Source organism: Streptomyces sp. NPDC102274, from assembly GCF_044766385.1.
GTDB lineage: Bacteria > Actinomycetota > Actinomycetes > Streptomycetales > Streptomycetaceae > Streptomyces.
The window spans coordinates 222,703-278,627 of the sequence record NZ_JBIWLW010000009.1; the positions used below are offsets into that span (position 1 = coordinate 222,703).

The 55,925-nt window shown below is 71.7% G+C and carries 51 protein-coding genes, 5 tRNA genes and 2 pseudogenes (1 of these 58 running past the window's edge); 22 read left to right on the forward strand and 36 right to left on the reverse strand.

All coding sequences use genetic code 11. The features are described 5' to 3' along the window. The 3 genes from ACIRQP_RS15565 to ACIRQP_RS15575 all read right to left on the reverse strand — a co-directional run. A protein-coding gene (locus ACIRQP_RS15565) for a GNAT family N-acetyltransferase (RefSeq protein ID WP_403889255.1) crosses the window boundary here: on the reverse strand, positions 1–738 show its 5' portion. It extends 102 nt beyond the left edge of the window; 738 of the gene's 840 nt are visible here — the first part of the coding sequence; its start codon is at positions 736–738; the stop codon falls past the left edge of the window. Between the two features lie 70 nt (positions 739–808). Further along, a complete protein-coding gene (locus ACIRQP_RS15570; protein WP_403889258.1) occupies positions 809–1,630 on the reverse strand; it encodes an aminotransferase class IV in 822 nt (273 codons plus the stop codon). Further along, on the reverse strand, positions 1,631–2,686 hold the full coding sequence (locus ACIRQP_RS15575) for a chorismate-binding protein (RefSeq protein WP_403889261.1): 1,056 nt from the start codon (positions 2,684–2,686) through the stop codon (positions 1,631–1,633). It lies immediately after the preceding gene. Between the two features lie 156 nt (positions 2,687–2,842). Here ACIRQP_RS15575 and ACIRQP_RS15580 point away from each other — a divergent pair. The 5 genes from ACIRQP_RS15580 to ACIRQP_RS15600 all read left to right on the forward strand — a co-directional run bounded on the left by ACIRQP_RS15580 (position 2,843) and on the right by ACIRQP_RS15600 (position 3,286). Then, positions 2,843–2,915, forward strand: a tRNA-Gly gene (locus ACIRQP_RS15580). A gap of 37 nt (positions 2,916–2,952) precedes the next feature. Next, positions 2,953–3,026 (forward strand) — tRNA-Cys (locus tag ACIRQP_RS15585). Position 3,027: 1 nt separating this feature from the next. Then, a tRNA-Val gene (locus ACIRQP_RS15590) sits at positions 3,028–3,099 on the forward strand. Between the two features lie 20 nt (positions 3,100–3,119). Beyond that, a tRNA-Val gene (locus ACIRQP_RS15595) sits at positions 3,120–3,191 on the forward strand. Between the two features lie 23 nt (positions 3,192–3,214). Then, positions 3,215–3,286 (forward strand) — tRNA-Val (locus ACIRQP_RS15600). Between the two features lie 90 nt (positions 3,287–3,376). Here ACIRQP_RS15600 and ACIRQP_RS15605 read toward each other — a convergent pair. From ACIRQP_RS15605 to ACIRQP_RS15620, 4 genes are all read right to left on the reverse strand, one after another. Beyond that, positions 3,377–3,682, reverse strand: coding sequence for a zf-TFIIB domain-containing protein (locus ACIRQP_RS15605; RefSeq protein ID WP_403889264.1), 306 nt, complete (start codon positions 3,680–3,682; stop codon positions 3,377–3,379). Positions 3,683–3,761: 79 nt separating this feature from the next. Further along, positions 3,762–4,814 carry a phosphotransferase family protein gene (locus ACIRQP_RS15610; RefSeq protein ID WP_403889266.1) on the reverse strand — a complete coding sequence of 351 codons (1,053 nt, stop codon included), beginning with the start codon at positions 4,812–4,814 and terminating at the stop codon, positions 3,762–3,764. 188 nt (positions 4,815–5,002) lie between these two features. After that, positions 5,003–5,209: a hypothetical protein gene (locus ACIRQP_RS15615; protein ID WP_030355447.1), complete on the reverse strand. Its 207-nt coding sequence runs from the start codon at positions 5,207–5,209 to the stop codon at positions 5,003–5,005. Positions 5,210–5,398: 189 nt separating this feature from the next. Next, the gene (locus tag ACIRQP_RS15620; RefSeq protein ID WP_403889270.1) at positions 5,399–5,668 is read right to left on the reverse strand and encodes a hypothetical protein; all 270 of its coding nucleotides are present in this window, start codon (positions 5,666–5,668) and stop codon (positions 5,399–5,401) included. A 205-nt stretch (positions 5,669–5,873) separates the two neighbouring features. Between ACIRQP_RS15620 and ACIRQP_RS15625 the strand changes: the two genes are divergently transcribed. Continuing rightward, positions 5,874–7,094: a protein kinase gene (locus ACIRQP_RS15625; protein ID WP_403889439.1), complete on the forward strand. Its 1,221-nt coding sequence runs from the start codon at positions 5,874–5,876 to the stop codon at positions 7,092–7,094. 19 nt (positions 7,095–7,113) lie between these two features. On the opposite strand, the gene ACIRQP_RS15630 is transcribed toward ACIRQP_RS15625, so the two are convergent. The 8 genes from ACIRQP_RS15630 to ACIRQP_RS15665 all read right to left on the reverse strand — a co-directional run bounded on the left by ACIRQP_RS15630 (position 7,114) and on the right by ACIRQP_RS15665 (position 18,134). Beyond that, the gene (locus ACIRQP_RS15630) at positions 7,114–7,932 is read right to left on the reverse strand and encodes a TrmH family RNA methyltransferase (protein WP_403889273.1); all 819 of its coding nucleotides are present in this window, start codon (positions 7,930–7,932) and stop codon (positions 7,114–7,116) included. Between the two features lie 70 nt (positions 7,933–8,002). Then, positions 8,003–9,232 (reverse strand): uroporphyrinogen-III C-methyltransferase, encoded by a 1,230-nt coding sequence (cobA, locus tag ACIRQP_RS15635; RefSeq protein ID WP_403889276.1) that lies wholly within the window; start codon positions 9,230–9,232, stop codon positions 8,003–8,005. A gap of 323 nt (positions 9,233–9,555) precedes the next feature. Further along, entirely contained in the window at positions 9,556–12,858 is a 3,303-nt protein-coding gene (cobT, locus tag ACIRQP_RS15640; RefSeq protein WP_403889279.1) for a nicotinate-nucleotide--dimethylbenzimidazole phosphoribosyltransferase, read from the reverse strand. Between the two features lie 345 nt (positions 12,859–13,203). Continuing rightward, on the reverse strand, positions 13,204–14,424 hold the full coding sequence (cbiE, locus tag ACIRQP_RS15645) for a precorrin-6y C5,15-methyltransferase (decarboxylating) subunit CbiE (RefSeq protein WP_403889282.1): 1,221 nt from the start codon (positions 14,422–14,424) through the stop codon (positions 13,204–13,206). A gap of 200 nt (positions 14,425–14,624) precedes the next feature. Beyond that, entirely contained in the window at positions 14,625–15,263 is a 639-nt protein-coding gene (locus tag ACIRQP_RS15650) for a GNAT family N-acetyltransferase (RefSeq protein ID WP_403889285.1), read from the reverse strand. Between the two features lie 147 nt (positions 15,264–15,410). Continuing rightward, a complete protein-coding gene (locus ACIRQP_RS15655) occupies positions 15,411–16,271 on the reverse strand; it encodes a MetQ/NlpA family ABC transporter substrate-binding protein (protein WP_403889288.1) in 861 nt (286 codons plus the stop codon). A gap of 73 nt (positions 16,272–16,344) precedes the next feature. Further along, entirely contained in the window at positions 16,345–17,016 is a 672-nt protein-coding gene (locus ACIRQP_RS15660; RefSeq protein ID WP_403889292.1) for a methionine ABC transporter permease, read from the reverse strand. Next, positions 17,013–18,134: a methionine ABC transporter ATP-binding protein gene (locus ACIRQP_RS15665; RefSeq protein ID WP_403889295.1), complete on the reverse strand. Its 1,122-nt coding sequence runs from the start codon at positions 18,132–18,134 to the stop codon at positions 17,013–17,015. Before ACIRQP_RS15665 ends, ACIRQP_RS15660 begins: the two co-directional genes overlap by 4 nt. A gap of 648 nt (positions 18,135–18,782) precedes the next feature. Here ACIRQP_RS15665 and ACIRQP_RS15670 point away from each other — a divergent pair. Beyond that, a complete protein-coding gene (locus ACIRQP_RS15670) occupies positions 18,783–19,142 on the forward strand; it encodes a hypothetical protein (protein ID WP_403889297.1) in 360 nt (119 codons plus the stop codon). Positions 19,143–19,146: 4 nt separating this feature from the next. Next, positions 19,147–19,560, forward strand: a complete 414-nt coding sequence (locus tag ACIRQP_RS15675) for a hypothetical protein (RefSeq protein ID WP_403889299.1) — start codon at positions 19,147–19,149, stop codon at positions 19,558–19,560. A gap of 132 nt (positions 19,561–19,692) precedes the next feature. Here ACIRQP_RS15675 and ACIRQP_RS15680 read toward each other — a convergent pair whose 3' ends face one another. The 3 genes from ACIRQP_RS15680 to ACIRQP_RS15690 form a co-directional block, all read right to left on the reverse strand. After that, positions 19,693–20,214: a GNAT family N-acetyltransferase gene (locus ACIRQP_RS15680; RefSeq protein ID WP_403889302.1), complete on the reverse strand. Its 522-nt coding sequence runs from the start codon at positions 20,212–20,214 to the stop codon at positions 19,693–19,695. Between the two features lie 37 nt (positions 20,215–20,251). Further along, a complete protein-coding gene (locus tag ACIRQP_RS15685) occupies positions 20,252–20,884 on the reverse strand; it encodes an RNA polymerase sigma factor (protein WP_403889305.1) in 633 nt (210 codons plus the stop codon). 74 nt (positions 20,885–20,958) lie between these two features. Next, entirely contained in the window at positions 20,959–22,122 is a 1,164-nt protein-coding gene (locus ACIRQP_RS15690; protein WP_403889308.1) for a glycerophosphodiester phosphodiesterase, read from the reverse strand. Between the two features lie 439 nt (positions 22,123–22,561). On the opposite strand from ACIRQP_RS15690, the gene ACIRQP_RS15695 reads away from it, so the two are divergent. Further along, a complete protein-coding gene (locus ACIRQP_RS15695; protein WP_365908918.1) occupies positions 22,562–23,191 on the forward strand; it encodes a lysophospholipid acyltransferase family protein in 630 nt (209 codons plus the stop codon). Between the two features lie 91 nt (positions 23,192–23,282). On the opposite strand, the gene ACIRQP_RS15700 is transcribed toward ACIRQP_RS15695, so the two are convergent. Next, positions 23,283–24,821 carry an MFS transporter gene (locus ACIRQP_RS15700; protein ID WP_403889310.1) on the reverse strand — a complete coding sequence of 513 codons (1,539 nt, stop codon included), beginning with the start codon at positions 24,819–24,821 and terminating at the stop codon, positions 23,283–23,285. Next, positions 24,818–25,366: a TetR/AcrR family transcriptional regulator gene (locus ACIRQP_RS15705; RefSeq protein WP_403889312.1), complete on the reverse strand. Its 549-nt coding sequence runs from the start codon at positions 25,364–25,366 to the stop codon at positions 24,818–24,820. The genes ACIRQP_RS15700 and ACIRQP_RS15705 overlap by 4 nt, the downstream gene beginning before the upstream one ends. Positions 25,367–25,484: 118 nt before the next feature. On the opposite strand from ACIRQP_RS15705, the gene ACIRQP_RS15710 reads away from it, so the two are divergent. Further along, positions 25,485–26,006 carry a hypothetical protein gene (locus ACIRQP_RS15710; protein WP_403889315.1) on the forward strand — a complete coding sequence of 174 codons (522 nt, stop codon included), beginning with the start codon at positions 25,485–25,487 and terminating at the stop codon, positions 26,004–26,006. A 66-nt stretch (positions 26,007–26,072) separates the two neighbouring features. Here ACIRQP_RS15710 and argH read toward each other — a convergent pair whose 3' ends face one another. The 3 genes from argH to ACIRQP_RS15725 form a co-directional block, all read right to left on the reverse strand. Further along, positions 26,073–27,500 carry an argininosuccinate lyase gene (argH, locus tag ACIRQP_RS15715; protein WP_403889318.1) on the reverse strand — a complete coding sequence of 476 codons (1,428 nt, stop codon included), beginning with the start codon at positions 27,498–27,500 and terminating at the stop codon, positions 26,073–26,075. A gap of 83 nt (positions 27,501–27,583) precedes the next feature. After that, positions 27,584–28,777: an argininosuccinate synthase gene (locus ACIRQP_RS15720; RefSeq protein WP_249951089.1), complete on the reverse strand. Its 1,194-nt coding sequence runs from the start codon at positions 28,775–28,777 to the stop codon at positions 27,584–27,586. 62 nt (positions 28,778–28,839) lie between these two features. Beyond that, positions 28,840–29,238, reverse strand: coding sequence for a DUF488 domain-containing protein (locus ACIRQP_RS15725; protein WP_403889322.1), 399 nt, complete (start codon positions 29,236–29,238; stop codon positions 28,840–28,842). An 83-nt stretch (positions 29,239–29,321) separates the two neighbouring features. Between ACIRQP_RS15725 and ACIRQP_RS15730 the strand changes: the two genes are divergently transcribed. Then, complete coding sequence (locus tag ACIRQP_RS15730) at positions 29,322–29,903, forward strand: pyridoxamine 5'-phosphate oxidase family protein (RefSeq protein ID WP_403889325.1); 582 nt, start codon at positions 29,322–29,324, stop codon at positions 29,901–29,903. Between the two features lie 73 nt (positions 29,904–29,976). Next, positions 29,977–30,708 (forward strand): L,D-transpeptidase, encoded by a 732-nt coding sequence (locus ACIRQP_RS15735; protein WP_403889328.1) that lies wholly within the window; start codon positions 29,977–29,979, stop codon positions 30,706–30,708. 96 nt (positions 30,709–30,804) lie between these two features. On the opposite strand, the gene ACIRQP_RS15740 is transcribed toward ACIRQP_RS15735, so the two are convergent. The 6 genes from ACIRQP_RS15740 to ACIRQP_RS15765 form a co-directional block, all read right to left on the reverse strand. After that, a complete protein-coding gene (locus ACIRQP_RS15740; protein WP_030355301.1) occupies positions 30,805–31,341 on the reverse strand; it encodes an arginine repressor in 537 nt (178 codons plus the stop codon). Between the two features lie 14 nt (positions 31,342–31,355). After that, complete coding sequence (locus ACIRQP_RS15745; RefSeq protein ID WP_403889331.1) at positions 31,356–32,549, reverse strand: acetylornithine transaminase; 1,194 nt, start codon at positions 32,547–32,549, stop codon at positions 31,356–31,358. Continuing rightward, positions 32,546–33,451: an acetylglutamate kinase gene (argB, locus tag ACIRQP_RS15750; RefSeq protein ID WP_403889334.1), complete on the reverse strand. Its 906-nt coding sequence runs from the start codon at positions 33,449–33,451 to the stop codon at positions 32,546–32,548. Before argB ends, ACIRQP_RS15745 begins: the two co-directional genes overlap by 4 nt. Continuing rightward, positions 33,448–34,617 (reverse strand): bifunctional glutamate N-acetyltransferase/amino-acid acetyltransferase ArgJ, encoded by a 1,170-nt coding sequence (gene argJ / locus ACIRQP_RS15755; RefSeq protein ID WP_403889337.1) that lies wholly within the window; start codon positions 34,615–34,617, stop codon positions 33,448–33,450. The genes argB and argJ overlap by 4 nt, the downstream gene beginning before the upstream one ends. Beyond that, positions 34,614–35,651: an N-acetyl-gamma-glutamyl-phosphate reductase gene (argC, locus tag ACIRQP_RS15760; RefSeq protein ID WP_403889340.1), complete on the reverse strand. Its 1,038-nt coding sequence runs from the start codon at positions 35,649–35,651 to the stop codon at positions 34,614–34,616. Before argC ends, argJ begins: the two co-directional genes overlap by 4 nt. A 126-nt stretch (positions 35,652–35,777) precedes the next feature. Beyond that, the gene (locus ACIRQP_RS15765) at positions 35,778–36,509 is read right to left on the reverse strand and encodes an ABC transporter ATP-binding protein (RefSeq protein ID WP_403889343.1); all 732 of its coding nucleotides are present in this window, start codon (positions 36,507–36,509) and stop codon (positions 35,778–35,780) included. 147 nt (positions 36,510–36,656) lie between these two features. On the opposite strand from ACIRQP_RS15765, the gene ACIRQP_RS15770 reads away from it, so the two are divergent. From ACIRQP_RS15770 to ACIRQP_RS15800, 7 genes are all read left to right on the forward strand, one after another. Then, positions 36,657–40,025 carry an FtsX-like permease family protein gene (locus tag ACIRQP_RS15770; RefSeq protein ID WP_403889346.1) on the forward strand — a complete coding sequence of 1,123 codons (3,369 nt, stop codon included), beginning with the start codon at positions 36,657–36,659 and terminating at the stop codon, positions 40,023–40,025. Between the two features lies 1 nt (position 40,026). Then, entirely contained in the window at positions 40,027–42,822 is a 2,796-nt protein-coding gene (locus ACIRQP_RS15775; RefSeq protein WP_403889349.1) for an ABC transporter permease, read from the forward strand. Further along, on the forward strand, positions 42,819–43,814 hold the full coding sequence (locus tag ACIRQP_RS15780; protein WP_403889352.1) for an ABC transporter ATP-binding protein: 996 nt from the start codon (positions 42,819–42,821) through the stop codon (positions 43,812–43,814). The genes ACIRQP_RS15775 and ACIRQP_RS15780 overlap by 4 nt, the downstream gene beginning before the upstream one ends. Positions 43,815–43,899: 85 nt before the next feature. Further along, positions 43,900–44,262 carry a hypothetical protein gene (locus ACIRQP_RS15785; protein ID WP_403889355.1) on the forward strand — a complete coding sequence of 121 codons (363 nt, stop codon included), beginning with the start codon at positions 43,900–43,902 and terminating at the stop codon, positions 44,260–44,262. A gap of 160 nt (positions 44,263–44,422) precedes the next feature. After that, on the forward strand, positions 44,423–44,779 hold the full coding sequence (locus ACIRQP_RS15790; RefSeq protein ID WP_403889358.1) for a YciI family protein: 357 nt from the start codon (positions 44,423–44,425) through the stop codon (positions 44,777–44,779). Between the two features lie 42 nt (positions 44,780–44,821). Beyond that, on the forward strand, positions 44,822–46,072 hold the full coding sequence (locus ACIRQP_RS15795) for an RNA polymerase sigma factor (protein ID WP_403889361.1): 1,251 nt from the start codon (positions 44,822–44,824) through the stop codon (positions 46,070–46,072). A 147-nt stretch (positions 46,073–46,219) separates the two neighbouring features. Next, positions 46,220–46,411, forward strand: a complete 192-nt coding sequence (locus ACIRQP_RS15800) for a DUF1059 domain-containing protein (RefSeq protein WP_403889364.1) — start codon at positions 46,220–46,222, stop codon at positions 46,409–46,411. 29 nt (positions 46,412–46,440) lie between these two features. Here the strand turns inward: ACIRQP_RS15800 and ACIRQP_RS15805 are convergent, their stop codons facing one another. Further along, positions 46,441–47,217: a VOC family protein gene (locus ACIRQP_RS15805; protein WP_403889367.1), complete on the reverse strand. Its 777-nt coding sequence runs from the start codon at positions 47,215–47,217 to the stop codon at positions 46,441–46,443. A 143-nt stretch (positions 47,218–47,360) separates the two neighbouring features. On the opposite strand from ACIRQP_RS15805, the gene recQ reads away from it, so the two are divergent. Both recQ and ACIRQP_RS15815 read left to right on the forward strand, forming a co-directional pair. Continuing rightward, positions 47,361–49,310: a DNA helicase RecQ gene (recQ, locus tag ACIRQP_RS15810; protein WP_403889370.1), complete on the forward strand. Its 1,950-nt coding sequence runs from the start codon at positions 47,361–47,363 to the stop codon at positions 49,308–49,310. Positions 49,311–49,354: 44 nt separating this feature from the next. Next, positions 49,355–50,266 carry a hypothetical protein gene (locus ACIRQP_RS15815; RefSeq protein WP_403889373.1) on the forward strand — a complete coding sequence of 304 codons (912 nt, stop codon included), beginning with the start codon at positions 49,355–49,357 and terminating at the stop codon, positions 50,264–50,266. Here ACIRQP_RS15815 and ACIRQP_RS15820 read toward each other — a convergent pair. Continuing rightward, complete coding sequence (locus tag ACIRQP_RS15820; protein WP_403889376.1) at positions 50,211–50,786, reverse strand: histidine phosphatase family protein; 576 nt, start codon at positions 50,784–50,786, stop codon at positions 50,211–50,213. The two genes, ACIRQP_RS15815 and ACIRQP_RS15820, sit on opposite strands and share 56 nt — an antisense overlap. A 119-nt stretch (positions 50,787–50,905) precedes the next feature. After that, on the reverse strand, positions 50,906–52,342 hold the full coding sequence (locus tag ACIRQP_RS15825; RefSeq protein WP_403889379.1) for a PLP-dependent aminotransferase family protein: 1,437 nt from the start codon (positions 52,340–52,342) through the stop codon (positions 50,906–50,908). On the opposite strand from ACIRQP_RS15825, the gene ACIRQP_RS15830 reads away from it, so the two are divergent. Beyond that, on the forward strand, positions 52,341–53,321 hold the full coding sequence (locus tag ACIRQP_RS15830; RefSeq protein WP_403889382.1) for a DMT family transporter: 981 nt from the start codon (positions 52,341–52,343) through the stop codon (positions 53,319–53,321). The genes ACIRQP_RS15825 and ACIRQP_RS15830 overlap by 2 nt on opposite strands. 101 nt (positions 53,322–53,422) lie before the next feature. Here ACIRQP_RS15830 and ACIRQP_RS15835 read toward each other — a convergent pair. From ACIRQP_RS15835 to ACIRQP_RS15850, 4 genes and pseudogenes are all read right to left on the reverse strand, one after another. Next, a pseudogene (locus ACIRQP_RS15835) lies at positions 53,423–53,671 on the reverse strand (hypothetical protein); the annotation flags it as partial. A gap of 133 nt (positions 53,672–53,804) precedes the next feature. After that, a pseudogene (locus tag ACIRQP_RS15840) lies at positions 53,805–54,659 on the reverse strand (reverse transcriptase domain-containing protein); the annotation flags it as partial. Next, positions 54,590–55,207, reverse strand: a complete 618-nt coding sequence (locus ACIRQP_RS15845) for a transposase (RefSeq protein WP_403889385.1) — start codon at positions 55,205–55,207, stop codon at positions 54,590–54,592. The gene ACIRQP_RS15845 and the pseudogene ACIRQP_RS15840, both read right to left, overlap by 70 nt. Before the next feature lie 55 nt (positions 55,208–55,262). Then, complete coding sequence (locus ACIRQP_RS15850; protein WP_403889388.1) at positions 55,263–55,859, reverse strand: malonic semialdehyde reductase; 597 nt, start codon at positions 55,857–55,859, stop codon at positions 55,263–55,265. Positions 55,860–55,925: the final 66 nt, after the last annotated feature.

The following is a 55,925-nucleotide window of genomic DNA, read 5'->3' on the forward strand; positions in this document are numbered from 1 at the left end:
CAGGCTGTGCCCGGTCTCCAGTGCCGTCCGCTCGGCGAGCAGCATCAGCGCGCGGCCGTAGCCCTTGCCACGCTGGTCCTCGGTCACCGCGACGTCGAACACCCACGAACCCCTCTCGCCGGGCCGCACCTCGGACGGCGCGATCCACACATGGCCGACGACGGTTCCCGCGTGGACGAGGACGCTGATCGAGACGCCGGGGGTGGCCAGGCCCTCGGGGAGGATCTCGCGGTGACTCGCCTCCGCCTTGGCACGGGCCTGCTCCGGCGGCACGCCCCGGGCCATCCAGTCGCGCGCGTAGTCGTCGGAGGCTTGTGCCTCCCAGATCTCGTACTCCGCGTCGTTCATCGGACGGCTCTCGACATCCGCCGGGAGCTCGGGGGCGCGGGGCGGCACCGGCTTGGCCATGTTGCGGCTGCGCTCGGTGTAGCCCAGGGACTCCAGCATATGGAGCGCGGGCACCGCGTCGGGCGGTGCGGAGGCCAGCACCTGGCCGCAGCCCCAGCCGCGCAGCACCTCCTCGGCGGCGAGCGCGGCGACGGTGCCCCGGCCGCGCCTGCGGTCGGGTTCATCGATGCGCAGGGCCTTGATGATCCCGGCCTTGTGGCCGAAGCCGGGATGCGTGCCGAGTTCGATCGTGCCGACGCGGCGGCTGTTCACGCAAACCTCGTAGGAGCGTGATTTCCCGCCGTCGCCGGCCTGCTGAAGCGGCCCGGTCGGCCGCAGAGTGGTGGTCATCAGGGGAGTTGTACCCGCCGCGCGGCGCGGAGTCATCCGCTTTACGGACCGGCCGCGCCGCTCACGGGTCTCAGGGATCCAGGTCGGCGCCGGCCCGTTCCTCGAAGACGCGCATCGCCTTGGTGGTCACCGGCCCGGGGGCGGCGGGGAGTTGACGGTCGTCAAGACGGTGGACGGCCTGTACGTCACGCAGCGTGGAGGTCAGGAAGATCTCGTCCGCCCGCTCCAGGACGTCCAGCGGCAGATCCGTCTCATGGGCACCGCACCACTCGGCCGTCAGGGCCCGGGTGATGCCGGCGAGGCAGCCGGACGCGAGCGGCGGGGTGTGCAACTCGCCGTCGAGGACGACGAAGACATTGGAGCCCGTGCCCTCGCAGAGCGCGCCGACCGTATTGGCGAAGAGCGCCTCACTCGCGCCCCGCTCGCGCGCCCGCGCGAGGGCGACGACGTTCTCCGCGTACGAGGTGGTCTTGAGGCCGGTCACCGCGCCGCGCTCGTTGCGCGTCCACGGGACGGTGATGGCGGCGGTGGTGTCGGGGCGGCGCTTCGTCCCGCCGACGGCGACCACCAGGGTCGGCCCCGCGTCTCCCCGGTCGGAACCGAGCGGGGAGAGCCCGCCGGTGTAGGTGATCCGCAGCCGCCCCAGCTCCACCGGGTTGGCGTCGAGAACGGCCGCGCAGGCGCGGCGTACCTCGTCGAGATCCGGTTCCGGCAGCCCGAGCCCGCGGGCCGAGCGGCCCAGCCGTTCCAGATGGCGGGTGAGGGCGAAGGGCCGGCCCTGGACGGCCTTGACCGTCTCGAAGATGCCGTCCCCCACGGTCAGCCCATGATCGAACACGGACACGAGGGCACCCTCGGCCGTATGGAGTCCGCCGTTGACCCAGATCTTCATCTACCCGGTCCTTCCACTCGCTTGGTACGCACCCGACGCTATCGCGAGCAGCCGTGCGGCCTTCAGTTCGGTCTCCGCCCACTCGCCCTCGGGGTCGGATCCCCAGGTGATGCCCGCTCCGGCGCCGAAGCGCAGGACGGGTCCGGGTGCCGCGTCGCGGTCGATCCAGAAGGTACGGATCCCGACGGCCAGCGCGGCCGTGCCGCGGTCGGCGTCGACCCAGCCGATACCTCCGCAGTAGGGGCCGCGCGGGGCGGTCTCCAGCTCTTCGATGATCCGCAGGGCGCTGGACTTCGGGGCGCCGGTGACCGAGCCGGGCGGGAACGTGGCGGGCAGCAGCTCCGGCCAGCCGGCCTTCTCGGCGAGCTCGCCCCGTACGGTCGAGACGAGATGGACCAGTCCGGGGTGCGGCTCCACCGCGCAGAGCGCGGGGACCGTCACGGATCCGGTGGCGCAGACACGGCCCAGGTCATTGCGGACGAGGTCCACGATCATCACGTTCTCGGCGTGATCCTTCTCCAGCATCTCTTCCGCGGTACGGGCGGTGCCCTTGATCGGACCGGACTCGACGGTACGGCCGGCCTTACTCAGATACAGCTCGGGCGAGGCGGTCGCGATCTCCACGCCGTGCGCGGGCAGCCGGATCGTTCCGGCGTACGGAGCGGGGTTGTCGCGCGCGAGCAGAGCGGTCAGCGCGTCGACGTCGGCCGTGTCCGGAGCGGGCAGCGGGGCGGAGAGCACCCGGCAGAGATTGACCTGGTACACATCGCCCGCCGCGATGTACTCGCGGATCCGGCGGACCCCCTTGGTGTACGCGTCGCGGTCGAGCGACGACGTCCAGTCACCGGCGGCGGGTCCGCGCCACCGCCCCGGCACCGGCGCGGGCACCGCTTCGGACCGTACTTCGTCGAAGCGAGCGCAGGTGAGACGGCCCTCGAAGTCCGCGGCGACCGCCCAGAACCCGGCGGAGTCGAGCGCTTCCGGATCATGGGTGACATCCCGCAGACCGGAGGCGACAAGGCCGCCGAAGCGGGCCAAAGGAGCGAGGTCGTGCACGCTTGCGAGTCTAGAACAGCCTCCGTTGGGCCGCTCCGGGCTGAACGTACGGCGAACGCACCCCAGCACGCTGCGGAAACGCGTTTTTGTGCTGGCCCCGGAATCCGCTAGAGTTCAACACGTCGCCGGGCCGTACGCACGGGCCGGAAACGATACGCGGACGTAGCTCAGTTGGTAGAGCGCAACCTTGCCAAGGTTGAGGTCGCCAGTTCGAACCTGGTCGTCCGCTCGATTATGGGGGATCCTTCCCGAACCCCCGTACTCCTGGTGGAGTGGCCGAGAGGCGAGGCAACGGCCTGCAAAGCCGTCTACACGGGTTCAAATCCCGTCTCCACCTCCAAGGACGATTAGCTCAGCGGGAGAGCGCTTCCCTGACACGGAAGAGGTCACTGGTTCAATCCCAGTATCGTCCACTGGATCCATCCGGATTCCCGCGCGATTAGCTCAGCGGGAGAGCGCTTCCCTGACACGGAAGAGGTCACTGGTTCAATCCCAGTATCGCGCACGCAGCACACGCGAGTCCCACCCGCGCGATTAGCTCAGCGGGAGAGCGCTTCCCTGACACGGAAGAGGTCACTGGTTCAATCCCAGTATCGCGCACCGTCCGAAGCCCCCGGCCGTCTCCATGGCCGGGGGCTTCGTCGTGTGCTCAGCAGTCGTGTCTCGCTCAGCAGTCGTGTCTCAGCGGGATCAGGAGGAGAAGAGCATCCGTCCGAAGCTCTTCTGGCGGTGGTGGCCACCGTGATGACCTCCGTAGTGGCCGCCGCCGTGCTGCGGCGCGCCCCAGGCGGGGGCGGGGGCCGCGGGGTACGCCTGCGGGGGCGGGGGCGCCTGCTGTGCGGGCGGCGCCTGCTGCGACCACTGCGATTCCAGGCGGGTCAGAGACTCCAGCTCGCCGTAGTCGAGGAAGATCCCCCGGCAGCCGCTGCACTGCTCTATCTGGACACCGTTGCGGTTGTATGTGTGCATCGCCGCGTGGCACTTGGGACACTGCATGGTCGGCTCGCTCCTCGCCATTCGTCCGGCATCGCCGTAACACGCTCCCGGCGGCCGTGGATTCATCTCTGGCCTCACTCTACGACGACGCCCCGGGCGACAACTCGGTTGCGAGGTCCGCGATCCGCGCGCAGGCGTCGATCATCAGCAGTTCGATGTCATCCGGGTCCCGGCCCTCGGTGGCCGACTTGGCGAGGGCCAGCGCGGCGGTCTGCACGGCGAGGGCGCGGGCCGGGACATCCAGCCGTGGCCAGGGATCCGCGTCGGGGTCGGCGGGCACGGCGGGGCCGTGCGCGGACCGGTAGGCACCGAGGAAGCGCAGCCAGGTCTCGGGAGGCAGCAGTCCGGCGGCGTACCAGGCGGCGGGGCGGGCCAAGTCCCAGGCCGGGTCGCCGAGTCCGAGGTCGTCGATGTCGATGAGCAGCCAGGGACCGTCGGGGGCAGGGTGGCGTACGAGCTGGCCCAGGTGCAGATCGCCGTGGCAGAGGGCGTACGGTCCCGGCGCGCGCGCCTCGCCACGGGCCCAGGCGGGCAGGCACTGCCAGGCGCGTTGTACGGGACCGGCGGCGGGGTGAGGTCCCGCGGCGCGCATCCGGGCGACGGCACGGGCGGCCTTCGCGGGGCCCCGCATGTCCGGCAGCCCGGAGCCGCCGCCCGCTCCGGCGAGGGCTCGGTCGAGGGCTCCGGCTCCCGCCGCGGCTCCGGTCTCGACCACGGCCTCGGACAGCGCCGCGAGCGGCACGGTGTGCAGCCGGGCGAGGAGCGCGCCGGCCTGCTCCCAGGGGGCGGCGTCGGGGTCGGCGGGGTCGACCGGGGTGCCGTACGGCCACACGGTCACCGGCCGGCCGGCCACCTCCGCGGTGGCGGCCGGAAGCGGCGGCAGCAGAATCCCCGCGAGCAGGGGATGCGCGGCGACGGCGAGCCTGACGCGGTGCCCGGGGTGGTCCGTACCGTCGGCGTGGGCCTTGGCGACGACCTCGCCGTGCCGTACGACGGTCCCGTCCGGCCGGTCGGCGAGGACGGTGCTCCCCCGGCCGCAGGCCCGGCAGCCCGCCGGGTCCGCCGCGCGCACCGCCGGATGGGCGGTGTCACGGGCGACGCGGCCCAGGGCGCGTACGACGGATGCGGTCACGGAGGCCCCTCTGATGCGTGGTGTTCCGTGGCGAGCGTACGGCGGCGGAACCGGGCCCGGACAGCGCGATGGCCGGTCAGCTCCCCAGCTGACCGGCCAAACGCTGCCGTCCGCCGCACCCCCGTCCCCACGGGGTTGTTGGCCGGATGTCCCCGACCCGGGCCGCTCTCCCGGATCCGAAGCGCCGCTCAGCGCCCCAGCATCACGCCCACGGACGACGCTTGTGTCACCACTGCTTCCCAGCCGCCGAAGACGACCACCAGCAGGGCTGCCAGAGGAAGGACCATGGCGGTCGCCACCAGGGGGTGGCGGGTGCCGGACCGGCGCCCGCCGAACGCGGCGAACGCCTTGCGTCCCTGCGTACGGATCATCGCCCTCGATGCCGTGTCCGCCATGGTCCCTCTCCTGTCCTGTTCCGAGAGCGGCGAGTGTCTGACCTCGGGGGACGAGTACCGCACCCGCCGCTTGACCTCAACATTAGGGATCCGCCGGGCCCCGGTCGTCATGCCCGCGTACCCATTGCCGGGCCTCCCGGAGGATGAGCCGGACACCGGTCACGTACTCCCCTGGGTGGAGAGGAGGCCCTAGGCCCTGGGGTCATCCCGGACGGGACGCCCTTCGGAGCGCTCCGAGGACTCCACCCGGGGCACCGGCTGCTCGACCAGCGCGAGAACCCGCGTGGCCATGAACCGCGCCGTTCTGACCACCCCTCCGCTGCGGGTGACTTCGCTCACTTCCACCACTCCCCGGCGCACCGCGGTCTCCACCCTGCGGCCCGCCCGGCTCGCCACCACTTCGTAGGTCCGTGTCGTGTCCCCCGCGTCCACGACTATCTCCACCCGATCACCCTTCACAATCCAATCCCCCTTCTGCGTCAGACCTTTGAGATCACGCACCGGCCGGAGGACGTGGGCTCAGCCACTCCCCTGACCACCCTTCAAGTTTCCCACCCGGCACTGACAATCGGTCCGTGCGCGAGGGCGCGGCCTATGAGCGCGCCGGGGCGCGGGTACGTAAGCTGTGCCACGTCACACGGACGACCGGGCAGCGGGGATGGACATGGCGATGATGCGGCTCCGGCGCGAGGACCCGCGTGTCGTCGGTTCGTTCAGGATCCACCGGCGGCTGGGGGCCGGCGGGATGGGGGTCGTGTACCTGGGCTCGGACCGGCGCGGGCAGCGGGTCGCGCTGAAGGTGATCCGGCCGGATCTGGCCGAGGATCAGGAGTTCCGGTCGCGGTTCGCCCGCGAGGTATCCGCCGCGCGGCGGATCCGGGGCGGCTGTACGGCACGGCTGGTGGCCGCGGATCTCGACGCGGACCGCCCGTGGTTCGCCACCCAGTACGTGCCGGGCCCCTCACTGCACGACAAGGTCAACGAGGAGGGGCCGCTCCCGGCGGCCGAGGTCGCCTCGGTGGGCGCCGCGCTCTCCGAGGGGCTGGTGGCCGTGCACGAGGCGGGCGTCGTCCACCGCGATCTCAAGCCGTCGAACATCCTGCTCTCTCCCAAGGGCCCGCGCATCATCGATTTCGGCATCGCCTGGGCGACCGGCGCGAGCACGCTGACCCATGTCGGTACGGCGGTCGGGTCGCCCGGCTTCCTCGCCCCGGAACAGGTGCGCGGCGCGACGGTCACCCCCGCCACGGACGTGTTCTCGCTGGGCGCCACGCTGGCGTACGCGGCGACCGCCGACTCCCCGTTCGGGCACGGCAGTTCCGAGGTCATGCTCTACCGGGTGGTCCATGAGGAGGCACATCTCCACGGGGTGCCCGACGCGCTCGCTCCGCTGGTGCGGGCCTGTCTGGCCAAGGATCCGGAGGAGCGTCCCAGCACGCTCCAGCTCTCGATGCGGCTCAAGGAGATCGCGGCACGGGAGGCCCAGGGGCTCTCGGCCGGTCGACCGCCCGTACAGCGGACGCGGAGCGGGCAGGAGCTGCCGACCGGCCGGGTGACCGAGCGGTATACGGAGCGGACCGCCGAACACGGCGCGCCGAGCCGTACGCCGGGAGCGCGGGGCGGCCCGGCGTCGCGTCCCGGGCCCTCCCGGACCACCGGCTCTTCCCCCCGTACCGGCGGTTCCGCACCCCGCAACGGCTCGCCGCGCCCTCCGCAGTCCCGCGGCGCCTCGCGTACGGGCGGCGGCCGGCCGAAGACCGGTCCCCGGACGAGTTCGGGCAAGCTGCGGCCCGCCAACCCGCGTCTGCTGCGGCAGCGGCTGTTCGTCTTCGTCGTCGTGACCCTGATCGTCGCGCTGGGCATCGCGGCGGCCCAGCAGCTCTGAGCCGTACCGCCCCGGGTCGTCAGTTCTCCGGGCGGCCCGTCGTGACCGCGTAGAAGGCGACCGCCGCCGCAGCGCCGACGTTCAGCGAGTCCACGCCGTGCGCCATGGGGATACGGACCCAGGTGTCAGCGGCGCCGAGCGCCCGCCCGGACAGCCCGGCGCCCTCCGCGCCGAGCATCAGCGCGACACGCTCCAGCCGGTGCGGCGCGGCCTCGTCCATCGGGACCGCCCGTTCGTCGGGGGTGAGTGCCAGCAGCCGGAAGCCGGCCTCCCGTACGGTGTCCAGCGCCCGTGGCCAGCCTTCGAGCCGGGCGTACGGCACGGAGAACACCGCGCCCATCGAGACCTTCACCGAGCGGCGATAGAGCGGATCGGCGCAGTCCGGGGAGAGCAGGACGGCGTCCATCCCGAGCGCGGCGGCGCTGCGGAAGATCGCGCCGATGTTGGTGTGGTCGTTGACCGCCTCCATGACGGCGACGCGGCGGGCCGTGCGGAGCACCTCGGCCACCGTGGGCAGCGGCTTACGGGCCATGGAGGCGAGGGCGCCGCGGTGCACGTGGTAGCCGGTGACGCGCTCCGCCAGCTCGGGGCTGACCGCGTACACCGGGGCCGTGGCCTCCTCGATGATGTCCCGCATGGTGTCGACCCACTTGGCCGAGAGCAGCATCGACCGCATCGGGTAGCCGGCCTGCCCGGCCCTGCGGATGACCTTCTCGCCCTCGGCGATGAACAGCCCTTCGGCGGGCTCGCGCCTGCGGCGCAGCTCGACATCGGTCAGATCGGTGTAGTCGCGCAGGCGCGGGTCGTCGGGGTCGTCGACGGTGATGAGTTCAGCCACAGGGTGACACTGCCTTGTCGGGTGAGTGGTGCGCGGGACGGGGCCCAGGTCCTGTCCGGCCGAACACGCGTCAGGTGCCGTCCCCCAGGGCGACGACATCGCCGATGACGATGACGGCCGGCGGGCGGACCTTCTCGGTCCGCACGACCTCCGCGACCGTCGCGAGCGTGGCGTCGACCCGTCGCTGGGAGGCCGTGGTGCCTTCCTGCACCAGCGCGACCGGGGTCTCGGGGCTCCTGCCGTACTCCACGAGCGCTCGGGCGATCGCGCCGATCTTGTCCACGGCCATCAGCAGGACGAGCGTGCCACGGAGCCGGGCGAGCGCCTCCCAGTCGACGAGCGAGCGGTCGTCGTCCGGGGCGACATGGCCACTGACGACGGTGAACTCGTGGGCGACTCCCCGGTGTGTGACGGGGATTCCGACCGCGCCCGGCACGCTGATGGAGCTGGAGATACCGGGCACGACGGTGCACGGGATACCGGCCGCGGCCAGCGCGTGCGCCTCCTCCATGCCCCGCCCGAAGACGAACGGGTCGCCCCCCTTGAGCCGGACCACGGCCTTGCCCGCCTTGGCGTGCTCGATCAGCGCGTCGTTGATCGCCTCCTGGGCCATGGCGCGGCCGTACGGGATCTTCGCGGCGTCGATCACCTCGACGTGCGGCGGCAGTTCGTCCAGCAGATCGCGCGGGCCGAGACGGTCGGCGATCACGACATCCGCCTCGGCGAGGAGCCTGCGGCCGCGCACGGTTATCAGGTCCGGGTCGCCGGGGCCACCACCGACGAGGGCGACGCCGGGGGTACGGCTGCGACGGTGCGGGGCGGCGAGCGTGCCGTCGCGCAGCCCCTCGACGATGGCGTCCCGCACGGCGGCGGAGCGACGCGGGTCGCGCCCGGTGAGCACGGCGACGGTGAGGCCCTCGCTGCGGCCGGTGGCGGGCGTCCAGGCGGTGGCGGCCTCCGCGTCGTCGCTGCGTACGCACCAGACACGGCGGCGCTCGGCCTCGGCGGACGCGGTGCGGTTGGCGTGCTCGTCGCTGGACGCGACGAGCACGTACCAGGCGTCGGTGAGGTCGCCCTCCTCGTAGCGGCGGCGCTCCCAGCGGATCTCGCCGACCGCCGCCATGGCCTCGACGGAGGGTTTCGCGGACGGCGACACCAGCACGATGTCCGCGCCGGCCGCGATGAGCGCGGGCAGCCGGCGCTGCGCGACCTGCCCGCCACCGACGACGACAACGCGGCGCCCGGCGAGGCGGAGTCCGACGGGGTAGGCGGGGTGCGGGTGCTCGGCGTGCTCGGACATGTGGGTGGGGGCTCCTCGGGCGGGGCGGGTGTCGTGGGTGCGGACGTGGGCGTGAAGTGGCTGGTGGGGTGCGGTTCCCAGCTTACGGGCGGTGCGGTTTCCCCTGCGGGGGGCCGGGCGGGTCTTCGTGGTTGCGGCCCTCGCGCGCGGCCGGGCCGGTCCGTGACGGGCGGCGAAGGGGGCGCGTCCGGGACACTGAAGCGTGATGTGTGGCGTACGGCCACCGGCCCCGGCCAAAGACGAACGCACCCCGGACAACGGCCCCGCCGGACGGCGCACCGCACCACCGGCCCCGGCCGAAACGCACCTCGGACAGCGGCCCCCTACTTCTCCGTGACCCCCGCCGAGTCGAACGTCGCCACCTCGTGCATCACCCGCGCCGCGCTCTGTACCACCGGGAGCGCCAGCAGCGCGCCCGTGCCCTCGCCCAGGCGGAGGTCCAGGTCGACCAGCGGGCGCAGGCCGAGTTTGTTGAGGGCCGCGACATGGCCCGGCTCCGCGCTGCGGTGGCCCGCGATGCAGGCCGCCAGCGCCTCGGGGGCGATCGCTCGGGCGACCAGCGCCGCCGCGCCGGCGCTCACGCCGTCCAGGATGACCGGCGTACGCAGCGACGCGCCGCCCAGCAGGAATCCGACCAGGGCCGCGTGCTCCAGGCCGCCGATCGCCGCGAGGACGCCGACCGGGTCGGACGGGTCGGGCTGGTGGAGGTCGAGACCCCGGCGGACGACATCGACCTTGCGGGCGTGCATCTCGTCGTTGATGCCGGTCCCCCGTCCGGTGACCTCCGCCGGGTCCTGGCCGGTGTAGACGCAGATCAGCGCGGCCGACACGGTCGTGTTGGCGATACCCATCTCTCCGGTGAGCAGGGCCTTGTTGCCCGCGGCCACGAGATCGCGCGCCGTCTCGATGCCGGCTTCGATCGCCGCGAGTACGTCCTCGCGGCTCAGCGCGGGACCCGTAGTGAAGTCGGCCGTACCGGCCCGGACCTTGCGGGGCAGCAGGCCCGGCGTCGCGGGGAGTTCGCCCGCGACGCCCACGTCGATGACGCAGACCTCGGCGCCCACCTGGGTCGCGAACGCGTTGCACACCGCGCCGCCGCCCAGGAAGTTGGCGACCATCTGGCCGGTCACCTCCTGCGGCCACGGGGTCACCCCCTGCGCGTGTACGCCGTGGTCGCCCGCGAAGATCGCGACGGCGGCGGGTTCCGGGATGGGCGGCGGGCAGAGCCGGGACAATCCGCTGAGCTGGGCGGAGATGATCTCCAGCATGCCGAGCGCGCCGGCGGGCTTGGTCATCCGCTTCTGCCGTTCCCACGCCTCGCCCAGCGCCTTGGCGTCCAGCGGGCGGATACCGGCGATGGTCTCCTGGAGCAGGTCGTGCGGCTCCTCGCCCGGCAGGGCGCGGCGGCCGTAGGTCTCCTCGTGGACGACCCAGGAGAGCGGCCGGCGCTTGGACCAGCCGGCCTGCATCAGCTCGGGCTCGACGGGGAACTCGTCCACATATCCGACGCAGAGGTACGCCACGACTTCGAGATGCTCGGGCAGCCCCAGCGCGCGTACCATCTCGCGCTCGTCGAAGAAGCTGACCCAGCCCACGCCGAGGCCCTCGGCGCGGGCGGCGAGCCACAAGTTCTCCACGGCGAGCGCCGAGGAGTACGGGGCCATCTGCGGCTGGGTGTGCCGGCCGAGGGTGTGCCGGCCGCCGCGCGTGGGGTCCGCGGTGACGACGATGTTCACCGGGGTGTCGAGGATGGCCTCGATCTTCAGTTCCTTGAACTGCTTGGCCCGGCCCTTGGGCAGTGCCTTGGCGTACGCGTCACGCTGACGCTGTGCCAGCTCGTGCATGGACCGCCGGGTCTCGGCGGAGCGGATGACGACGAAGTCCCAGGGCTGGGAGTGGCCCACGCTGGGTGCGGTGTGCGCGGCTTCCAGGACGCGCAGCAGCACCTCGTGCGGGACGGGATCGGAGCGGAAGCCGTTACGGATGTCACGGCGCTCGCGCATCACACGGAGCACGGCGTCGCGTTCGGCGTCGTCGTAGCCGGACGGGGCCGCGGTGCCCGCCTGCGCGACGGGCGCGGGTGCGGGTGCCGCCTCGGCCTCGGGCTGAGGCTCGGGCTCCGGTGCGGGGGCGGGCTCCGGGACGGCGGCGGACTCCGGCACGGGGGCGGACTCCGCGGCGATGGGCTGGGGATCCGGCTCGGGCTCGGGGGCAGGCTCCGGCGCCGGTTCGGGCGCGGACTCCTGGATCGGTGCGGACTCCTGGATCGGTGCGGGCTCCTGGACCGGCTCGGGTTCCGGCGCGGCTTCGGGGGCGGGCTCCTGGACCGGCTCGGGTTCCAGCGCGGCTTCCGGCTCCGGGGCCGGCACATGTACGGGCTCTTCCGCCGGCTGCTCGATCCGCTCGGCGACGGGGGCCGGTGCCTCCCGCGTCTCGGCCGGCTCGACCACGACGGCGGCCGGGGCCTCGGTCGCGGTCTCGGGCTGCGGCTCGGGCTCGGGGGCAGGCTCCGGCAATTGCTCGGCGGCGGGCGGTTCGGGGGCGGTCGGCTGAGGCTCGGGCTCCGGTACGGCGGCGGCCACCTCGGGCTCCGGCTCGGCCGGGACGACGACGGGCACAGCGACCGGCTCGGCTTGGGCTTCCGGCTCCGGGACGACCGTTTCTGCTACCGCCTCCGGCGCCACGGCCACGGCCACGGGCCCGGCCGGCGGCGGCTCGGCCGACCACGGGGCGCCGGCCGGCGGCGGGATCTCGCTCAGCTGCGGCCCCGCGAGAACAGCGGGCTCCTCACGCGGGACATCCAGATACTCCGGGCCCGTGGTGGCCGGTCCCTGTGCCTGGGCGCGTACCCGGACGGCCTGCGTCGGCGTACCCGCGGGACCCCGGTCGGCGAGCGAACGCACCACGCCGCCCGTCGGGTCGGGCACCGGCGGGCCCATGTGCAGCGGGCGGCGCATCGGCGCCTGGGCAGGAGCGGGGGCGGGCGCGTGAGCCTGTACAGGCGGTGGCATACGTACGCCGGTGAGATCCACCGAACCGGAGTCCCGGCCACCGGCCTCGTGGGCACCCGGCTGGTGCGGTGTCCGGCCGAACTGCGGGAGGTCCGTCACCTCTTCGGGCGCGACCGGGGCTTCGGGCACGACCAGTGCTTCGGGCACCACGGGGGCGGCGGGCTGTGCGAACTCGGCCTCCGCGGCCGGAGTCTGGTCCGGGTGCGCCGGCTCGGCGGTGAACTCCGGCCGCGGCTGGTATCCGTCCGGCGCCTCGGCCTGGACCTGTGCCACCGGCACCTGGATCTGCGTCGGCTGTTCTATGGGCGACATCTGCTGCTGGATCAGGGCCTGCTCCGGAACGGCGTATGCCTCGGGCGCCACCGGGGCATAGCTCTCCGGCGCGGCGGCGTACCCGTCCGGCGTGGCGTAGGCGACGGGCGCCTCGCCGGGCACCACCTGGGGGTCGTTCCACCCGCCCTGGGCGCTCGGCATGAGCAGAAGGTCTTCGTCCTCGGTGACGGGTGCGGAGGGGTCGAGGTAGGTGTACGCGCCGGGAGCGGGGATGCCCGGCTGCTCCACCATGCCTGCGTTCTCCGGCAGTCCCTCGACCGGGACCTGGCCGGTGTCAGTCATGTGCGTACCCCTCGCCCATTGGTTCTGCTCCTTCAGCCCTTCCACCGGGGCGCCCGATCCGCGGCGCTTCCGGCGCCCGTCATGAACAACGAGCGTGGGCGCCGGGCGGCACGAAAGGCCCGCGTCGGCCCTGGTGTCTGGGCTCCCGCGGTCTTTCACAGCCCTGGCGGTGGTATCCGCCACGGCCCGCTGTGGACTGCGCCACGTCGCGCGTCCCCCGGTTTTCGCCGTACCACATCAGGGCCCAAAACGGGCCCCTTTTCCGGACATTGACGAACGAAGTGACGAACGCCCGGCTGCTGTACAACGATCGGCCAGCCTACCCCGCGCGGCGCGGAAGCAGGGTCAGGGGCCGCTCTCCGGACGTCGGCCGGAGACGAGGAAGACGACGGAGCGCTCGCGCTCGGACCAGTCGCCGGTGTCGAGGCCGACGGACTGGAGCAGCACGCACTCCACCCCATATCCGCCTGCCGCCAAGGCCGTTCCGACCGCCTCGGCCTCGTCCCGGGTGGCCGCGTGGGTGACGATGCGCTCGGGCCTGCGGTCGGCGCAGGCGGTGACCACATCGAGACCACCACCACCGATCCGTACGACATCGGGCTCGGGCAGCCGCTCCAGTACGTGCGGCGCGCGCCCTTGGACGACTTGGAGCTGTACGCCGGCGCGGCGGGCGGCCGCGGCCGTGCTGGCGCAGGCTCCCGGCTCGTCGTCCACGGCGATGACGGCCGCGCCGAAACGGGCCGCCTCGGCGGCGAGGGCCCCGCTGCCGCAGCCGATGTCCCAGACGAGATCGCCGGTACGGGCGCCGAGCCTGGCCAGCTGGGCGGCGCGCAGCCAGGTCGACTCGCCCTCGTCCAGCTCGATGCCGTACTCCTCGGTGGGCAGCGCCCAGCCGCGTTCGACCGGCGGGTATCCGGGGTCGCGGCCGGCGATCCAGCCGCTGCCCGGGGAGACCGCGGTGCCGACTCCGCCGATGACGATCACCACGTTCGGGTCGCGCCAGACATGGTCGGCGGCCTTGTCGGAGGTGAGGACGGTGACTTGTTCCCGTTCGGTGCCGAGCTCCTCGCAGATGACGAAGGTGCGGTGGACCCCGTCGAGGAGCAGCGCGAGTTCGGCGGGTCCCGCGCCCGGGGAGGTGAGGACGGCGACCTTGGTGTGCGCCCGGCAGACGTTGACGGCACGGCGGAGCGTACGGCGGTGCGCGACGACGACCTGGGCGTCGTCCCAGGCCATCCCGGCCCGCGCGAAGGCGCCTGCCACGGCGGAGACCGCGGGGACGACTTCGACCTCCAGGCCGTGTTCCGGGGCGCGCAGGGTGCGTACGACACCGAAGAAGCCGGGGTCGCCGTCGGCGAGGACCACGGCGCTGCCGCGGTGTCCGGCGATCCGGCGGGCCGCGAGGTCTATCGAGCCGAGGCGGATGCGCTCGGCGCCGGGCGGCACCTCGGGGAGCGCCAGATGGTGGGCGGCTCCGGCCACCAGAGTGGCGGCGGAGAGCGCGGACTTGGCCGCGGCGGTGAGGGGCGAGCCGTCCCAGCCGATCACCGTGACGCGGTCGGCCATCGTCGTCAGTCTCCGTAAGTCGTCTTGAGCGGGGCGGAAGCGGGCAGAGAGGGCGATCGCTGCCGGTGGTCGTGATCGGATCGTGGCCACCGCACGGAGCACTGCCCGTACGTCGTGAGCGCACGGTGAGAGTACCTGGCCGGGCCGGGAGGCGGCCGGGCGGTGCGGGGTGGTGGCCGGGCGCTGCGCGGTGGTGGCCGTCAGTTCCAGTCGGTGAAGGACGCGTAGCCCGTCGCGTCCGCCATCTGTTCGGCGACGCCTTCGAGATCCTCGGGCAGCAGGCTCCAGACGATCAGGTCGGTGCGGATGTCGGTCCAGCCGCCGTCCTCGGTCTGGGTGCGCGCTATCCAGGCGTTGCGCAGGACGCCCTCGCTGATGCAGCCGATCTTCTGCGCGACCTGCTGGGAGGCGGTGTTGTCGGCGGGGGTGCGCACTTCGATGCGTTCGAACTTCTGGTCACGGAAGAGCCACTGGGCGACCGCGAGCGCCGATTCGGTGGCGTACCCCTCGCCGCGCGCCCAGGGCGCGGTCACATAGGCGGCCTCGGTGGCGAGTGCGTGCCAGTTGGTGTTCCGCAGCCGTAGGACACCGACGAGCCGCTGGGTGAGGAACTCGGTGACGGCGAACGCGATCCCCCGCCCTTCCAGGCGTTCGGCGGGGGCGATTCTGCCGATCCACTCCTCGGCGTCTCTTCGCGTATACGGATGAGGGACGGAGGTCCAGGCCGTGACCAGCTCGTCATTCATCATCTCGATGTGCGCCGGGATGTCCGCCGGCTCGAAGGGGCGCAGCACCAACCGCTCCGTGCTGATGGAAACGTCCGGAAAGGTGGTAGTCATGCACAGCTCCATGCCTCAGTCCGTCGTAAATGCACAGCATGCAGCATCGGGTGGGAGATGCGCATGGCCGGGTCCGTACGGATGCGGAAGCCCCGCACACAACGGGCGTGTACGGGGCTCTCGCCGACAAGAACGTTACTGCGGTGACTACTTGGCCGCACCGAAAGCGGGCACGACCGAGCCCTCGTAGGTGTCCTCGATGTACTTCTTCACCTCGGGCGCGTTCAGCAGCTTCGCGAGCTTCTCCACTCGCGGGTCCTTCTCGTTGCCGCGCTTGACGGCGAGGAAGTTGGCGTACGGGTTGCCGTCGGCCTTCTCCAGGGTTAGGGCGTCCTTCGCGGGCTTGAGGTCTGCCTCGATGGCGTAGTTGCCGTTGATGACGGCGGCGTCGACATCGTTCAGGGCACGGGGCAGTGTGGCGGCCTCCAGCTCCTTGAACTTCAGGCCCTTCGCGTCCTTGATGTCGGCGAGGTTGGCGTCGGTGCCCGCGCCGGCCTTCAGCGTGATCACGCCGTTGTCCGCGAGCAGCTGGAGCGCACGGCCCTCGTTGGTGGTGTCGTTGGGGACGGCGACGCTCTGGCCCGCGGTGAGCTCCTTGAGGTCCTTGACCTTTGTGGAGTAGAGGCCGAGGGGCTCCAGCTCGACATCGACGACGGGCACGATGTCGGTGCCCTTCTTCTTGTTGAAGTCGTCCAGGTAGGGCTTGTGCTGGAAGAAGTTGGCGTCGACCTCGCCGCTCTGGGTGGCGGTGTTCGGCAGGACGTAGTCCGTGAACTCCTTGACCTCCAGCTTGAGACCGTTCTTCTCCGCCAGGTTCTTCTTGACGAAGTTCAGGATGTCGGCGTGCGGCGTCGGGGACGCGGCGACGACGAGCGGCTCGGAGGTGTCGGCGGAGGCTCCGGCGGCGGACGAGGAGCCCGGGTCGGAGGAGGTGCCGCAGGCGCTGAGGCCGAGGGCGAGAGCGGCGGTGGCGGCGGCTGCCGCGCTGAACTTGATGGTGGTACGCACGAAGAGTGCCTCTTTCCGGTGGTGCAGGTGACGTGGCCCGGACAAGGAGTGCGGGCCGGAGGGTGAAATCCGGTCAGGTGGCGGTACGGCCGCGCCGCGCCAGCAGCCGTACGGCCCCGTCCCCGAGCAGTTGGACCACGGTGACGATCGCGATCAGGACGACGACCGTGGCGATCATGAAGCCGTTCTCGAAGCGCTGGAATCCGTAGGTGACGGCCTTGGATCCGAGTCCCTCGCCGCCGACCGCCCCGGCCATGGCCGAGTAGCCGATGAGCACGATGACGGTGGTGGTGACGGCGGACACCAGCGACGGCAGGGCCTGCGGCAGCAGCACCTTGCGGACGATGGTGGGGACCGAGCCGCCCATCGCCTGGACGGCCTCGACCAGTCCGTGGTCGACCTCGCGGATCGCCGTCTCGACGAGCCGCGCGAAGAACGGGATGGCGCCGATCGCCAGCGGCACGATCATCGCGGTGGGACCGATGAAGGTGCCGACGATCAGGGTGGTGAACGGGATCAGCGCGATCAGCAGGATCATGAACGGCAGCGAGCGGCCGATGTTCACGATCACCCCGACGGCCTTGTTGACCACGGCGTTCCGGAGCAGTCCGCCCGTGTCGGTGAGGACCAGCAGGATGCCGAGGGGCAGTCCGCCGGCGAGGGTCACGAGCGCGGACCACAGCACCATATAGAGGGTGTCGATGGTCCCCTGGGACAGCAGTGGCTGCATCTCCGACCAGGTCACTTGGCATCTTCCTTCACCGGTGCGGGGCTCTGCGCGGGGACGGTGGCCGCCGCGTCGGCGAGGGCACCTGCGTCTGTCTCTGTCTCGGCGTCTGCGTCTGCGTCTGCGTCGTCCACGACCTCGGCCTGGAGCCCCTGCTCGCGCAGGAAGCCGATCGGTACGACGTTGTCCTCGTAGGCACCGGGCAGTTCGATCCGCATCCGGCCGATCTGCCGGCCGCCGACGGTGTCCATCGCGGCACCCAGGATCGATATGTCGATGTTGTAGGTCCGGGCGAGCTGTGAGATCACCGGCTGGGTGGCGGCGCCACCGTGGAAGGTGACGTCGAGGACCGTACGGCCGGGGCCCGAGGCCGTGCCGCCCACCGGGAACAGCTCCTGTGCCAGCCGCGATCCGGGGGTGGCGAGCAGTTCGCCGACCGTGCCCGACTCGACGATCCGGCCCGTGCGCATCAGCGCCGCCGAGTCACAGATCGTCTTCACGACCTCCATCTCGTGCGTGATGAGCAGGACCGTCAGACCCAGCTGCCGGTTGAGGTCGCGCAGCAGCTGGAGGATCGCGCGGGTGGTCTCCGGGTCCAGGGCGCTCGTGGCCTCGTCGGAGAGCAGCACCTTGGGGTTGCCCGCCAGCGCGCGGGCGATACCGACCCGCTGCTTCTGACCACCGGAGAGCTGGGCCGGATACGCCCTGGCCTTGTCGGCGAGACCGACCAGATCCAGCAGCTCCAGGGCGCGGCGGGTACGCTCGCGGCCCGCCACGCCGAGGATCTCCAGCGGCAGTTCGACGTTGCCCCTGACCGTGCGGGAGGACAGCAGATTGAAGTGCTGGAAGACCATGCCGATCGAACTGCGCGCCCGGCGCAGTTCCTTGCCCGCCCGCCGCCCACGGCCGGCGAGTGCGGTGAGGTCCTGGCCGTCGACCGTGACCGTGCCGGCGGTGGGGCGTTCGAGGAGATTGACGCAACGGATGAGCGAGGACTTCCCGGCGCCGCTCTGTCCCACGACCCCGAAGACCTCGCCCTCGCGGACATGCAGGTCGACGCCGTCTAGTGCGGTGACTTCGCGGCCGCGCGACTGGGCGGACCGGTAGATCTTCGTCAGGCCCGTAGTAGTGATCACAGGGGTTTCCATCACTGTCGAGTGCGCGGCGAGGGGGCCGCCGGGCACGGGGCATTCGTCATTCCGGCGTGGCGCGCTGACGCGGTGGGTGACCGGGAGGCGGCGCACGCGGGGGCAGGCACGATTCGCCGGCCGGCCTTCGGGCCATGACTCTCATGGCCTTCACGGGGTACGGACGCGGCTCGGCCGTCAGGTTTCGCTTCGGGGCGCGAGGCTCAGGCGGGGGCCCTCAGTGGGCGCACATTCGACACAGACAACGAGCACCGGGCGTGTGGTTCGCCTCGGTCGCGGGGTCGCGGTGGCTCGTTGTGGTCATGCCGTAAGTAAAACAGACGTGAGTACGGACGCCAGGGGGTTGTCCGTATAGCGGACAGTTCTGGCACAGCATACGGACACCTCGTCGAGGTCCACGAGGCTCGGGGGCGGGCGTCACCGGGCGGTACGGGCCCCGCCATGTCGGCCGTGACCTGCGCGGATATCGCGGTGTGGGGAACGACGACAACAGCCGGGGCCCGCTCGGAGCGGTCGGGCCCTGTGGTCAAGACCACGGTCCCCGGGGTGTGGGAGCACCGGCCCGCGGGGCGTGGTGGCACCGGCCTCGCGGGGGCGCGCGCGGCGCGCCTTTCGCCCCGTAATACGCTCGGGCCCATGCTTGTCGCCCTGACGGTCGCGGTCTCCGTGGCCGCGCTCGCCCTCGCCGCCTGGTGCGGCTACGCCGCCTACCGCGACCAGCCCACCAAGGACTGGCACTTCATCGGCATGGCCGTGGTGTCGGTGCTCGCGCTGGCGCAACTGGTCGTCGGGATCGTGCGGCTGGCGCGCGGCGAACAGGCCGACGAGGGCTCGGTGATCTTCGTCTCGTATCTGCTCGGCGCGCTGCTCGCGGTCCCCGCGGCCGGGTTCCTGTCGCTGGGCGAGCGGACCCGCTGGGGCTCGGTCACGGTCGCCGCCGGAGCGGTCGTCCTGGCCGTGCTGGAAGTACGGCTCCATGACATCTGGGAAGGCTGACGACATGACCACCGAAGGCGCCGACAGGGCTCCGGTCAGACTGGTCCGGGGGCCTGGACTGCTGCTGGTCTGGCTGTACGGCGTGATGTCGGTCGGCGCGGTCTCCCGGTCCGTCTACCAGATCGCCACGGAATTCGACCACGCGCCGCTGGCCTACGCGCTCTCCGGCGTCGCCGCCGTGGTCTACGCGTTCATCACCTACACGCTGGTACGCGGCGGGGAGACGGCGCGGAAGGCCGCTCTGATCTGCTGCGCCGCGGAGCTGGTGGGCGTACTGACCGTGGGGACGTGGACGCTGGCCGATCCGTCGGCCTTCCCGGACGCCACCGTCTGGTCGGACTACGGGATGGGCTATCTCCTCATTCCGGTGCTGCTGCCGGTCACCGGCATTCTGTGGCTGCGCAGGACCCGCCGGTAGACGACGGCGCCGCCACCGGTCCCGGGTGACCGGGAAGCCGAACCCCTTCCCGGGTGATCGAGAAGCGGAACCCCCTTCGTACCCCTGAGGCTGTGCCACTGGGGTCGTGCCGCCGGGGATTCCGCCCTCACGTCAGGCGCTGGCGACATACGCTCCGACGGCCGCGGCTTCCTTCGCGGCGGCTTCTTTCTCCAGGGTGACGAGTCTCAGTCGCGGACCCGCCTGCTCCGTCGACACCGGGGCGTAGCCACGGCTGCGGTAGAGCCGCAGATCGCCTTCGCTGCGGTGCCCGGTGAAGAGCCGGAAGCGCTGGGCGGCCGGCTGTGCCGCGAAGTGCGTCTCGATGGCGTCGAGCAGCCGTCCGCCGAGGCCGTGGCGCCGCATCCGGGGATGGACGATGAGCTTGGCTATCCGGGCGGTGCCCGTCGCGTCGACGCTGCCGCGCACCGACGCCACCACTTCGTCGCCGAGCCTGGCCACCAGGCCGTGGCCCTGGGCGAGTTCGGCCCTCAGGTCGTCGAGCGTCTGGGTCAGGGGCTCGATGGTGTAGTCGCCGTACAGCTCGGCCTCGTTCTGGTAACACAGGTACTGCAGCTTCAGGATCTGTTCAGCGTCCTGGGCGCTCGCCGCTGAGATGGTCACGCTCATGCCCATGTGTGCATGCCTCCCGCTCACTTGGTCCGCCGGTGGTCTACCGCACCTTTCCCCCGAGTTCAGGAGTCGCAACCTCGGCGGCCAGCATTCTGCGCAGGCATCCCAGGCATCTGGAACGTAACGGTCCCAAACTGCCCTGTGACATACCCAACTCCCCCGCGATCTCGCGGTAGGTGAGGTCCTCCGGCGCCAGCATCGCGGTCAGGACCAGCGGACAGCGGCCGGGGGTACGGCCGACCGCCGCGCGGAGCGTCTGCCTCCGGTCGGCGCGCAGCACGGCACCCTCGGGGTCGGACTCGGGCCCGGCGGCGGGTTCGTGGCGGTACGGGAGTTCACGGGCGGCGGTGCGCCGGGCGCGGCGGGCCTCCGCCCGTACGACATCCCGTACCCGGCGCGCGGTGTCGCCGGGCCAGGGCTCGGCGACCGGCCGTTCCAGCAGCCGTACCCAGGCGGCCTGTTCGAGATCTCCCGGCTCGGCCCCGGCCCCCGGCGCCTCCGCCGCCGCCTCGGCGCGTACCAGCGGAAGCAGCGCGTGGACGAGAGCCGACGACCGCGCGGACTCCGACGGGCGGGCGGCCACCGGCGGGCGTTGCGCCACCGGCGGGCGGAGCGGCTCGGGCTGGGGCGGCCGGGAAGCGGGGAGGGGCCTGGTGGCCCGGACTGACGTCATGCCCGCCGTGACGTCCGCGCGACGACGGGCGGTTGCTCCCCGGCCGGGCGGTCACCCGACCGGGGCACGCGCGGTCAGCGGCTGACGAAGTCCGCCCGCGCCAGCAGACCGGTGTCCGGGTTGTCGGTGAAGATGCCGTCGATGCCCTGCTCGAAGTAGGCCCGGAAGGCGCCGAAGGCGTCGCCGTACGCGTTCGGGTCCGTACCGCGCCGGAAGTCGGCCGGCAGGAAGGAGTTCTCGTCGCGCAGCGTGTACGGGTGGAGGATCAGGCCCTTCGCGTGCGCGTCCCGGACCAGCGTGGTGGGCGTGCCCAGCTTGCCCGTGGCGTCCTTCGGAATGATCAGGTCGAGCGTCGGGCCGATGCCCTGCGCGTAGGACGCGATCCACTTCAGACCCTCGGGCTTGACCAGATCGGCGACCGTACGCGGGTCGTTCGCGACCTTGAAGTCCCACGGGCGGGTGCCCGCGGCGTCGAGCAGGACGACGCGCGGCGAGGAGACCAGCTTCGCCATCCGCTGCATGCTGCTCGGCTCGAAGGACTGGAGGAAGATGGCGGAGTCCTTGCGGTCACGCCCGTAGCGGCGCAGCAGCTTCGCGAGGGGCTCCTCCAGGCCGAGGCCGAGACCGCGGAAGTAGGTGGGGTGCTTGGTCTCGGTGTACAGCCAGATCTTGCGGCCGAGGCGGCGGCCCTGCTCGTCCGCCCAGCGCAGCACCTCTTCGAAGGTGGGGATCTCCCAGCGGCCGTCGTAGAGGGTGTTGCGCTGCCGGACGCCGGGGATGCGCTCCTTGGCGCGCAGCGTCTTCAGCTCGGCGAGCGTGAAGTCCTCGGTGAACCAGCCGGTGAGGCTGACGCCGTCGACGCTCTTGGTGGTCTTGCGGCCCGCGAACTCCGGGTGGTCCGCGACATCGGTCGTGGCGGTGATGTCGTTCTCGTGACGGCATACCAAGTGGCCGTCCTTGGTGGGCACCAGGTCCTGCTCGATCACATGCGCGCCGAGGTCGAGGGCGAGCTGGTACGAACCGAGGGTGTGCTCGGGACGGTAGCCGCTGGCTCCGCGGTGGCCGATGATCGTGGGTACGGGCAGGGCCGGCTTCGCCGGACCGTGGCCGCCTCGTCCCCCTTCAGCGGCCCGCTCGGCAGCCTGCGCCGAGGCGGGCAGCGCCACGGCGGCCGAACCGAGCACCGCCGCTCCCAGTACGGTCCGCCGTCCGGGCGTATTCCGCGCACCCTGTGTCATGAACGCTCCTCGATGTGATGTCCCGCACCTGTCAACGACTGCCAAACGAGGGCCGAGCGTAGGCGGCCACGCCTTCCGGGCGGGAGACCCTGGGCGAACGTGACTGAAACTCACGTCAACAGCGCGTATCCGGCCGATGAACCCGATGTGCGCTCGTGTGGAGTTGCGAGTACCGTCCTCACCTGCAGGGATTTAGAGGCCGCGGACATGGGTGGGGTGGCGGAAGGAGCGGGGCGAGGGGCACTCCTGGCACGGCGGAGGAGGAAGGCGACGCGGAGCGTCGTGGACCGACGACAACGCCGCCGGGCGCCGCCCATCGGCACGCGACGCCGCCCCACTTACGCGCGCGGCCTCCAAGTCGGCCGTCCAGCAACTTCGCACGACACCGGAGGACCCGTTGTCCCGCTTCGCGCTCATCAAGGCAGCGCTCGGACCGATCATGCGCCTGATGTTCCGCACCCGTGTGGAAGGCGCCGAGAACATTCCGGGGAGCGGGCCGGTGATCCTCGCCGGCAACCATCTCACCTTCATCGACTCGATGATCCTGCCGCTGGTCTGTGACCGTCAGGTCTTCTTCATCGGCAAGGACGAGTACGTCACGGGCAAGGGCCTCAAGGGCCGGCTGATGGCCTGGTTCTTCACCGGCGTGGGCATGATCCCGGTGGACCGCGACGGGGGCCGGGGCGGGGTCGCGGCGCTGATGACGGGCCGTCGGATCCTGGAGGAGGGCAATATCTTCGGTATCTATCCGGAGGGCACCCGCTCCCCCGACGGCCGGTTGTACCGGGGCCGTACGGGCATCGCGCGGCTGACGCTGATGACGGGCGCCCCGGTGGTGCCCTTCGCGATGATCGGTACGGACAAGCTCCAGCCGAACGGCTCGGGCATGCCCCGGACGGGCAAGGTGACCGTGCGCTTCGGCAAGCCGATGGAGTTCTCGCGGTACGAGGGCATGGACCGCGACCGCTATGTGCTGCGGGCGGTGACGGACTCGGTGATGACCGAGGTCATGGAGTTGTCGGGGCAGGAGTACGTGGACATGTACGCCACGAAGGCGAAGGCGGCGTAACCGCGTGACCCGTCGGGCGATGCCGGAGTAATCCGTCAGGCGCGGCCGGAGAGCTCTCCCGCCGCGCCCGGCACCCCGTCGGTTCACCCCGTCAGTGCTCCACACCGTCCTCCAGCTTCTGGCCGCGCAGCAGGAACCAGGCCACCACCGACGTGGCCAGCAGCACCGCCGCACCCACCCCCGCCGCGAAGCGCAGACCGTCCACGAACGCCTCCTGCGCCGCCGCCACCAGCGCCGCGCCGGAGTGCCCGGGGATTGCGGCGGCCGCCTCGACGGCGCCACCCAGGGACTCGTGCGCGGCCGCCGCGGCGTCGGCCGGGACACCGGGCGGGGTGGGGAAGCCCCGGTAGACGCCGGTGACGATCGAGCCGAGCAGCGCGATGCCGAGCGCCGCGCCCAGTTCGTACGCCGTCTCCGACACGGCGGAGGCCGAACCGGCGTGTTCCCTGGGGACGCTGGAGAGAATCACGTCGGCGGTGACGGTGAAGGAGAAGCCCGCGCCGACGCCGACGATGAGCAGGACGCCGCCGAGGAGCGGATAGCCGGTGGACTGGCTGATCGTGACCAGCACCGCGAGGGACAGCCCGATCGCCGCGAGACCGCCGGCCACCACGGACCGTACGGAGTAACGGCGAGCGACGTTCCCCGCGAGCAGCCCCGCCGCCACCGCGCCGACGGCGGCGGGCAGTTCGGCCAGCCCCGCTTCCAGCGGCCGGCGGCCCTGCACCAGCTGTAGGTACTGCGACAGGAAGAAGACCAGCCCGGAGAGGCCGAGGATGGTCAGCAGGTCGGCCAGTACCGCGCCGGAGAAGCCCCGGTGGTGGAAGAGCCGTATGTCGAGCAGCGGGGCGGGCAGCGTGAGCTGGCGCCGTACGAACCAGTAGAGCGTGCCCACGCCCAGCAGGCCCACGACGACGTTCCAGCCGGGGCCGTGCGCCGCCCCCTCCTTGATCGCGTATACGACGCCGACGATGCCGACCAGGGAGAGCAGCACGCTGGTCAGGTCCCAGGGACCCGGCGCGGGGTTCTTCGACTCGGGCAGCGTCCTGACGCCGACGATCACCAGGACGGCCATCACGGGCAGATTGATCAAGAAGACCGAGCCCCACCAGAAGTGCTCCAGCAGGAAGCCGCCGACGACCGGACCGACCGCCGCGCCCGCCGAGGCCATCGCGCCCCAGATGCCGATGGCGACGCTGCGCTCCTTGGGGTCGTGGAAGATATTGCGGATCAGGGCGAGGGTGGCGGGCATCAGCGTCGCACCCGCGACACCCAGCAGCGCTCTGGCCACGATCATCATTTCCGGGGTGGTCGCGTAGGCGTTGAGTACGGAGACCCCGCCGAAGGCGACCGCGCCCGTCAGCAGCAGCCTCTTGCGGCCGATACGGTCGCCGAGGCTGCCCATGGAGACCAGCAGACCGGCGATGACGAAGGAGTAGATGTCGCCGATCCAGAGGAGCTGGGTGCCGGTCGGCTTGAGGTCCTCGCTGAGGAACGGTGTGGCGAGGCCCAGTACGGTGGCGTCGACGGCCACCAGGAGCACGGCCAGGACGAGCACGGCGAGCGAGATCCAGCGCCCGGGACGGGGCGTCTGTTCGCTCTCCGTCACGGTCAGATGGCTGGTGGTCATGGCCTCACACTCCGTCGCGCTCCGCCGAGCAGCAACTCGGCGATCATGTACGGGAAATCCTTGGGTGCGGCGCGGCCGTCCTGGACGGTCCAGGCGCCGGCGCTGATCAGTCCGTAGAGGGCGTCCGTGAGCCAGGCGTGGCTGAGGTCGATCCGGAACGTGCCCTCCTCCTGCCCGCGCCGGAACAGCGCGGACATCCGGGCGTCGGCGCGGTTCCAGCCGTCGTAGACCTCGCCCTCGAAGAGCTGGTTCTCGGTGAGGAGAAAGGCGAGCAGCCCGGCGGAGGGCTCGACGCACGCGATGAGCCGGCGCAGCGCCTCGTCCGCCGGGCCCTCGTCGAGCCGGGCGTCGTCGAGGGCCGTCTCCAGCTCCCTGAGACCCAGTTCCTCCAGCGCCTTGATCAGCGCGTCCCGCCCGGCGAAGTGCCGGTGCAGGGTCGCCCGGCCCATCCCCGCGGACCGGGCGACCTCGTCCATGGTGGCGCTCGCCCTGCGGGTGAGTAGGGCGGCGGCGGAGCGCAGCACTTGTTCACGATCGACCGTCATGAGACGACCATAACCCACGTGAGACATCAACGTCTCATTCGATACAACGCCGAACCACTAGCCGGAACACTGTCCAGAGGAGAAGAACCCGCGTATGAAGTCGCGTATGAAGTCGCGTATGGACTCGCGCACGAAGCCACTGCTGCTGATCGATGTCGACGGTCCGCTGAACCCGTATCTCGCCCTCGCGGCCGAGCGGGCGCCGGAGGGCTACGTCCGGCACTGGACGCGGCCCTCGGGCTGGCCCGGGGATCAGCCGCTCCCCGTGCTGCTCAACCCCGAGCACGGGGTGGAACTGCTGGCCCTCGCCGACCGGTACGAGCTGGTCTGGGCCACCACGTGGGAGGATGACGCCAACGCGTGGATCGGGCCGGTCCTCGGGCTGCCCGAGCTGCCGTACGTCGAGTGGTCCGGCCCGGAGCGCCGCGCCCCTCGCGGGACCTTCTGGAAGACCCCGTACGTACTGGAGTACGCGGCCGGACGGCCCTTCGCCTGGGTCGACGACGAGATCACTTCGTACGACCGCGAATGGGCGGACCAACACCACCTCGCCGCCGCCCTGTTGATGCGCATCGATCCCGGGATCGGGCTGACCCGTCCGGACTTCGACGCGCTCGCGGAGTGGGCGGCGGCGCTGTAGTGGCTGGAGGCCGGAGGCTCCGGCAGAGCCGGTTACTCCTTGGCGGTGGTCACTTCTCGGCGGTGGTCACTTCTTGGCGTCGGCCCAGGCGTGCTGTATCACCAGATCGGCCTTGACCTCGGAGAGCTGGACGGCGACGGCCGACGGGGCCGTACCGCCCCGGCCGTTGCGGGAGGCCAGCGCGCCCGGCACATTGAGCACCGTCCGCACATCGGGGGTGAGGTGCTCGGAGATCTTCGCGAACTGCTCGTCGGTCAGCTCGGCCAGCTCGATACCGAGCGTCTCGCACTCCGTGACGCACTCCCCCGCGACCTCGTGCGCCACCCGGAACGGCACGCCCTGCCTGACCAGCCATTCGGCGATGTCCGTGGCGAGCGAGAAGCCGGCCGGTGCCAGCTCCGCCATCCGCTCCCGGTTGACGGTGAGCGTCGCCAGCATGCCGGTGAAGGCGGGCAGCAGGACCTCCAGCTGGTCGCAGGAGTCGAAGACCGGCTCCTTGTCCTCCTGGAGATCGCGGTTGTACGCGAGCGGCAGTGCCTTCAGCGTGGCCAGCAGCCCGGTCAGATTACCGATCAGCCGGCCGGACTTGCCGCGCGCCAGCTCGGCGATGTCCGGGTTCTTCTTCTGCGGCATGATCGAGGAGCCGGTGGAGAAGGCGTCGTGGAGGGTGACGAAGGAGAACTCCTTCGTGTTCCAGAGAATGATCTCCTCGGCGATCCGCGACAGATTGACGCCGATCATCGCGGTGACGAAGGCGAACTCCGCGACGAAGTCACGGGAGGCCGTGCCGTCGATGGAGTTCCCGACCGAGCCGCGCTCGAAGCCGAGGTCGGCGGCGACCGCCTCGGGGTCGAGCCCGAGCGAGGATCCCGCCAGCGCGCCGGAGCCGTACGGGGAGACCGCCGTGCGCTTGTCCCACTGCCGCAGCCGCTCCGCGTCCCGGGACAGCGACTGCACATGCGCCAGCACATGGTGGGCGAAGAGGACGGGCTGCGCGTGCTGGAGGTGCGTACGGCCGGGCATCGCGGCGTCCGGGTGGGCCTCGGCGAGACCGACCAGCGCGTCCTGGAGGTCCGCGATCAGTCCGCCGATGATCCGGGCGTGGTCGCGGAGGTACATCCGGAAGAGCGTGGCGATCTGGTCGTTACGGGACCGCCCGGCGCGCAGCTTCCCGCCCAGGTCGGCGCCGAGCCGCTCCAGCAGCCCGCGCTCCAGCGCGGTGTGGACGTCCTCGTCGGCGACGGTGCCGGTGAACGAGCCGTCGGTCACATCGGCCTCCAGCTGGTCGAGACCGGCCAGCATGCGGGTCAGCTCGTCGACGGTGAGCAGCCCGGCCTTGTGCAGCACGCGGGCGTGGGCGCGGGAGCCGGCGATGTCGTACGGCGCCAGCCGCCAGTCGAAGTGGACGGACGCGGACAGGGCTGCCAGCGCGTCCGACGGTCCGTCGGCGAACCGGCCGCCCCAGAGCCGGACATCACCGTTGCTGCTGCTCACTGCTGCTCCTCAGAAGGGATCGGGAAGTGCGACCGCCTCCCCGCCGCGGAGGAACGGGGAGGCGGACTGTCAAACGCTTCGGGTCAGGCGAGGTCACGCCGTGCGGCGATCTTCGACGAGAGGCCGAAGATCTCGATGAAGCCCTGCGCCTTGGACTGGTCGAAGGTGTCGCCCGAGTCGTACGTGGCGAGGTTGAAGTCGTACAGCGACTCGTCCGACTTCCGGCCGGTGACGACGGCCCGGCCGCCGTGCAGGGTCATCCGGATGTCGCCGGTGACATGCTGGTTGGCCTCGTTGATGAAGCCGTCCAGGGCGCGCTTGAGCGGGGAGAACCACAGGCCGTCGTAGACGATCTCGCCCCAGCGCTGCTCGACCTGCCGCTTGTAGCGGGCCAGCTCGCGCTCGACGGTGACGTTCTCCAGCTCCTGGTGGGCGGTGATCAGCGCGATGGCGCCGGGAGCCTCGTAGATCTCGCGGGACTTGATGCCGACGAGCCGGTCCTCGACCATGTCGATCCGGCCGATGCCCTGGGCGCCGGCTCGCTCGTTGAGCTGCTGGATCGCCTGGAGGACGGTGACGGGCTTGCCGTCGATGGCGACGGGCACGCCCTCCTTGAAGGAGATGATGACCTCGTCGGCCTCGCGGGGCGTGGCCGGGTTCGAGGTGTACTCGTACACGTCCTCGATCGGACCATTCCAGATGTCCTCCAGGAAGCCCGTCTCGACGGCCCGTCCGAAGACGTTCTGGTCGATGGAGTACGGGGACTTCTTGGTGGTCGCGATCGGGAGGTTCTTCTCCTCGCAGAAGGCGATCGCCTTGTCGCGGGTCATCGCGTAGTCGCGGACCGGCGCGATGCACTTCAGATCCGGGCCGAGCGCGGTGATACCGGCCTCGAACCGCACCTGGTCGTTGCCCTTGCCCGTGCAGCCGTGGGCGACGGTCCCGGCGTTGTGCTTCTTCGCGGCGGCGACGAGGTGCTTGACGATCGTCGGCCGGGAGAGCGCGGAGACCAGCGGGTAGCGGTCCATGTAGAGGGCGTTGGCCTTGATCGCCGGGAGGCAGTACTCCTCGGCGAACTCGTCCTTCGCGTCCGCGACCTCGGCTTCGACGGCACCGCAGGCGAGCGCGCGCTTGCGGATGACGTCCAGGTCCTCGCCGCCCTGGCCGACGTCCACGGCAACGGCGATGACCTCGGCGCCCGTCTCCTCGGCGATCCAGCCGATGGCGACGGAGGTGTCCAGGCCGCCCGAGTAGGCGAGTACGACGCGCTCGGTCACGGGTTTCTCCTTACGGTGCAATCACTGACAGGTATAACTATGCGATGCACCGTATTGTTTTGTCAACGTGCTTCCCCGCGGACCGCCGCGGCGAGCAGCAGGGCATGGCTGTACCGCGTGTCCTTGGTGGCCGTGAGCAGGGTGAGCGTGTCCTCGGCGGCCAGTTCACGGAGCCGGACGAGGGCCCGCTCAGGCCCGGCCCCGGTGAGCTCGGCGGCATACCGGCCGGCGAATTCCTCGAACCGCGCCGGATCGTGTCCGTACCACTTCCGCAGCTCCGCGGAGGGCGCGGCGTCCTTCAGCCACTCGTCCAGTACGGCCTCGCTCTTGGCCAGTCCGCGCGGCCAGAGCCGGTCCACCAGTACCCGGGTCCCGTCACCGGGCTCCGGCGCCTCGTACACCCGGCGCACGCGTACCTCGTGTCCCTCGGTGCCGCGCTTCGTCCTCTGCCCCTTCGTCATCGTTCCATCGTGCGGCCGTCCGGGCCGTCCCACCCGTTGGGAACGGTCTTCCTTCCGGGCCCTCGGCGTCGATAATCCAGAACATGGCCAAGCGCTACGAACGGATCGACGGCAGGATCAGGACCTTCATCGAGGAACAGCCCGTCTTCTTCACCGCTACCGCGCCGCTCACGGACGACGGACATGTCAATCTCTCGCCAAAGGGGCGGGCCGGGACCCTCGTCGTGATCGACGACCTGACCCTCGCCTATCTGGACTTCGGCGGCAGCGGCGCCGAGACCATCGCGCATCTGCGGGAGAACGGCCGCATCACTCTGATGTGGTGCGCGTTCACCGGAACGCCCAAGGTACTGCGGGTGCACGGACGCGGGGAGCCGGTCTTCCGGGACGACCCGCGCTGGGGCGCGTACATCCACCTCTTCGCGGACGCCGACGGGCCCGGCGCCCGCGCGATCGTCGTGATCCACGCCGAGCGCGTCAGTGACGCCTGCGGTTTCGCCGTCCCCTTCATGGACTACCGCGAGGAGCGCACCCAGCACGCCGAGCACCTCGGCCGGAAGTCGGACGAGGAGTTCGCCGCGTACTGCGAGCAGAAGGACCATGTCGGGGTGAGCCTGGACGGGCTGCCGGCGCTGCCGCTGCCGCTCCCGGCGCGCGCGGACTGACCGAACGTACGGCGATACGCCGTTCGGAGCAGCGGAGAGGGCCACCGCCGGCCCGGCGGCGTACGGTCCGGGCATGCGCATCGCTCTCGTACTCGGTTCCGTCCTGCTCACCGTCATCTCGCTCACGGCCGCGTCCCCCGGCGCCCCGTCCGCGGGTGTGCCGCTTCCGGAGCGCATGGCGGACACCGGCGGCGGCAGCCAGCTGATCACCGCCGAGGCCCCGGAGCGCGGTGCGACCACCGGCCGGGTGACGTGGTGGGACCGGCGCGGCACGCGGTGGGTGGCGGCCGGCTCCGCCAAGGCCCGCTTCGGGGCGGGCGGACTGACCGAGGGCCGGTCGCGTAAGCAGAACACCTCGACCACCCCGACCGGGCTGTACGACCTGCCGTTCGCGTTCGGCCTCGCGCCCGCGCCGAACGGGACGAGCGTCGGCTACCGTCCGGTGACGGAGAGGTCCTGGTGGTGCCAGGACAATGAGTCGCGGGCGTACAACCGCTGGGTGGAGGGGCTGCCGTCGGACTGCCGGGCCACGGAATCCGAGCATCTGGCCGACTACCCGTCCCAGTACGACCTCGCTCTGGTGATCGGCTTCAACTACGACCGGCCGGTGCGTGGCCGGGGCGCCGGGATCTTTCTGCATGTCAACGGCGAGGGCGCGACCGCCGGCTGTGTCTCCGTACCGGCCGACGCGATGAGCGCCGTTCTGGCCTGGGCCGATCCGGGCCACCGTCCGCATATCGCGATCGGCACGTCCTCGGGGCCGACGGCGATCACCTCCGTGAGGGCCGCCGAGAGCGCCTCCTGACCGGCCCCCGGCTGTTCTCCGGGCCCTCCGCCGGACTCTCCCCACCTCACATCCGTAGCGCCGGGAGCTACGACCGGGCGCCGGAGTCCCCCGCGCTCAGCGGTCGTTCTGGGCCAGCTTCAGCAGATGGTCCGCGAGCGCCTGGCCGCCCGCCGGGTCGCGGCTGATCAGCATCAGGGTGTCGTCCCCCGCGATGGTGCCCAGGATGTCGCTCAACTCGGCCTGGTCGATGGCCGAGGCGAGGAACTGGGCCGCGCCCGGCGGCGTACGCAGGACGACGAGATTGGCCGACGCCTCGGCGGAGATGAGCAGTTCACCGGCGAGCCGGCGCATCCGCTCCTCCTTCGCCGACTCCCCGAGCGGGGCGTGCGGGGTACGGAAGCCGCCCTCGCTCGGGACCGCGTAGATCAACTCGCCGCCGGTGTTGCGGATCTTGACCGCGCCCAGTTCGTCCAGGTCCCGGGAGAGCGTCGCCTGTGTGACGCTCAGCCCGTCGTCCGCGAGCACCTTCGCCAGCTGGCTCTGGGAGCGCACCGGCTGCCGGTTGAGGATGTCGACGATCCTGCGGTGGCGGGCGGTTCTGGTCTGCGGCACGGACTGCCCGCCGTGCTCGGTGTCCTGGGCCTCGGTCATCGTCGTCTCGTTTCTCAGGATCGTCCATCCCCGTTGGCGGCGTCGAGAATGCCGGGCAGCGCCCCCAGGAACGCGTCCACCTCGGTGTCGCCGATGATCAGCGGAGGCATCAGCCGTACGACGTCCGGAGCGGGCACGTTCACGAGGAACCCGGCACTCTGAGCCGCCTGTTGCAGCTGGGGCGCGAGTGGCTCGGTGAGCACGATACCCAGGAGCAGGCCCGAGCCGCGGACGTGGGAGACCAGCGGATGGCCGAGACCCTCGATACCGTTCCGCAGTTTCTCGCCGAGCCGCTTCACCTGGTCCAGGAGTCCGCCGGCCGCGAGCGTGTCGAGTACGGCGAGTCCGGCGGCGCAGGCGACCGGGTTGCCGCCGAACGTCGTACCGTGCTGGCCGGGCCGGAGCAGCTCGGCCGCCTCCCCGAAAGCGATGGTCGCGCCGAGCGGCAGACCGCCGCCGAGCCCCTTGGCGAGGGTGACGACATCGGGCTCGACGCCCTGGTGCGCCTGGTACTCGAACCAGTGCCCCGTCCTGCCGACGCCCGTCTGGACCTCGTCCAGGACCAGGAGCGTGCCGGTGGCGCGGGTGATCTCCCTGGCCGCCTCCAGATAGCCCTTGGGCGGGACGACCACGCCGTTCTCGCCCTGGATCGGCTCGATGATCACGAGGGCCGTCTGTTCGGTGACCGCGGCGCGCAGCGCCTCGGCGTCCCCGTACGGGACATGGGTGACGTCACCGGGGAGCGGCCGGAAGGGTTCCTGCTTCGCGGGCTGGCCGGTGAGGGCCAGCGCGCCCATGGTGCGGCCGTGGAAGCCGCCGTCGGTGGCGACCATGTGCTGACGGCACGTCAGACGGCCGATCTTGAAGGCCGCTTCGTTCGCCTCCGCGCCGGAGTTGCAGAAGAAGACCCGGCCGGGGCGGCCGAAGAGCTGGATCAGCCGCTCGGCGAGCGCGACCGGCGGCTCGGCGATGAAGAGGTTGGAGACATGACCGAGGGACGCGATCTGACGGGAGACGGCCTCGACGACGGCGGGGTGCGCGTGGCCGAGGGCGTTGACCGCGATGCCGCCGACGAAGTCGGTGTACTCGACGCCGTCCGCGTCCCGGACCCTGGCGCCCTCACCGTGGACGAGAGACAGCTTCGGCGTACCGTAGTTGTCCGCCATGACGCTGCGCCAGCGCCGCGCGAGCTCCTCGTTGCCGGTCACTTCGCGGCCCCTTCCTGTCCGTCGGGCACGACCATCGTGCCGATGCCCTCGTCGGTGAAGATCTCCAGCAGGATCGCGTGCGGGACCCGGCCGTCCAGGACGCGCGCGGTCGTGACACCGTTGCGTACGGCGAACAGACACCCCTCCATCTTCGGCACCATGCCGCTGGACAGCTCGGGCAGCAGCTTCTCCAGCTCGGTGGCCGTGAGCCGGCTGATCACGTCGTCGCTGTTCGGCCAGTCCTCGTACAGCCCCTCGACATCGGTGAGGACCATCAGCGTCTCGGCACCCAGCGCGGCGGCGAGCGCGGCGGCGGCGGTGTCGGCGTTGACGTTGTAGACATGGCCGTCGTCGGCGCTGCGCGCGATGGAGGAGATGACCGGGATCCGGCCGTCCGCCAACAGCGCTTCGATGGCGCCCGTGTTGATCGCGGTGATCTCGCCGACCCGGCCGATGTCGACCAGCTCTCCGTCGATCCGTGGCCGGTGCCGGGTCGCGGAGATGGTGTGCGCGTCCTCGCCGGTCATCCCGACGGCGAGCGGGCCGTGCTGGTTGAGCAGTCCGACCAGCTCGCGCTGGACCTGCCCGGCCAGGACCATCCGTACGACGTCCATCGCCTCGGGGGTGGTGACCCGCAGCCCGGCCTTGAACTCGCTGACCAGACCGTGCCGGTCGAGCTGGGCGCTGATCTGCGGACCGCCGCCGTGCACGACGACCGGCTTGAGGCCGGCCTGCCGCAGGAAGACGACGTCCTGCGCGAACGCCGCCTTCAGCTCCTCGTCGATCATGGCGTTGCCGCCGAACTTGATGACGACGGTCTTGCCGTTGTGCCGGGTGAGCCAGGGCAGCGCCTCGATGAGGATCTGCGCCTTGGGCAGCGCGGTGTGCTTACGGGCGGTCATGAGCTGTACGCGCTGTTCTCGTGGACGTACTCGGCGGTGAGGTCGTTGGCCCAGATGACCGCGGAGTCGGTGCCCGCGGCCAGGTCGGCGGTGATCCGTACCTCGCGGTACCGCATGTCGACGAGGTCGCGGTCCTCTCCGACAGAGCCGTTCTCGCAGACCCACACATCGTTGATGGCGACATTGAGCCGGTCGGGCTCGAAGACGGCGCCCGTGGTGCCGATGGCGGAGAGCACCCGGCCCCAGTTGGGGTCCTCGCCGTGGATGGCGCACTTGAGGAGGTTGTTACGGGCGATGGAGCGGCCCACCTCGACGGCGTCGTCCTCGGTCGCCGCGTTGATCACCTCGATACGGATGTCCTTGGAGGCGCCCTCCGCGTCACCGATCAGCTGGCGCGCCAGATCGGCGCAGACCGTACGGACCGCCTCGGCGAACTCCTCGTGGCCGGGCGTCACCCCGGACGCGCCGGAGGAGAGCAGCAGCACGGTGTCGTTGGTGGACATGCAGCCGTCGGAGTCGACACGGTCGAAGGTGGTACGGGTGGCGGCGCGCAGCGCGGTGTCCAGGGCCGGCGCCTCGATGTCGGCGTCGGTGGTGAGGACCACGAGCATGGTGGCGAGGCCGGGAGCGAGCATGCCCGCGCCCTTGGCCATGCCGCCGACCGTCCAGCCGTCCCCCTGGACCACCGCCGTCTTGTGCACCGTGTCGGTGGTCTTGATGGCGATGGCGGCCTTCTCCCCGCCGTGCGCGGAGAGCTCGGTGGCGGCCTTCTCGATGCCGGGGAGCAGCTTGTCCATGGGGAGCGGCAGGCCGATCAGCCCGGTGGAGGCGACGGCGATCTCACCGGCGCTGTGGCCGTCCGCGCCGTACCCGCCGAGGACCTCGGCGGCCTTCTCGGCGGTGGCATGGGTGTCCTGGAAGCCCTTCGGTCCCGTACAGGCGTTGGCACCACCGGAGTTGAGGACGACAGCGGTCACCGCGCCGCCCTTGAGGACCTGCTCGGACCAGAGGACGGGGGCGGCCTTGACACGGTTGGAGGTGAAGACGCCCGCGGCGGCGCGGCGCGGACCGTTGTTGACCACGAGGGCCAGGTCCGGGCCGCCGTTCTCCTTGATTCCGGCGGCGATGCCCGCTGCCGTGAATCCCTTCGCTGCGGTGACGCTCAAGGTGCCACTCCGATCGTGGAAAGTCCGGTGTCCTCGGGGAGTCCGAGGGCGATGTTCATGCTCTGCACCGCGCCGCCGGCAGTGCCCTTGGTGAGGTTGTCGATGGCGCTGATCGCGATGATGCGGCCCGCGTACTCGTCGTACGTGACCTGGATCTGTACGGCGTTGGAACCGTAGACGGACGCCGTGGCGGGCCACTGCCCCTCGGGGAGCAGCCGGACGAAGGGCTCGTCCGCGAGGGCCTTCTCGTACGCGGCCCGGACCTCCTGCGCCGTGGTGCCGGGCTTCGCCCTGGCGGAGCAGGTGGCGAGGATGCCGCGGGGCATCGGGGCGAGGGTGGGCGTGAAGGAGACGGTGACGCGCTCCCCCGCGGCCTCGCTCAGGTTCTGGATGATCTCGGGGGTGTGCCGGTGTCCGCCGCCGACGCCGTACGGGCTCATGGAGCCCATGACCTCGGAGCCGAGCAGATGCGGCTTGGCCGCCTTGCCCGCGCCCGAGGTGCCGGACGCGGCGGTGATCACGGCCTCGGGCTCGGCCAGCCCCGCCGCGTACGCCGGGAAGAGCGCGAGCGAGACGGCGGTGGGATAGCAGCCGGGCACCGCGACGCGCTTGGACCCCTCCAGCGCGGCGCGGGCACCCGGCAGCTCGGGAAGGCCGTACGGCCAGGTCCCGGCGTGGGCGGCCCCGTAGAACCGCTCCCAGTCGGCCGCGTCCTTCAGCCGGAAGTCGGCGCCCATGTCGACCACGAGCACCTCGTCACCGAGCCGCTCGGCGACGGCCGCGGACTGGCCGTGCGGCAGCGCCAGGAAGACGACCTCGTGCCCGTCGAGCACCTCGGGCGTGGTCTCCGCCAGCACCCGGTCGGCCAGCGGCAGCAGATGCGGCTGCAGCCCGCCGAGCCGCTGTCCCGCGTTGGAGTTGCCGGTGAGGGCTCCGATCTCGATCCCGGGGTGGCCGAGAAGCAGACGGAGCAGCTCCCCGCCCGCATACCCACTCGCTCCCGCCACCGCGGCACGCACCGTACGTACAGCCATCGAAAAACCCTCCTCAGCGATGGCATGACTATACGTTCCGTCGCAGCTTTATGCAATGACTATCAGGAGGGCCGGCGGACAGCGGACAGCCAGGAGGGCCGACGGACAGGCCGCGGCGGCGGGGCCTCAGGTTTCCATGATCTCGCCGTCGCTCAGTTCCACCACCCGGTCGGCCAGATCGAGCAACTGGGGGTCGTGCGTGGCGACGAGCGCGGCGACGCCCTCGCTGTGCACCACGGTGCGCAGCAGTTCCATCACCGCGAGGCCGGTCTGGGCGTCCAACTGCCCCGTCGGCTCGTCCGCGATCAGCAGCGCCGGCCGGTTGGCGAGGGCGCGGGCGATGGCGACGCGCTGCTGCTGGCCGCCGGAGAGTTCGCCGGGACGCTGCGCCGCGTGATCGGTGAGGCCCACGAGAGAGAGCAGCAGCGCCACCCGCTCCTCGCGCTCACGCGGGTCGGCCCTGCGCAGCCGCAGCGGTACGCCCACGTTCTCCGCCGCGCTGAGGATGGGGATCAGACCGAAGGACTGGAAGATGAAGCCGATGCGGTCGCGGCGTAGTTCCAGCAGCCCGTTCTCGCCCAGCTCGGCGAGGTCGGTGCCGTCGATGACGACCCGTCCGCGGTCCGGGGAGTCCAGACCGCCGACCAGATTGAGCAGCGTGGTCTTGCCGGCGCCGGAGCGGCCCTTGAGGGCGACCAGTTCGCCGCGCGCGACGTCGAGGGAGGCACCGCGCAGCGCGTGGACGGCCGCGGGACCGGTGCCGTAGGACCGGTGCAGGTTCTCCGCCCTGACCATGGGCCCGCCGGACCGCTCGCCCAGGACGGCGGCTCCGGCCCGGGTGCTGCTGTGCTCTGTCATGGGTGTGCCCCCCGTGCGTGATCGGTCCGGCCACAATATGTGCGGACGTCCTTCGGGCGGGCAACGGCAACGAACTTCTTTTCGATTGCGTGCGGTTTCCTGATACAAAGCCATTTCAACTGGCGTGTACAGCGGACGGGGGAACGGGTGGCGGGCTTCATATTTCTGCGCGCGGTCGGGCACCGGCTGCTCCTGGCGGCCGCGCTGCTCGCGGTGGTGCTGACCACCTGCGTGCTCGCCGCCCTCACGTCGTTCTCCGGTTCGCTCGCGGACACGGCGCTGCGGGAGACGCTGCGCGACCGCGGCGCCGCGTCCGCCGTGCTCGTCATCAGCGCGGACATTCCGCGGGAACGGAGCGACGCCGCCCAGGAGGCGGCGGTTCGGGGCGCGCGGCAGGCCTTCGACGGGCTGCCCGTGACACTGCGGAAGCTCGAACGTTCGGGAACGTACGCGCTCCCCGCGTCCCTCCAGGCGTCCGGCGCCCCCGAGGACAAGCCCGACCTGACCCACTTCGCCGCACTGGACCGTTCCCGGCTCACGCTGGTGTCGGGCGCGTGGCCGGGCTCCGGACGGGAAGCCGTCGACGGCGCCATACCCGTCGCCGTGCCCGAAGTCGCCGCCACGCAGCTGAAGTTTCGCGCGGGAGCACGCGTCGCGCTCACCGACCGGCTGGCCGGCACCCGGCTGACCGTCCGGGTCACCGGCGTCTACAAGGCCACCGACCCCGTCGATCCGTACTGGCAGCTGGACACGCTCGGCGGGCGCGGAGTCCGTGACGTCGACTTCACCACCTACGGTCCGCTGCTCACGGACCCGGCCGTCCTCGCCTCAGGACTCGTCTCCCGTGGCAACAGCGCCTGGGTGGCCACCGCCGACTACCGGAGCGTCACCACCGACCGGATCAGCGCGCTGCGCTCCGCGTCCGCGCGCGCTCCCGCGCTCCTGCGCGAGGACCCGGCGCTCGGGGACAGCACGACCGTGAGCACCGCGCTGCCGTCCCTGCTGGACCGTACCGAGCGTGCGCTGCTGGTGTCCCGGTCCACGCTGCTGATCGTCGCCCTCCAACTGCTCCTGCTGGCCGGGTACGCGCTGCTGCTGGTCGCCCGGGTCCTCGGCGCGGAGCGGGCGGGCGAGACCGCTCTGCTGCGGGCGCGCGGTGCCTCGCGCCGCCGGCTCGCCGCTCTCGCGGTGGTGGAGGCACTCCTGCTCGCGGCCCCGGCCGCCCTCTGCGCCCCGCTGCTGTCGGGTCCGCTGACCGGCTTGTTCGTACGGCGCTCCGCGCTGGACAACGGCGCCGGATGGCGGTTCGGCGACATCGCGGCCGGACCGGTGTGGCTCGTCTCGGCGGCGGTCGCCGTCTGCTGCGCGGCGGCGGTCGTGTCCCCCGCGCTGGCCGCGGCGTCCGGCGCGTCCGCCGGGACACGGCGTGGCCGCGCCGCCGCGCTGCCCGGCCCCGTACGCGCCGGGGCGGACGTCGGGCTGCTGCTGATCGCGGCGGTGGCCTACTGGCAGCTGGACCAGCAGACCCGGACGTCCGGCGGTGGAGCGCTCAGCGGCGACCGCGAGGGCGTGCTGGGCGTCGACCCGCTGATGGTCATGGCGCCCGCGCTGGCGCTGCTCGCCGGCACCGTGCTCACGCTGCGGCTGCTGCCTCCCGCGGCGCGGCTCGCGGAGCGGCGGGCCGCGAGCGGCCGCGGTCTGTCGGCCGCGCTGGCGGGCTGGCATTTCAGCCGCGGGGCGCTGCGCGGCGCCGGCCCCGTACTGCTGCTGGTTCTGGCCGTGGCGATGGGCATGCTCGCGATCGGCCAGAGCGCGTCCTGGGACCGGTCCCAGCGCGACCAGGCCGACTTCGGTACGGGTGCTTCGGTACGGGTGCTGGACAGCAGACCCGCCGGCCCCGGTCAGGCCGGCCTGTACGGGTCACTGCCGGGGGTACGGCAGTCGGCGCCCGCCCACCGTACGGTCACGGATCTGTCAGGCGGCCGTACGGCGACGGTGCTCGCGCTGGACACGGCGCATGCCGACGAGCGGATGCTGATGCGCGGCGATCTCGCCGATGAGCCGGCGGAGGGGCTGCTGCGGGCGGTGGCGCCTCGGAAGACCCCGCCGCGGGCTGTGGTCCCGCTGCCCGACGACACCCGCCGGCTCGCCCTCGATGTGCGTATCGCGCATGAGGAGGTGGCGCCGGACCGGGCCGCCTCCGGGTTCGCGCCCGTGCTCCAGGTCATGGTCGAGGACCGTTACGGCATTCCCTACCGGCTCAGCGCCGGGAACGTGCCCGTCGACGGCCGCGTCCACCGGGTCGTCGTCGATCTCGACATGACCACACCGGGCGCGCGCGGCGCCCCCGCCGGGCCGCTCGGCGTGACCGGGTTCCAACTCGGCGGGGAAGCCCCGGCCGAGGGATCCGAGCGGCACCGGCTGACCGTCGAGCGGCTGCTGGCCACGGGCCCCGACGGCGCCGAACGCCCCGTGTCCGTACCCGGCGAGGTGCGCTGGCGGGGCAGCGCGAGCGTGACGGAGAACGAGGAGGAGGGCGCGCCCACGGCCCTGAGCCCGGCCGCGTCGCCCACCGCGCCGCTGACCGTCTCGTACACCACGGGGAGTGCGGGCGAGAGCGGCGGCTATCTCTCCGTACGGCTCGATGTCGCACGCGCCACCGCCCAGGAGCGGATCCCGGCCGTCGCCACGGACGGCTTCCTGCGCGCGTCGGGGGCCGGGCTCGGGGAGAGCATCGATCTGACTCTGTCCGGGGATCGGCTTCGGGTGACGATCGTGAAGGCCGTACGGGAACTGCCGACGACCGGGAGCGCGGCGGTCTCGGGAACCGGGAGCGGCGCCGGACCGGAGACCACGGGTGGGAGTGACGCGGCGGACGGCGGTGCGCTGCTCATCGATCTGCGGGCCGTCAACGCGGTGCTGGCAGACCGCGCGAGCGACGCTCTCGCCCCCAACGAGTGGTGGCTGAGCACCGCCCCCGGCACGTCCACGGACGTGGCGTCCGCCCTGCGGGCCCGCCCGGACAGCACGCCCGGCCAGGTACTCGTACGCGACGAGGTCGCGGCCGGTCTGTCGGACGATCCGCTCGGCAGCGGGCCCCGCTCGGCGCTGATGGCCGTCGCGGTGGCCGCCGCCGCGCTGGCCGCGGTGGGTTTCGCGGTGAGCGCCGTCGGATCCCTGCGGGAGCAGTCCGCCGAACTCGCCGTCCTGCGTGCCCTCGGGGCGTCGCGCCGGAGTCTCGCCCGTCTGGTCGCGACGAAACAGGGGCTGCTGATCGGCATCGGCCTGTTCGCCGGTGCGGTGCTCGGGACGCTGCTGACCCGGGCCGTGGTACCGCTGGTCGTACTGACCCCGCAGGCCGCCCAGCCGGTTCCCCGGGTGCTGGTGGAGCTCCCGGTGTCCCAGGTCGCCCTGTTCCTCGTGGGTGTCGCCGCCGTGCCCCTGCTGATCACCGCGGCCATCGCCGCCCGGCGCGCCGATCCCGCCGGCTCGCTTCGCCACCAGGGGGACAACTGAGATGACACGCGGGCCGGTAGATGGACGTACGAAGCGCCCGGAACGCACCGTGCGCGCGGTCGCGCCATGGGTACGGACGAGGTTGCGGACGGCCCCCGGAGCGGCCGTGGCCTTCGGGCTGCTCGTGCTGATCACGGCGTTCCTCGCCGCCGCGCTCCCACGGGCCGTCGATGCCTACGAGACGGGGGGACTGCGGCGGGAGATCGGCACGGCGCCCCCGAGCACGACGGTGCTGGAGCTGACGGCGCCCCAGCCCGGACTGGAGAATCCGCTGCCCTCCCGCGAGGAGGAGATGCGGTCGGCCGCGCTCTCGGCCGTCCACCGCAAGGCGCAGGCGAGTCTGCCCGCACCGCTGCGGGTGGACGCGGCGGAATCTGCCTACGGGGTACGGACCTCCGAAGTCCTCATCGGCCAGGACAGCTGGCTGCCGCGTCCCGATGTGTATCCTCCCGGCTTCACGCTGGCCGCGCAGTCGGGACTGGCCGCTCACGCGACCGTGCGCGAAGGGCGGCTGCCCGCCGCCGATGGGCGGGTCACGGCACGGACGAAGGAGCTGGAGGCCGCCGTGACCTCGGCGACCGCCCGTGATCTGCGGCTGCGGGTCGGCTCGGTGATCCATCTGAGTGACTCCACCGGGTCCACGGATCTGGCCGTACGGATCACCGGGATCATCGAACCCCGCGATCCGCGGGGCAGTTACTGGTCCGTCGAGCCGGTCCTGCGCACTCCCGGGCTGACCGCCATGCCGACCCGCCCGCCGCAGAGCCGCTGGGAGGCGGGTCTCCTGCTGGCACCCGACGCCGGGCCCGCCCTCCTCGGCACCCAGTCGATGCCGGAGAGGTACTGGCGTCTCGCGCCCACCGGCGAAGAGCTGACCGCGCGGGACGCACCGGCACTCCTCCAGCGGATCGCCTCCCTCGAAGGCGGACCCGAACTGCTGAAGATGCGTGAGATCGCCGGCGGCACCGCGGTCCTGAGCACCGGGCTGGAGACGGTGATCGGCTCCCATGTCGCGACACGTGAGGCGATCACCCGCATCGTCGTCGTCGCGGCCTTCGGAATCGGCTCCGTCGCCGCCGTCGTGCTCGCGATGGCCGGTGGTCTGATCGCCGCGCGCCGCACCGACGAACTCGCCCTTCTGCGCTCCCGCGGCGGCTCCCTGCGCGGCATCGGCGGACGGCTCCTCGCCGAGACCGCCGTGATCGCGCTGCCCGCGTCCGGGGCCGGTCTGCTACTGGCCCTGGTCGCGGTGGACGAGGCACGTCTGCTGCCCGCCGTGTACGGCGCGAGCGCCGTGGCGCTGCTCGGCTGCGCCACCCTGCCGGTGCGGGCCGTCTTCCAGCACCGGCGGCCACAGGCGCACGGCGACCGCGACGACCTCACCCGGGCGAGGCCCGGCAGACAGCGGACCGTCGCCGAACTGACCCTGCTGGTCATCGCCGTCGCCTCCGTGGTCACCTTGCGCCGTCGCGGCACCTCCGGCACCGGTGATCTGCTGGTGAGCGCGGCTCCGGTGCTCGTCGCGCTGATCGCCGCGCTCGTGCTCGTACGGCTGTATCCGCTGCCCCTGCGGTGGGCGGCCCGTCCGGCCGCGCGGCTGCGCGGCGCGATCGGTTTCCTGTCGCTGGCCCGCGCGGGGCGGTCGTCGGTGACGGGGACGCTGCCGCTGCTGGCGCTGCTCATCGCGCTGACGACGGCGGCGTTCGGTGGCTCGGTGTTGTCCGGGGTCACGGAGGCACGAGACCGGGCCGCGCTGCTGGCAGTCGGCGCCGACGCCCGGGTCTCGACCCCCAGAGACGCCACACCACTGCCGACGGGGGCGGAACGGGCGGCGCGGAAAGTGGCGGGCGTACGGGACACGACGGCCGTACGCGTCGAGTCGACGGCGGAGCTCGCGCGCGGCGAGGGCGCCGGCACAGCGCCGCCGAAGCCGCTCACCCTCATCGGGGTCGAGCCGGAGTCGTACACGCGGCTGGCCCGGCAGCTGGATTTCGGGACCTTCCCCGCCGATGCGTTGAAGAGCGCGGGCGGCGTGCTCAACGCCGTCGCCTCACCGGGTCTCGCCGAGCGGCTCGGTACCGCGCCCCGCCGGATCAGCTCGCCGGCCGGGGAGGTCACCGTACGGATCACAGCCGTTCGGACCCAAACGCCGGCCGCCCCCCGCTCCGAGTTCCTGCTGGTCGACCGTAAGGGCCTGAAACACGCCGATCCGACGACACTGCTGGCCACGGGCGAGGGGATGAACGCGTCGGTGCTGCGGGCCGCGCTCGGCGCCGGCCCCGAGCAGGAGGTCGAGGTGTGGCTGCGGAGCGAGGAACGAGCGGCACTGACCGGTTCACCGCTCCAGTCGGGTGCCGAACGGATCTATGCCACCGCCGTGGCCGCGGGCGCGGCCTACGCCGTCATCGCCCTGCTGCTCTCGCTGCTGCAATCGGCGCGGGAACGGGCCGCACTGCTGGCCAGGCTGCGCACCATGGGGCTGACGACCCGCCAGAGCCGTCAGTTGCTCGGCCTTGAGGCCCTGCCCCAGGCGCTGCTCGCCGCCGGGGGCGGCATCCTCGTCGCCTGGGCCACCATCCAGTTGCTCGCTCCCGGTGTCGACCTGGGACGTCTCGCCCTGACCGCCGCTTCCGGTCTCACGCCGGCGGTCGGGGTGTCGCTGCGTACCGACGTGTGGACTCTCGCGCTGCCCGCGGCCGGCGTGGTCGTGCTGACGGGGGCCGTGGCTCTCGGCCAGGCCTGGTGGGCGGGGCGGCGCGGATCAATCACCGAACTCAGAGCAGGAGACACGCGATGACCGACACGACGACCGATCCGGCGGCCGGAACTCCTGGCTCGCGGCCGACCCTCGCGGAGCTGGAGCGACGCGCGGCCGCGCGCGGCGGCCGTCCCTCGTACGGCCATGACGCGCTGATCGCCTGCGACCGGCTGGTGCGTATCTTCACCACGGACGGAGTGGAGGTGCAGGCCCTCCAGGGGCTTGATCTCACTGTCCAGGAGGGCGAGTTGATGGCCCTGGTCGGCGCTTCCGGCAGCGGCAAGTCGACGCTGATGAACATCCTCGCGGGCCTGGACGTCCCCACGGCGGGCGCGGCCGAGGTCGCGGGCCGTGATCTGCTCACGATGGACGCCAGGGCCCGGCTCGACTACCGCCGTCATGTGGTCGGTTTCGTCTGGCAGCAGACGGCCCGCAATCTCCTCCCCTACCTGACGGCATCCCAGAATGTGGCGCTGCCGATGCAGCTGCGGGGACGCGCCGGCCGGGGAGGTCCGAGGCGGAAGGGCGAGCGCGCGGCGGAGCTCCTGGCGATGCTGGGGGTGGCCGACTGCGGCGACCGCCGCCCGCACCAGCTGTCCGGCGGCCAGCAGCAGCGCGTCGCGATCGCCGTCGCTCTCGCCAACTCCCCCTCCGTCCTGCTCGCCGACGAACCGACCGGTGAGCTGGACTCGGCGACGGGTGAGCAGGTCTTCGCGGCCTTCCGCCGGGCCAACGAGGAGCTGGGCACGACGATCGTGATCGTCACCCACGACCAGAGCGTCGCGGACGAGGTCCGCCGTACGGTCGCGATCCGTGACGGCCGTACGTCGTCGGAGGTCCTGCGCCGCACGGAGGTCGACGCGGAGGGCCGGGAATCGGTGGTGGCCCGGGAGTACGCGATGCTCGACCGGGCCGGACGGCTCCAGCTGCCCGCGGAGTACGCCACGGCACTGGGCATGGAACACCGCGTGATGCTGGAGCTGGAGCAGGACCACATCGGGGTCTGGCCCGACGACGCGGGCGAGAAGTAGGTCCCGGGCAGCGGTGGGCACCCGCACGGGTGAGGTTGTACCGAACCGCTGCGTCCGCCGTGGGGCTGTCGCTACGGTGACCGGCATGGACGCCAAGGACGCACCCCGCCCTGAGGAGGAGTGGCCGCTGCCTCCTTCCTGGATGTGGAGCTGCCACGAGTGCAACAGGCTGTACAAGGCGATGAAGCGCGCGCCCGAAGTGGTGGAAGCGGCGCGGGCGGCGGGTGGGCCGGGGGTGGATTACGACCCCTTCGACTCGGTGGTGACGACACAGATCCGGCTCGCCCAGCACATCGCCGCCGAGCACACTTCGGAGGTGCCCGCGGTCGATCCGTCGTGCGAGCGGTGTGTGTCGGACACGTCGGGCAGGCGGATCCGCGAAGAGATGATCCTGGAGCACCGGGCCCGCCATCTGTTCGCGCCGCCGCGCATCGTCGGCTTCATGTGACGGAGACTCCCACCTCTCGTGGGCGGGACCGGCCGAGGACTGCACGTCCCGGAAAAATCCTGGAAGATTTCCGGAGGAGCTGTCGATCCGGCCGTATCCCGTTCGACGCAAGGGTGTGAGAGGCGAGGAAAGCCCCCGCCCTCCCGACCGAGGAGTCACCATGCCGCGTTTTCTGACGATGGTCCGCATCGACGAGCGGAATACCCCCGCGGAGGGCCCCGACCCCGAGTTCGATGCGCGGATGGCCGCACTGTTCGAGGAGATCACCAAGGCCGGGGTCATGCTGGAGACGGCCGGACTCACCCCGACGTCCGAGGGCACCCGGATCACCTGGTCCGACGGCAAGCTCGGCTACACCGACGGCCCCTTCACCGAGAGCAAGGAAGTCGTCGGCGGCTACTCCCTCACCCGCTGCGAGGACAAGGCGGAGGCCCTGGAATGGGCGAAGCGGTTCCTTGAGGTCCACCCGGAGAACTGGACCATCACCGTCGAGGTCCGGGAGATCGCCGAGGGCTGACCGGGCCGCGCTTGCCGCGTTCCGGCACGACTGCTCTGATGGGTGGTCGTGACATCAGCAAGCGCGACCGAAACGGTCGAAGCGGTATTCAGGATCGAGTCCGCGCGGATCATCGCGGGTGTCGCCCGCATCGTGCGGGACGTGGGCATCGCCGAGGAACTCGCGCAGGATGCTCTGGTCGCCGCGCTGGAGCAGTGGCCGGAGTCGGGCGTCCCGGACAGGCCGGGCGCCTGGCTCATGGCCACCGCCAAGCACCGCGCCATCGATCTCGTACGCCGCAAGGAAACGTACGCGCGCAAGCTGGCGGAGGTCGGCAGGGCGCTGGAGGACGTGGCGCCGCCGCCCGAGCCCAGGGGTGAGGACGACATCGACGACGATCTGCTGCGGCTGATCTTCACCGCCTGCCATCCCGTGCTGTCGACGGAGGCCCGGGTCGCGCTCACGCTGCGTCTGCTGGGCGGGCTGACGACGGAGGAGATCGCCCGCGCGTTCCTGGCCCCGGAGCCGACGGTGGCCCAGCGCATCGTCCGTGCGAAACGGGCACTCGCCAAGGCCGGGGTCCCCTTCGAGGTCCCGGGCGCCGCCGACCGGGCCGCCCGTGTCTCGTCGGTACTTGAAGTCATCTACCTCGTCTTCAACGAGGGCTACTCCGCGACGGCCGGGGACGATCTCGTACGCCCGGCTCTGTGCGAGGACGCGCTGCGTCTGGCGCGCGTCCTGGCGGGGCTGATGCCCGAGGAACCCGAGGTCCACGGCCTGGCCGCGCTCCTGGAGCTCCAGACCTCGCGCATCGCCGCCCGCACGGGCCCCGACGGCGAGCCGGTGCTGCTCGCGGACCAGAACCGCCACAAGTGGAACCGCATGCTCATCCTCCGCGGCGTGGAGTCCCTGCGGCGCGCGGGCCACGGCCCGTACTCCGTCCAGGCCGCGATCGCCGCGTGCCACGCGCGGGCGGTGCGCTACGAGGACACGGACTGGACGGCGATCGCGGCGCTGTACGGCCGGCTGATGGCGCTGACGCCGTCCCCGGTGGTGGAGCTGAACCGAGCGGTCGCCGTCTCGATGGCGGAGGGCCCCGCGGCCGGGCTGAAGCTGGTGGACGCCCTGGCGGAAGGACCGGCCCTCAAGGACTATCACCTGCTGCCGAGCGTCCGGGGAGATCTGCTGGAACGCCTGGGGCGGGGGGACGAGGCACAGGCGGAGTTCGAGCGGGCGGCGTCCCTGACCCGTAACGCACGTGAGCGCGGACTGCTCCTGGAACGGGCCGCCCGAGCCGCTTCCGCCCCGGAGTGAACCCCCTGGGCGCGGGCGGTCTTCCACCACGAGGCCACGCGCCGGTCCCCTTGCCGGGCCCTGGCCGGTCCCTGTCGGGGCCGTACGGGATGTCCCGCATGGCCCCAACAGGGCAAAAAGGAGGAAACTAACACAAGGAGGTACATCATGCGCAAGGTAGCCGACTGCCGGGATTTCCCGAGCGAGACGAATTGCACCCTCGCCATCTCCGGCGAGGAGGAAGAAGTGGTCCGCGCCGCCAGCGAGCACGCTGTGTCCATGCACGGCCACAAGAGCAGCCCGGAGCTGCGTGAGCAGATCCGCTCCGCGCTCAAGGACGAGATGGCGCAGCACGCCTGAGGCCGGCCGGCCCGGCCCCGGGCAGGGGCCTACGGCGTCTGCACGGGCCGGGCGCCCACCTCGAAGACATTGCCGAAGGGATCGGTGATCTTCACCATCCGTACGTAGATCGTGTCCGAGGGGACGCCCGCGGTGCCGCCCGCCGCCACGGCCCGCTCCGCCGCGGCGTCCGCGTCGGCGACCTCGAAAAGGGTCTGCCACGCGTCGGCCGGCGCCTCCGGGGTCCCCATGATGCCGCCGATCTCATGACCGTCGGGGCGGCGCAGGAACGTGAAGTCCGCGCCGGGGAGATCGTCGTTGCCGTCCAGGGTGAAATCGAAGACGGCCGGGTAGAACTCCCGCGCCGGTCCCGGATCCGGGCTCGTCAGGTCGTTGCGTACGAGACTGCCCGGCTCGTTCACGGTCTCGCAGCCGACGAGCGCCTGCCCCTGCCAGAGGCCGAACCGGGCGCCGGACGGGTCCGCGGCGAGCGCCAGCCGGCCCTGGTCCCCGATCTCCTGCGGGCTCCGCGTCAGGGTGCCCCCCGCGTCGACGATCCGCTTCACGGTGGCGTCGCAGTCGTCGGTCGCGAAGTACACACACCACAGGCCGGGGTGGGCCGTGGTGTGCGACCCGGCATCGGGGACCTGCCGGAATCCGGCCACCGCCCGGCCGTGCAGACGACACACCGTGTAGACGGGCGCACCCGCGTCGTACTCCCAGCCGAACAGCGCGCCGTAGAACTCCTTCGCGCGCTCGACATCGGGCACGTCGAGGTCGATCCAGGTGGGGGTACCGGCCGGCTGATTCCGGGTGACATGGCTCATCGTTCGCTCCTGATCGCTGCGCGCCCGGAGGTCCGCTCCGGGCCGGGTGTCCGACGCTAGAGGCGATGCAGGTCAGAACATGTCCTACAGCGGAGATCACGATCGGCCGGATCGTTGTCGGCGGACCCTCGTAGAATCGGCGGATGAGCTCCCCGGAAACCGGCACCCCTTCCGAAACGCGCCCTGAAGCAGGTCCTGAGACGAGTCCTGAGACGGACCACGAGACGGGTCATGAGACGGGTCATGAGACGAATCCCGAAACGAGTGAGGCGCTTGAGGTGCTGCGCCGCGTCTTCGGATACGACTCCTTCCGAGGGAGCCAGCAGGAGATCATCGAGCATGTGGTCGCCGGCGGCGACGCGCTCGTGCTCATGCCCACCGGTGGCGGCAAGTCGCTCTGCTACCAGATCCCCTCCCTGGTGCGTAAGGGCGTCGGGGTCGTCGTATCACCGCTCATCGCGCTCATGCAGGACCAGGTCGACGCCCTGAGGGCGCTCGGCGTACGGGCCGGATTCCTCAACTCCACCCAGGATCTCGACGAACGGCGCCTCGTCGAGGCCGAGTTCCTCGCCGGGGAGCTGGATCTGCTCTATCTGGCGCCGGAGCGGCTGCGCGTCGAGGCCACCGTACGGCTGCTGGAGCGCGGCACGATCTCGCTGTTCGCCATCGACGAGGCGCACTGCGTCGCCCAGTGGGGACACGACTTCCGCCCCGACTACCTCGCCCTCTCCTCGCTGCACGAGCGCTGGCCCGATGTGCCGCGTATCGCGCTGACCGCGACGGCCACCGAGGCCACGCACGCGGAGATCGCGTCCCGGCTCGGCCTCCAGGACGCGCGGCACTTCGTGGCCAGCTTCGACCGGCCCAACATCCAGTACCGCATCGCGCCGAAGAACGACCCGAAGCGGCAGCTTCTCCAGCTGCTGCGCGCCGAGCACCCCGGCGACGCGGGCATCGTCTACTGCCTCTCCCGGGCGTCGGTGGAGAAGACCGCCGAGTTCCTGGTGAAGAACGGCGTCGACGCGCTGCCGTACCACGCGGGGCTCGACACCCGTACGCGCGCCGAGAACCAGGCGCGCTTCCTGCGGGAGGACGGGATGGTGATGGTCGCGACGATCGCGTTCGGCATGGGCATCGACAAGCCGGACGTACGGTTCGTGGCTCATCTCGATCTGCCGAAGTCCGTCGAGGGCTACTACCAGGAGACCGGCCGCGCCGGCCGTGACGGACTGCCGTCCACGGCCTGGCTGGCGTACGGACTCCAGGACGTCGTACAGCAGCGCAAGATGATCGAGACCTCCGAGGGCGACGACGCGCACCGCCGTCGGCTCGGCGCCCATGTCGACGCCATGCTCGCCCTGTGCGAGACCGTCGAATGCCGGCGCGTCCAGCTGCTCGCGTACTTCGGGCAGTCCAGCACCGCGTGCGGCAACTGCGACACGTGTCTGACGCCCGCGGAGTCCTGGGACGGCACGGTCCCCGCGCAGAAGCTGCTGTCGACCGTGGTCAGGCTGAAGCGCGAGCGCAACCAGAAGTTCGGCGCGGGACAGATCACCGACATCCTGCTGGGCAAGAAGACGGCCAAGGTCATCCAGTTCGACCATGACGCGCTGAGCGTCTTCGGTATCGGTACGGACCTGCGCGAGGCCGAGTGGCGGAGCGTGGCACGGCAGCTGCTGGCGCAGGGGCTGATCGCCGTCGAGGGCGACTACGGGACGCTGGTCCTCACGGACGAGAGCGGTGAGGTCCTGGGCGGGCGGCGCCCGGTCGTCCTGCGGCGCGAGCCCGAGAAGGCGGCCAGGCCGGCGCGCGCGGAGAAGTCGTCCAAGCAGCGGTCCGCACCCGTCGATCTGCCGGAAGAGGCCGTGCCGGTGTTCGAGACGCTGCGCGCCTGGCGGGCGGCGTCGGCGAAGGAGCAGGGCGTACCGGCGTATGTCATCTTCCATGACGCGACGCTGCGCGAGATCGCGACGCTGGCGCCCTCGACGCTGGCGGAGCTGGGCACGGTCACCGGAGTCGGCGAGAACAAACTGGCGAAGTACGGGCAGCAGATCCTGGAGACGCTCGGTACGGCGGTCGGTACGGCGGAATGAGCCTGCCGCAGTCGTCTCACGCACAACAGCCGCCACTGCCGCACGTGCTCTGGATCGGCGGGCCGCCGGCGGCCGGCAAGACGACCGTGGCCCGGCTGCTCGCCCGGCGGCACGGACTGCGCTGGTACAACGCCGACGCCCACACCTGGGAGCACCGCGACCGTGCGATCGCCGCCGGGCACCCGGCGGCCATCCGGTTCGAGGCGCTGCCGCGCGCCGAGCGCTGGTCCGTGCCCGAGGCGGAGCTGATCGCGATGTCCCTGCACCATGAGCGCGGGCGGATGATCGTCGACGATCTCCGCGCGCTGCCGGCCGCGCCGCTGATCATCGCCGAGGGCACCCCGATCACCCCGGCGGTGGTCGCGACGATCCCCGGCGGGCCGGCCGCGTCCGTCTGGCTCCAGCCATCGGCCGAGGTCCAGCGGGCCCGGCTGCGCGAGCGCGGGCTCTCCGCCGGGCCGCTCACGCTCTACCGGTCGCTGGTCGGCGAGATCGAGGCCGAGGTGGCGGAGTACGGGGCCCGGAGTCTGGTGATCGACGGGGACGGCGGGATCGGCGGGGACGGCGGGATCGATGGGGACGGCGGGATCGAGGAGACCGTGGAGGCGGTCGAGAAGATCTTCGCCGAGGCTCTGGACGAGGGACCGGTGGCGGAGACGGCCGGGGAGCGGGCGCGGCTGCTGCGGTACGCCAACCGGGCCACGGTCGCTCAGCACGAGGCGTTCTTCGCGCGCCCGTGGTCCCCGGGCAACGCGCGGACGACCGTACACGCCTTCACCTGCGAGTGCGGACAGGCCGACTGCCGGGACGACGTCGCCCTCGCCATCGCCGACTTCCCGGCACCGCCCGACGACGCCACGTCCCCACCGGTCCTGGCCCCGGGGCACCAGGATGTGTTGCTCAGCCGATGCCGTCCAGCCGCAGACTCCACCGGCCCGGGGTGCCCGTCAGGGTGACGGTCGACAGCGGCTGGACATCCACGTACCAGTACGTGCGGGGCGGCGCCTTGAGCGCGTACACCAGCGCCGCGCGTACGACGGCCGGTTCGGCGACCGCCACGATCGCGGCGACGTCCTCGGCGGGCCGGGTGTCCAGCCAGCCCCCTATCCGGGAGATGAAGGCCAGCAGCGTCTCGCCGCCGTGCGGGGCGGAGCGCGGGTCGGCGACCCAGGCGTCGACGGCGGCCGGTTCGCGGGCCATCACCTCGGAGAGGGTGAAGCCGCGCCAGCGGCCCATGTCGCAGTCGCGCAGGGCGGGCTGCGCGAGCGGCGCGTAGCCGAGCGCGTCGCCGGTGGTACGGCTGCGCAGCGTCGGCGAGCAGTAGCGGAGGTCGGCGGCGGCCAGCGGGACGAGGGCGTGGGCGACGCGCTGCATCTCGTACCAGCCGGCCCGGTCAAGGGGGCGGTCGTCGTCGAAGCGCTCGTCGTACAGGTCCGAGCTGCGCGCGGCGGCGACCAAAGTGACCCGAACACTCATGGCCGTGATCGTGGAGCCGAAAACCGGACCGGTCAAGAGGCAGCCGATGGCGGGAAGGAAACCATTCCGGATATGTGACCGGCATGTTCCCCGGGCCGGATCGGCCGACCCGTGTCTGTTCAGCCGAGCGCCTCGTCCCAGGCCGTACGGAGCCGTCGTACGCCCTCGCTGATCTCCGCGGGCCCCGCCACCGCGGCGAAACTCAGCCGCAGATGGGGGGCGGGCGGTTCGGCGCTGAAGTACGGGCGGCCCGGCGCGACCGCGACGCCCGCGCGCAGGGCGGCCGAGACGACGGCCTGTTCGTCGGCGCCGTCCGGGAGGCGGAGCCAGAGGTGGTAGCCGCCGCGCGGAATGTGCGGGAGGGCCGATTCCGGCAGTTCGGTGCGCAGCGCGGTGGTCAGGGTGTCCCTGCGGGTCTTCAACGCGGCGGAGACGGAGCGCAGATGGCGGTTCCAGGCGGCGGAGCCGACCAGCTCCAGGGCGGCTTCCTGGAACGGGCGCGGTACGAAGAAGGTGTCGACGACATGGATGGCGCGCAGCCGTTCGAGGACCGGGCCACGGGCGGCCAGTACGCCGACCCGCAGGCTCGGGGAAGTCGCCTTGGTGAGGGAGCAGACATGGACGACGACACCGTCGGGGTCGTCGGCGGCGAGTGGTCCGGGCAGCGGGCCGGCGTCCTCGTGCACCAGCCGCCGTACGAAGTCGTCCTCCACGACGAACGCCCCGGCCTCCCGCGCGATCCGCAGCACTTCGGGTCTGCGGGCCGCGCAGAGCACGGCTCCGGTGGGGTTCTGGAAGAGCGGCTGGCAGACGAAGACCCGGGCGCCGCTGGCCCGGAAGGCGGCGGCGAGGAGCTCGGGCCGTACGCCGTCGGGGTCCACCGGCACCGGTACGGGGCGCAGCCCGGCGGCGCGGGCGATGGCCAGCATCCCCGGGTAGGTGGGCGATTCGACCAGGACCGGCGCACCGGGCGGGGCGAGCGCGCGCAGCGCGGTGGTCAGCGCGCTCTGGCCGCCGGCGGTGACCAGGATTTCGGCGGCCGTCCAGGTGGCCCCGATCCCCCGCGCGAACCAGTCGCGCAGTTCGGGCAGCCCGTCGGTGGGCGGCCTGCCCCAGGCGCCGGGCCGTCTGCCCGCCCGTGCCAGCGCGGCGGCCATCGCCTGCTCCGGCTGGAGCGAGGGGTGCAGATAGCCGCCGCTGAACTCGATGACGCCGGGCGGTGGCGCGGCGAGCGAGACCAGCACACCGGTGGCGTCGACCGAGCGCGGCACGAGTTCGGTGGCGGCGTCGGCGCTGAGGGCGACCTCCTGCCAGGAGGTGTCGCCCGGCCGCACGGCGGCGTTCCTGGCGGGTGCGCGGAAGGCCCCGGCGCCGGGACGGGTGACGACCAGCCCCTCGGCGGTGAGTCTGGCGAGGGCGCGGGAGACGGTCACCGGAGAGACGCGGTGACGCTCGACCAGCGCCCTGCTGGACGGCAGCTTTTCACCTGGTGAGTAGCGGTTCAGTTCCCGCTTCAGTGAACTCACCAGTTCTGCCACGCTGCTACGCTCGTGCATGACAGCACAGGATAGCGCTACTCCCCGTACCTCGATAGCGGTCAGCGGTGACTCCGCGGGCCCCACCGGCGGCGACACAGGCGGCACCGTGCGCCGCACCGGGAGCGTGTCCGACACCCACGGCACGCGCGGCGGCACGCTCCTCGCCGCGCTGGGCGTCGTCGCTTTCTCGCTCACCTTCCCGTCCACCGTGTGGGGCCTGGAGAGTTTCGGCCCCTGGTCCCTCGTCGCCGTACGCAGCGCGCTCGCCGCGCTCATCGCGGGCGGCTTTCTGCTGGCCCTCCGCTTCCCGGTCCCCGCGCGCCGGCACTGGGCCGGGCTCGCGGTCGTCGGCGGCGGAGTCGTGGTGGGCTTCCCGCTGCTGACGACGCTCGCGCTGGAGACCTCCACCACCTCGCACGCGGCCGTGGTGGTCGGCCTGCTGCCGCTCACCACGGCCGCGTTCGCCGCTGTCCGTACGGGCAGGCGCCCCTCCAGGGCCTTCTGGCTGGCCGCTCTCGCCGGCGCGGCCGTGGTGATCGCGTTCGCGGTCCAGCAGAGCGGCGGGACACTCTCCTCCGGGGACCTCTACCTCTTCGGCGCCCTGCTGGTGTGTGCGGCGGGCTATACGGAGGGCGGCAGGCTGGCCGGGGTGATGCCCGGCTGGCAGGTGGTGGGCTGGGCGCTGATCGGCTGTCTGCCGCTCGCGGTGACGGGCGCGGCGGTGGCGCTGTCCTTCGAACCGGCCCGGCTGACGGCCCACGGCGTGATCGGACTCGGCTGGGTCGCCGCGGGCTCGACGTTCTTCGGTCTCTACGTCTGGTACCGGGGCATGGCGTCGATCGGCATCGCGAGGGCCAGCCAGCTCCAGCTCGCGCAGCCGGTCCTCACGCTGGCCTGGTCCGTACTGCTGCTCGGCGAGCACCTCACACCCGCGGCGCCGGTCGCGGCCGTCGCGGTGCTCGTCTGTATCGCGGTCACCCAGCGCGCCGGCACCTGACCGCGCCCGGAAGACCACGGGGGGGGACGAGCGGGTCCGGGAGTCCGGCCCCGCTCGGCCCGATTCGGCAGGCGCCCGGTCCATCTCGGCGCGCGCCCGGCTCACTTCGGCACGTGCTTCCCGTAGTGGTCGGCCACCACCCTCGTCATCGCCCCGATCGGATCCGCGCCGACCTCCTTCGCCGAGAAGAAGCAGTGCCCCCGCGCCCCCGCGTACTCCTTGGCGAGGGTCAGATGACGGGACAGCTCGGCCGGATCCTGCCAGGCCGCGTCCTGGGCCGGATCGCCCGCCTTGTAGAGGGCCTCGCCGATGTACAGATCGACGCCCGTCCCCCGTACGACGCCGTCCCAGCCTCTTCCGGATTCGTCGCACGGCTGCCTTGCTCGGCTTGATCAGCAGCACCGTCCCGCCGCGGTAGCGGCGGATGTTGAAGCCCAGGAAGTCACAGCCCTCGTCGAGGTGGACAACGCTCGTCTTGTCCTCGTTGAAGACCAGCCCCCTGGGTTTCAACCAGGTACCCAGTCGCGTCTGAATCTGTTCCACCTCGGCCTTTGAGCGGGCGAAGGCAAGCAGGTCGTCGGCGTATCTGATCAGTACCGGGGATCCCGGAACAGTCTCACCGGCGTGCGATCCGCCGGTGAAGTAGCGGACTCCGGCAGCCATTTCCATCCCGTGGAGGGCGATGTTGAGCAGGAGGGGACTGATCACGCCGCCTTGGGGAGTTCCCTCCTCGGTGGCGGTGAAGCACTCCTTCTCGATGACCCCGGCCTTCAGCCAGCGGGCGATCATCCCCGTTGCGGGGAAGGATCCGAGCATCTCGATGAGGTGACCGTGATCGATGCGGTCGAACACCGCCGCCAGGTCCGCGTCCAGGACCCACTGCCGCTTCGGGTTCTTCCCGTGCGCGACAGTGAAGATGGCCTGGATCGCGTCCTGGCAGCCCCTGCCCAGCCTGAACCCGTAGGACTTGGGTTCGAACCTGGCCTCCCATTCAGGTTCCAGCGCGTTGACCGTCCTGGCCTGCAGGAACCGGTCAACGATCACGGGAATCCCGAGCGGATGCCGCTTTCCATTGCTCTTCGGGATATACACACGCCGGGCGGCCCTGGGCTTCCACGGAGCGGAAGAGTGCTGGACCCAGGTGGCCAGTTCAGCCTTTCCCGGGGCCGTGAGCACGACCCGCCCGTCGATGCCCGCCGTCCGGCGGCCAGCGTTGATCTCCGTGACCCGTCGCACGCTTACCAGCGTGTTGCTGCGGCCGCGGAGCATCAGCTTCTGCAGATTGCGGACCCTCTTGAGGTCCCCTGCCTGCGATGCCGCGAAGATGCGCTGGCGCAGACGACGTACGTCCTCCTCCGCGGCGTCCCAGTTGACCTGGTGCCAGTCGAGGAATTCGCCCTCCGGTCCGTGCGCTGGCGGCCGCGCTCGGCGACCAGCCCCGTCTCCTTCAGCCGGGCCAGGACAAGATCAAGCAGGTAGTCGTCTCGGTCGTCTCTTGCCAAACGGTCGCGGAAGTCACCGAGAACACTGTGGTGGAAACCCGGGTCGTCCAGTTCCAGGGCCAACGCGTACTTGAAGTCGATCCGGCAGCGCACGGCCTCAGCGCCCTGCCGGTCGGACAGGCCGAGCAGGAACTGCAACACGCAGACAGTGGCCAGCCGGGCCGGCGACAGACCCGGACGCCCGTCCCGCGGATACCACTCAGCGAAGTCCTCGTCGCGCCACAGCCCGTCCAGCCGATCTCTCACCCACATCGCCGTCGTACCGCCGGGGTTGCTCGCCCGCGCGATCTGCACGGTCAGAGACGGGACTTGCTCACCAGAAAGAGGACGGACTGACAACAGGCACCTCGACAACTGCATCGGTCTTCGGAACAGTCCGAGCATGCCCGTTGATCATGCTGCCGCACCGAGTAACTCCAAGATCCCCGACAGAGTCAAGCTAGACCCAGCGGATGACATCGTCGTGGTCCAGACGGGGCAGCCGCTGAAACCAGGGGTTCTCGCCGGGCCGGCCGATGTTCACGACGAGGATCGAGTGCCAGCGGCCGTCGGGGAAGAATTCGGCGTCCACTCCCGTGGCGTCGAATCCTGCCATCGGTCCGGCTGCCAGGCCGTGGGCGCGGATGGCGAGGATGAAGTAGGCCGCCTGCAGGGTGGCGTTGAAGTTCGCGGTGTGGGTCCGCAGGTCCTCGTTGGCGTCGAAGACGGCTTTGGCCTCGGGGCGGAACGGCAGGAGGGTCGGGATGTGTTCATGGAATCGTGCGTCCACCGCCAGCACCGCCACCGCTGGGGCGGTCGCGGTCTTGTCCCGGTTCTTGTCGGCGATGTGGTTGACCAGCCGCTCGCGTCCTTGCCCCGGGCGGACGTACAGCACGCGCAGTGGCTGGGTGTTGGCAGAGGTCGGCGCCCACTTGGCGAGCTCCCAGACGCTGGAGAGCTCGGCGTCGCTCACCGGTGTCGGGGCGAAGGTGGCGTTCAGTCGCAACGGTGGCAGTGCGTACGTGGCGAACGCCGAGTCGGGCAACCTGTCGGTCATCGACACCCACACACGTCGGGTCACCCGTCAACTACCCGCGGGGCGCTCCCCGGTGGGCGTCGCCCT

Excerpts from the sequence above, each read along its gene's own strand:
- ACIRQP_RS15570 (WP_403889258.1), bottom strand. The coding sequence starts at position 1,630 with ATGAAGATCTGGGTCAACGGCGGACTCCATACGGCCGAGGGTGCCCTC.
- ACIRQP_RS15605 (WP_403889264.1), bottom strand. The coding sequence starts at position 3,682 with ATGCAGTGTCCCAAGTGCCACGCGGCGATGCACACATACAACCGCAAC.
- ACIRQP_RS15615 (WP_030355447.1), bottom strand. The coding sequence starts at position 5,209 with ATGGCGGACACGGCATCGAGGGCGATGATCCGTACGCAGGGACGCAAG.
- ACIRQP_RS15625 (WP_403889439.1), top strand. The coding sequence starts at position 5,874 with ATGGCGATGATGCGGCTCCGGCGCGAGGACCCGCGTGTCGTCGGTTCG.
- cobA (WP_403889276.1), bottom strand. The coding sequence starts at position 9,232 with ATGTCCGAGCACGCCGAGCACCCGCACCCCGCCTACCCCGTCGGACTC.
- cobT (WP_403889279.1), bottom strand. The coding sequence starts at position 12,858 with ATGACTGACACCGGCCAGGTCCCGGTCGAGGGACTGCCGGAGAACGCA.
- cbiE (WP_403889282.1), bottom strand. The coding sequence starts at position 14,424 with ATGGCCGACCGCGTCACGGTGATCGGCTGGGACGGCTCGCCCCTCACC.
- ACIRQP_RS15650 (WP_403889285.1), bottom strand. The coding sequence starts at position 15,263 with ATGACTACCACCTTTCCGGACGTTTCCATCAGCACGGAGCGGTTGGTG.
- ACIRQP_RS15670 (WP_403889297.1), top strand. The coding sequence starts at position 18,783 with ATGCTTGTCGCCCTGACGGTCGCGGTCTCCGTGGCCGCGCTCGCCCTC.
- ACIRQP_RS15675 (WP_403889299.1), top strand. The coding sequence starts at position 19,147 with ATGACCACCGAAGGCGCCGACAGGGCTCCGGTCAGACTGGTCCGGGGG.
- ACIRQP_RS15680 (WP_403889302.1), bottom strand. The coding sequence starts at position 20,214 with ATGGGCATGAGCGTGACCATCTCAGCGGCGAGCGCCCAGGACGCTGAA.
- ACIRQP_RS15685 (WP_403889305.1), bottom strand. The coding sequence starts at position 20,884 with ATGACGTCAGTCCGGGCCACCAGGCCCCTCCCCGCTTCCCGGCCGCCC.
- ACIRQP_RS15690 (WP_403889308.1), bottom strand. The coding sequence starts at position 22,122 with ATGACACAGGGTGCGCGGAATACGCCCGGACGGCGGACCGTACTGGGA.
- ACIRQP_RS15695 (WP_365908918.1), top strand. The coding sequence starts at position 22,562 with ATGCGCCTGATGTTCCGCACCCGTGTGGAAGGCGCCGAGAACATTCCG.
- ACIRQP_RS15700 (WP_403889310.1), bottom strand. The coding sequence starts at position 24,821 with ATGACCACCAGCCATCTGACCGTGACGGAGAGCGAACAGACGCCCCGT.
- ACIRQP_RS15705 (WP_403889312.1), bottom strand. The coding sequence starts at position 25,366 with ATGACGGTCGATCGTGAACAAGTGCTGCGCTCCGCCGCCGCCCTACTC.
- ACIRQP_RS15710 (WP_403889315.1), top strand. The coding sequence starts at position 25,485 with ATGGACTCGCGCACGAAGCCACTGCTGCTGATCGATGTCGACGGTCCG.
- ACIRQP_RS15725 (WP_403889322.1), bottom strand. The coding sequence starts at position 29,238 with ATGACGAAGGGGCAGAGGACGAAGCGCGGCACCGAGGGACACGAGGTA.
- ACIRQP_RS15730 (WP_403889325.1), top strand. The coding sequence starts at position 29,322 with ATGGCCAAGCGCTACGAACGGATCGACGGCAGGATCAGGACCTTCATC.
- ACIRQP_RS15735 (WP_403889328.1), top strand. The coding sequence starts at position 29,977 with ATGCGCATCGCTCTCGTACTCGGTTCCGTCCTGCTCACCGTCATCTCG.
- ACIRQP_RS15740 (WP_030355301.1), bottom strand. The coding sequence starts at position 31,341 with ATGACCGAGGCCCAGGACACCGAGCACGGCGGGCAGTCCGTGCCGCAG.
- argB (WP_403889334.1), bottom strand. The coding sequence starts at position 33,451 with ATGACCGCCCGTAAGCACACCGCGCTGCCCAAGGCGCAGATCCTCATC.
- argC (WP_403889340.1), bottom strand. The coding sequence starts at position 35,651 with ATGGCTGTACGTACGGTGCGTGCCGCGGTGGCGGGAGCGAGTGGGTAT.
- ACIRQP_RS15765 (WP_403889343.1), bottom strand. The coding sequence starts at position 36,509 with ATGACAGAGCACAGCAGCACCCGGGCCGGAGCCGCCGTCCTGGGCGAG.
- ACIRQP_RS15775 (WP_403889349.1), top strand. The coding sequence starts at position 40,027 with ATGACACGCGGGCCGGTAGATGGACGTACGAAGCGCCCGGAACGCACC.
- ACIRQP_RS15780 (WP_403889352.1), top strand. The coding sequence starts at position 42,819 with ATGACCGACACGACGACCGATCCGGCGGCCGGAACTCCTGGCTCGCGG.
- ACIRQP_RS15785 (WP_403889355.1), top strand. The coding sequence starts at position 43,900 with ATGGACGCCAAGGACGCACCCCGCCCTGAGGAGGAGTGGCCGCTGCCT.
- ACIRQP_RS15790 (WP_403889358.1), top strand. The coding sequence starts at position 44,423 with ATGCCGCGTTTTCTGACGATGGTCCGCATCGACGAGCGGAATACCCCC.
- ACIRQP_RS15800 (WP_403889364.1), top strand. The coding sequence starts at position 46,220 with ATGCGCAAGGTAGCCGACTGCCGGGATTTCCCGAGCGAGACGAATTGC.
- ACIRQP_RS15805 (WP_403889367.1), bottom strand. The coding sequence starts at position 47,217 with ATGAGCCATGTCACCCGGAATCAGCCGGCCGGTACCCCCACCTGGATC.
- recQ (WP_403889370.1), top strand. The coding sequence starts at position 47,361 with ATGAGCTCCCCGGAAACCGGCACCCCTTCCGAAACGCGCCCTGAAGCA.
- ACIRQP_RS15820 (WP_403889376.1), bottom strand. The coding sequence starts at position 50,786 with ATGAGTGTTCGGGTCACTTTGGTCGCCGCCGCGCGCAGCTCGGACCTG.
- ACIRQP_RS15830 (WP_403889382.1), top strand. The coding sequence starts at position 52,341 with ATGACAGCACAGGATAGCGCTACTCCCCGTACCTCGATAGCGGTCAGC.
- ACIRQP_RS15825 (WP_403889379.1), bottom strand. The coding sequence starts at position 52,342 with ATGCACGAGCGTAGCAGCGTGGCAGAACTGGTGAGTTCACTGAAGCGG.
- ACIRQP_RS15845 (WP_403889385.1), bottom strand. The coding sequence starts at position 55,207 with ATGCTCGGACTGTTCCGAAGACCGATGCAGTTGTCGAGGTGCCTGTTG.
- ACIRQP_RS15850 (WP_403889388.1), bottom strand. The coding sequence starts at position 55,859 with ATGACCGACAGGTTGCCCGACTCGGCGTTCGCCACGTACGCACTGCCA.